The sequence below is a fragment of the Latilactobacillus fuchuensis genome (assembly GCF_900258455.1).
Classification (GTDB): Bacteria; Bacillota; Bacilli; order Lactobacillales; family Lactobacillaceae; genus Latilactobacillus; species Latilactobacillus fuchuensis.
In genome coordinates this window covers 517,711-575,381 of sequence record NZ_LT984417.1, presented here as the reverse complement: position 1 = coordinate 575,381, position 57,671 = coordinate 517,711, and the positions used below count along the sequence as shown (strand labels likewise).

Annotated in this window: 60 protein-coding genes, 1 other RNA gene and 2 other annotated features; of the genes, 8 read left to right on the top strand and 53 right to left on the bottom strand. The window is 42.0% G+C overall.

What is annotated here, in order from left to right; translation table 11 throughout:
* Window positions 1-248 precede the first annotated feature (248 nt).
* From LFUMFP_RS02645 to rplJ, 11 genes are all read right to left on the bottom strand, one after another.
* Window positions 249-503: a YaaL family protein gene (locus LFUMFP_RS02645; protein WP_106483012.1), complete on the bottom strand. Its 255-nt coding sequence runs from the start codon at window positions 501-503 to the stop codon at window positions 249-251.
* Window positions 504-519: 16 nt separating this feature from the next.
* Window positions 520-1,116, bottom strand: coding sequence for a recombination mediator RecR (recR, locus tag LFUMFP_RS02640; RefSeq protein ID WP_025082726.1), 597 nt, complete (start codon window positions 1,114-1,116; stop codon window positions 520-522).
* Between the two features lie 21 nt (window positions 1,117-1,137).
* The gene (locus tag LFUMFP_RS02635; protein ID WP_056950694.1) at window positions 1,138-1,446 is read right to left on the bottom strand and encodes a YbaB/EbfC family nucleoid-associated protein; all 309 of its coding nucleotides are present in this window, start codon (window positions 1,444-1,446) and stop codon (window positions 1,138-1,140) included.
* 25 nt (window positions 1,447-1,471) lie between these two features.
* Window positions 1,472-3,193 (bottom strand): DNA polymerase III subunit gamma/tau, encoded by a 1,722-nt coding sequence (gene dnaX / locus LFUMFP_RS02630; RefSeq protein ID WP_025082725.1) that lies wholly within the window; start codon window positions 3,191-3,193, stop codon window positions 1,472-1,474.
* A 143-nt stretch (window positions 3,194-3,336) separates the two neighbouring features.
* Window positions 3,337-3,423, bottom strand: an RNA gene (ffs, locus tag LFUMFP_RS02625) — signal recognition particle sRNA small type.
* 28 nt (window positions 3,424-3,451) lie between these two features.
* On the bottom strand, window positions 3,452-3,955 hold the full coding sequence (gene tadA / locus LFUMFP_RS02620) for a tRNA adenosine(34) deaminase TadA (protein ID WP_025082724.1): 504 nt from the start codon (window positions 3,953-3,955) through the stop codon (window positions 3,452-3,454).
* Window positions 3,956-4,351: 396 nt separating this feature from the next.
* A complete protein-coding gene (locus tag LFUMFP_RS02615; RefSeq protein ID WP_025082723.1) occupies window positions 4,352-4,696 on the bottom strand; it encodes a hypothetical protein in 345 nt (114 codons plus the stop codon).
* A 67-nt stretch (window positions 4,697-4,763) separates the two neighbouring features.
* Complete coding sequence (locus tag LFUMFP_RS02610; protein ID WP_025082722.1) at window positions 4,764-5,375, bottom strand: class I SAM-dependent methyltransferase; 612 nt, start codon at window positions 5,373-5,375, stop codon at window positions 4,764-4,766.
* Between the two features lie 14 nt (window positions 5,376-5,389).
* Entirely contained in the window at window positions 5,390-8,011 is a 2,622-nt protein-coding gene (gene mprF / locus LFUMFP_RS02605) for a bifunctional lysylphosphatidylglycerol flippase/synthetase MprF (RefSeq protein ID WP_106483011.1), read from the bottom strand.
* A gap of 168 nt (window positions 8,012-8,179) precedes the next feature.
* The gene (gene rplL / locus LFUMFP_RS02600; protein WP_025082720.1) at window positions 8,180-8,545 is read right to left on the bottom strand and encodes a 50S ribosomal protein L7/L12; all 366 of its coding nucleotides are present in this window, start codon (window positions 8,543-8,545) and stop codon (window positions 8,180-8,182) included.
* 51 nt (window positions 8,546-8,596) lie between these two features.
* On the bottom strand, window positions 8,597-9,100 hold the full coding sequence (gene rplJ / locus LFUMFP_RS02595; protein ID WP_025082719.1) for a 50S ribosomal protein L10: 504 nt from the start codon (window positions 9,098-9,100) through the stop codon (window positions 8,597-8,599).
* A 46-nt stretch (window positions 9,101-9,146) separates the two neighbouring features.
* Window positions 9,147-9,264 (bottom strand) — a sequence feature (ribosomal protein L10 leader region).
* Between the two features lie 149 nt (window positions 9,265-9,413).
* On the opposite strand from rplJ, the gene LFUMFP_RS02590 reads away from it, so the two are divergent.
* Window positions 9,414-10,598: an acetate/propionate family kinase gene (locus tag LFUMFP_RS02590; protein ID WP_025082718.1), complete on the top strand. Its 1,185-nt coding sequence runs from the start codon at window positions 9,414-9,416 to the stop codon at window positions 10,596-10,598.
* 74 nt (window positions 10,599-10,672) lie between these two features.
* Here the strand turns inward: LFUMFP_RS02590 and rplA are convergent, their stop codons facing one another.
* From rplA to LFUMFP_RS02520, 14 genes are all read right to left on the bottom strand, one after another.
* Window positions 10,673-11,362 carry a 50S ribosomal protein L1 gene (gene rplA, locus LFUMFP_RS02585; RefSeq protein ID WP_025082717.1) on the bottom strand — a complete coding sequence of 230 codons (690 nt, stop codon included), beginning with the start codon at window positions 11,360-11,362 and terminating at the stop codon, window positions 10,673-10,675.
* 106 nt (window positions 11,363-11,468) lie between these two features.
* Window positions 11,469-11,894 (bottom strand): 50S ribosomal protein L11, encoded by a 426-nt coding sequence (rplK, locus tag LFUMFP_RS02580; protein ID WP_025082716.1) that lies wholly within the window; start codon window positions 11,892-11,894, stop codon window positions 11,469-11,471.
* Between the two features lie 116 nt (window positions 11,895-12,010).
* Window positions 12,011-12,877, bottom strand: a complete 867-nt coding sequence (locus tag LFUMFP_RS02575; RefSeq protein WP_025082715.1) for an alpha/beta fold hydrolase — start codon at window positions 12,875-12,877, stop codon at window positions 12,011-12,013.
* 61 nt (window positions 12,878-12,938) lie between these two features.
* Window positions 12,939-13,487 (bottom strand): transcription termination/antitermination protein NusG, encoded by a 549-nt coding sequence (gene nusG / locus LFUMFP_RS02570; RefSeq protein WP_025082714.1) that lies wholly within the window; start codon window positions 13,485-13,487, stop codon window positions 12,939-12,941.
* Between the two features lie 99 nt (window positions 13,488-13,586).
* On the bottom strand, window positions 13,587-13,757 hold the full coding sequence (secE, locus tag LFUMFP_RS02565) for a preprotein translocase subunit SecE (protein ID WP_199190592.1): 171 nt from the start codon (window positions 13,755-13,757) through the stop codon (window positions 13,587-13,589).
* 17 nt (window positions 13,758-13,774) lie between these two features.
* Window positions 13,775-13,924 (bottom strand): 50S ribosomal protein L33, encoded by a 150-nt coding sequence (gene rpmG / locus LFUMFP_RS02560; protein ID WP_025082712.1) that lies wholly within the window; start codon window positions 13,922-13,924, stop codon window positions 13,775-13,777.
* 63 nt (window positions 13,925-13,987) lie between these two features.
* The gene (locus LFUMFP_RS02555; protein ID WP_025082711.1) at window positions 13,988-14,554 is read right to left on the bottom strand and encodes a sigma-70 family RNA polymerase sigma factor; all 567 of its coding nucleotides are present in this window, start codon (window positions 14,552-14,554) and stop codon (window positions 13,988-13,990) included.
* 75 nt (window positions 14,555-14,629) lie between these two features.
* Window positions 14,630-15,163, bottom strand: a complete 534-nt coding sequence (locus tag LFUMFP_RS02550) for an NYN domain-containing protein (protein WP_025082710.1) — start codon at window positions 15,161-15,163, stop codon at window positions 14,630-14,632.
* Window positions 15,160-15,966 (bottom strand): 23S rRNA (guanosine(2251)-2'-O)-methyltransferase RlmB, encoded by an 807-nt coding sequence (gene rlmB / locus LFUMFP_RS02545; protein WP_233210654.1) that lies wholly within the window; start codon window positions 15,964-15,966, stop codon window positions 15,160-15,162. The genes LFUMFP_RS02550 and rlmB overlap by 4 nt, the downstream gene beginning before the upstream one ends.
* Window positions 15,967-16,051: 85 nt before the next feature.
* Entirely contained in the window at window positions 16,052-16,456 is a 405-nt protein-coding gene (locus LFUMFP_RS02540) for a Mini-ribonuclease 3 (protein WP_025082708.1), read from the bottom strand.
* Window positions 16,453-17,859 (bottom strand): cysteine--tRNA ligase, encoded by a 1,407-nt coding sequence (cysS, locus tag LFUMFP_RS02535; protein ID WP_025082707.1) that lies wholly within the window; start codon window positions 17,857-17,859, stop codon window positions 16,453-16,455. Before cysS ends, LFUMFP_RS02540 begins: the two co-directional genes overlap by 4 nt.
* A gap of 50 nt (window positions 17,860-17,909) precedes the next feature.
* Window positions 17,910-18,107 (bottom strand) — a binding site (T-box leader).
* A gap of 60 nt (window positions 18,108-18,167) precedes the next feature.
* The gene (locus LFUMFP_RS02530) at window positions 18,168-19,280 is read right to left on the bottom strand and encodes a PIN/TRAM domain-containing protein (RefSeq protein WP_035438880.1); all 1,113 of its coding nucleotides are present in this window, start codon (window positions 19,278-19,280) and stop codon (window positions 18,168-18,170) included.
* Between the two features lie 30 nt (window positions 19,281-19,310).
* Window positions 19,311-20,675 (bottom strand): DNA repair protein RadA, encoded by a 1,365-nt coding sequence (gene radA, locus LFUMFP_RS02525; RefSeq protein WP_025082705.1) that lies wholly within the window; start codon window positions 20,673-20,675, stop codon window positions 19,311-19,313.
* Between the two features lie 54 nt (window positions 20,676-20,729).
* The gene (locus LFUMFP_RS02520; protein ID WP_056950697.1) at window positions 20,730-21,269 is read right to left on the bottom strand and encodes a dCTP deaminase/dUTPase family protein; all 540 of its coding nucleotides are present in this window, start codon (window positions 21,267-21,269) and stop codon (window positions 20,730-20,732) included.
* A gap of 193 nt (window positions 21,270-21,462) precedes the next feature.
* On the opposite strand from LFUMFP_RS02520, the gene rpiA reads away from it, so the two are divergent.
* From rpiA to LFUMFP_RS02505, 3 genes are all read left to right on the top strand, one after another.
* Window positions 21,463-22,146: a ribose-5-phosphate isomerase RpiA gene (rpiA, locus tag LFUMFP_RS02515; protein WP_025082704.1), complete on the top strand. Its 684-nt coding sequence runs from the start codon at window positions 21,463-21,465 to the stop codon at window positions 22,144-22,146.
* A 121-nt stretch (window positions 22,147-22,267) separates the two neighbouring features.
* The gene (locus tag LFUMFP_RS02510) at window positions 22,268-23,590 is read left to right on the top strand and encodes a C1 family peptidase (RefSeq protein ID WP_025082703.1); all 1,323 of its coding nucleotides are present in this window, start codon (window positions 22,268-22,270) and stop codon (window positions 23,588-23,590) included.
* Between the two features lie 15 nt (window positions 23,591-23,605).
* Window positions 23,606-24,952: a C1 family peptidase gene (locus LFUMFP_RS02505; protein WP_025082702.1), complete on the top strand. Its 1,347-nt coding sequence runs from the start codon at window positions 23,606-23,608 to the stop codon at window positions 24,950-24,952.
* An 85-nt stretch (window positions 24,953-25,037) separates the two neighbouring features.
* On the opposite strand, the gene lacC is transcribed toward LFUMFP_RS02505, so the two are convergent.
* From lacC to LFUMFP_RS02450, 11 genes are all read right to left on the bottom strand, one after another.
* On the bottom strand, window positions 25,038-25,976 hold the full coding sequence (gene lacC, locus LFUMFP_RS02500) for a tagatose-6-phosphate kinase (RefSeq protein ID WP_106483008.1): 939 nt from the start codon (window positions 25,974-25,976) through the stop codon (window positions 25,038-25,040).
* 67 nt (window positions 25,977-26,043) lie between these two features.
* Window positions 26,044-27,030, bottom strand: coding sequence for a tagatose-bisphosphate aldolase (lacD, locus tag LFUMFP_RS02495; protein ID WP_025082700.1), 987 nt, complete (start codon window positions 27,028-27,030; stop codon window positions 26,044-26,046).
* 24 nt (window positions 27,031-27,054) lie between these two features.
* The gene (nagA, locus tag LFUMFP_RS02490) at window positions 27,055-28,200 is read right to left on the bottom strand and encodes an N-acetylglucosamine-6-phosphate deacetylase (RefSeq protein WP_056950700.1); all 1,146 of its coding nucleotides are present in this window, start codon (window positions 28,198-28,200) and stop codon (window positions 27,055-27,057) included.
* A gap of 35 nt (window positions 28,201-28,235) precedes the next feature.
* Complete coding sequence (gene agaS, locus LFUMFP_RS02485; RefSeq protein ID WP_025082699.1) at window positions 28,236-29,405, bottom strand: AgaS family sugar isomerase; 1,170 nt, start codon at window positions 29,403-29,405, stop codon at window positions 28,236-28,238.
* A gap of 25 nt (window positions 29,406-29,430) precedes the next feature.
* Complete coding sequence (locus tag LFUMFP_RS02480; RefSeq protein ID WP_025082698.1) at window positions 29,431-30,156, bottom strand: GntR family transcriptional regulator; 726 nt, start codon at window positions 30,154-30,156, stop codon at window positions 29,431-29,433.
* A gap of 131 nt (window positions 30,157-30,287) precedes the next feature.
* Window positions 30,288-31,082, bottom strand: a complete 795-nt coding sequence (locus LFUMFP_RS02475; RefSeq protein WP_025082697.1) for a Cof-type HAD-IIB family hydrolase — start codon at window positions 31,080-31,082, stop codon at window positions 30,288-30,290.
* A gap of 17 nt (window positions 31,083-31,099) precedes the next feature.
* Window positions 31,100-32,905, bottom strand: coding sequence for a glycoside hydrolase family 35 protein (locus tag LFUMFP_RS02470; protein ID WP_025082696.1), 1,806 nt, complete (start codon window positions 32,903-32,905; stop codon window positions 31,100-31,102).
* Between the two features lie 25 nt (window positions 32,906-32,930).
* A complete protein-coding gene (locus LFUMFP_RS02465) occupies window positions 32,931-33,320 on the bottom strand; it encodes a PTS sugar transporter subunit IIA (protein WP_025082695.1) in 390 nt (129 codons plus the stop codon).
* A 90-nt stretch (window positions 33,321-33,410) separates the two neighbouring features.
* Window positions 33,411-34,223: a PTS system mannose/fructose/sorbose family transporter subunit IID gene (locus LFUMFP_RS02460; protein ID WP_025082694.1), complete on the bottom strand. Its 813-nt coding sequence runs from the start codon at window positions 34,221-34,223 to the stop codon at window positions 33,411-33,413.
* The gene (locus LFUMFP_RS02455; RefSeq protein ID WP_025082693.1) at window positions 34,210-35,118 is read right to left on the bottom strand and encodes a PTS mannose/fructose/sorbose/N-acetylgalactosamine transporter subunit IIC; all 909 of its coding nucleotides are present in this window, start codon (window positions 35,116-35,118) and stop codon (window positions 34,210-34,212) included. Before LFUMFP_RS02455 ends, LFUMFP_RS02460 begins: the two co-directional genes overlap by 14 nt.
* Before the next feature lie 54 nt (window positions 35,119-35,172).
* A complete protein-coding gene (locus LFUMFP_RS02450; protein ID WP_106483007.1) occupies window positions 35,173-35,655 on the bottom strand; it encodes a PTS sugar transporter subunit IIB in 483 nt (160 codons plus the stop codon).
* A 152-nt stretch (window positions 35,656-35,807) separates the two neighbouring features.
* Here LFUMFP_RS02450 and LFUMFP_RS02445 point away from each other — a divergent pair, with 152 nt between their 5' ends.
* A complete protein-coding gene (locus LFUMFP_RS02445) occupies window positions 35,808-36,065 on the top strand; it encodes a hypothetical protein (protein ID WP_106483006.1) in 258 nt (85 codons plus the stop codon).
* Here the strand turns inward: LFUMFP_RS02445 and LFUMFP_RS02440 are convergent.
* Window positions 36,049-37,959, bottom strand: a complete 1,911-nt coding sequence (locus LFUMFP_RS02440; protein WP_025082690.1) for a fructose-specific PTS transporter subunit EIIC — start codon at window positions 37,957-37,959, stop codon at window positions 36,049-36,051. The two genes, LFUMFP_RS02445 and LFUMFP_RS02440, sit on opposite strands and share 17 nt — an antisense overlap.
* A gap of 1 nt (window position 37,960) precedes the next feature.
* Window positions 37,961-38,899, bottom strand: a complete 939-nt coding sequence (gene pfkB / locus LFUMFP_RS02435; RefSeq protein WP_035438878.1) for a 1-phosphofructokinase — start codon at window positions 38,897-38,899, stop codon at window positions 37,961-37,963.
* A gap of 119 nt (window positions 38,900-39,018) precedes the next feature.
* On the opposite strand from pfkB, the gene LFUMFP_RS02430 reads away from it, so the two are divergent.
* Window positions 39,019-39,777 (top strand): MurR/RpiR family transcriptional regulator, encoded by a 759-nt coding sequence (locus LFUMFP_RS02430; protein WP_025082688.1) that lies wholly within the window; start codon window positions 39,019-39,021, stop codon window positions 39,775-39,777.
* A gap of 62 nt (window positions 39,778-39,839) precedes the next feature.
* Here LFUMFP_RS02430 and LFUMFP_RS02425 read toward each other — a convergent pair whose 3' ends face one another.
* The 9 genes from LFUMFP_RS02425 to yjeM form a co-directional block, all read right to left on the bottom strand.
* Window positions 39,840-41,168, bottom strand: a complete 1,329-nt coding sequence (locus tag LFUMFP_RS02425) for a Sapep family Mn(2+)-dependent dipeptidase (protein ID WP_025082687.1) — start codon at window positions 41,166-41,168, stop codon at window positions 39,840-39,842.
* 21 nt (window positions 41,169-41,189) lie between these two features.
* Window positions 41,190-42,506 carry a PTS sugar transporter subunit IIC gene (locus tag LFUMFP_RS02420; RefSeq protein ID WP_025082686.1) on the bottom strand — a complete coding sequence of 439 codons (1,317 nt, stop codon included), beginning with the start codon at window positions 42,504-42,506 and terminating at the stop codon, window positions 41,190-41,192.
* 17 nt (window positions 42,507-42,523) lie between these two features.
* A complete protein-coding gene (locus LFUMFP_RS02415; RefSeq protein ID WP_106483005.1) occupies window positions 42,524-43,048 on the bottom strand; it encodes a GrdB-related putative oxidoreductase in 525 nt (174 codons plus the stop codon).
* A gap of 20 nt (window positions 43,049-43,068) precedes the next feature.
* Window positions 43,069-43,785: a GntR family transcriptional regulator, LSA1692 subfamily gene (locus LFUMFP_RS02410; RefSeq protein WP_025082684.1), complete on the bottom strand. Its 717-nt coding sequence runs from the start codon at window positions 43,783-43,785 to the stop codon at window positions 43,069-43,071.
* 17 nt (window positions 43,786-43,802) lie between these two features.
* A complete protein-coding gene (locus LFUMFP_RS02405; protein WP_035438875.1) occupies window positions 43,803-44,762 on the bottom strand; it encodes a glycosylasparaginase in 960 nt (319 codons plus the stop codon).
* Between the two features lie 141 nt (window positions 44,763-44,903).
* Window positions 44,904-45,809 (bottom strand): glycine betaine ABC transporter substrate-binding protein, encoded by a 906-nt coding sequence (locus LFUMFP_RS02400; RefSeq protein ID WP_106483004.1) that lies wholly within the window; start codon window positions 45,807-45,809, stop codon window positions 44,904-44,906.
* A 13-nt stretch (window positions 45,810-45,822) separates the two neighbouring features.
* Entirely contained in the window at window positions 45,823-46,665 is an 843-nt protein-coding gene (locus LFUMFP_RS02395; RefSeq protein ID WP_025082682.1) for an ABC transporter permease, read from the bottom strand.
* Window positions 46,666-46,669: 4 nt separating this feature from the next.
* The gene (locus tag LFUMFP_RS02390) at window positions 46,670-47,869 is read right to left on the bottom strand and encodes a quaternary amine ABC transporter ATP-binding protein (RefSeq protein WP_025082681.1); all 1,200 of its coding nucleotides are present in this window, start codon (window positions 47,867-47,869) and stop codon (window positions 46,670-46,672) included.
* Window positions 47,870-48,187: 318 nt separating this feature from the next.
* Window positions 48,188-49,678 carry a glutamate/gamma-aminobutyrate family transporter YjeM gene (gene yjeM, locus LFUMFP_RS02385; protein WP_106483003.1) on the bottom strand — a complete coding sequence of 497 codons (1,491 nt, stop codon included), beginning with the start codon at window positions 49,676-49,678 and terminating at the stop codon, window positions 48,188-48,190.
* A 283-nt stretch (window positions 49,679-49,961) separates the two neighbouring features.
* Between yjeM and guaD the strand changes: the two genes are divergently transcribed.
* Window positions 49,962-51,311 carry a guanine deaminase gene (gene guaD / locus LFUMFP_RS02380; RefSeq protein WP_408609869.1) on the top strand — a complete coding sequence of 450 codons (1,350 nt, stop codon included), beginning with the start codon at window positions 49,962-49,964 and terminating at the stop codon, window positions 51,309-51,311.
* Window positions 51,295-52,626, top strand: coding sequence for a uracil-xanthine permease family protein (locus LFUMFP_RS02375; protein ID WP_025082678.1), 1,332 nt, complete (start codon window positions 51,295-51,297; stop codon window positions 52,624-52,626). The genes guaD and LFUMFP_RS02375 overlap by 17 nt, the downstream gene beginning before the upstream one ends.
* A 63-nt stretch (window positions 52,627-52,689) precedes the next feature.
* Here LFUMFP_RS02375 and LFUMFP_RS02370 read toward each other — a convergent pair whose 3' ends face one another.
* The 6 genes from LFUMFP_RS02370 to LFUMFP_RS02345 form a co-directional block, all read right to left on the bottom strand.
* Window positions 52,690-53,391 (bottom strand): MgtC/SapB family protein, encoded by a 702-nt coding sequence (locus LFUMFP_RS02370; RefSeq protein ID WP_025082677.1) that lies wholly within the window; start codon window positions 53,389-53,391, stop codon window positions 52,690-52,692.
* 82 nt (window positions 53,392-53,473) lie between these two features.
* Window positions 53,474-53,701, bottom strand: a complete 228-nt coding sequence (locus LFUMFP_RS02365; RefSeq protein ID WP_106483001.1) for a CsbD family protein — start codon at window positions 53,699-53,701, stop codon at window positions 53,474-53,476.
* An 86-nt stretch (window positions 53,702-53,787) separates the two neighbouring features.
* On the bottom strand, window positions 53,788-54,744 hold the full coding sequence (locus LFUMFP_RS02360; RefSeq protein WP_106483000.1) for a nucleotidyl transferase AbiEii/AbiGii toxin family protein: 957 nt from the start codon (window positions 54,742-54,744) through the stop codon (window positions 53,788-53,790).
* A gap of 42 nt (window positions 54,745-54,786) precedes the next feature.
* Window positions 54,787-55,386 (bottom strand): DUF6088 family protein, encoded by a 600-nt coding sequence (locus LFUMFP_RS02355; RefSeq protein WP_106482999.1) that lies wholly within the window; start codon window positions 55,384-55,386, stop codon window positions 54,787-54,789.
* A 127-nt stretch (window positions 55,387-55,513) separates the two neighbouring features.
* A complete protein-coding gene (locus tag LFUMFP_RS02350) occupies window positions 55,514-56,737 on the bottom strand; it encodes an ArgE/DapE family deacylase (protein WP_025082673.1) in 1,224 nt (407 codons plus the stop codon).
* A 194-nt stretch (window positions 56,738-56,931) separates the two neighbouring features.
* Window positions 56,932-57,246 (bottom strand): hypothetical protein, encoded by a 315-nt coding sequence (locus LFUMFP_RS02345; protein WP_025082672.1) that lies wholly within the window; start codon window positions 57,244-57,246, stop codon window positions 56,932-56,934.
* Between the last annotated feature and the right edge of the window lie 425 nt (window positions 57,247-57,671).

The window sequence follows — 57,671 nt, the reverse complement described above, 5'->3', positions numbered from 1 at the left end:
TAACGTGCTTTTGAGTTGCAACAACTTCCGCTTAACCTAAAATCGCCAATTATCTTAAGTTCAAGATAACCGGCGATTTTCTGTTAATGCTCAGTTGCTATCCGCAACTCAACGCACTCATTTAATAACGTGCTAACTCAAGCAGACCTTTCCGCCTAACTACAAAATTGCCCATATGATTAAAGTTCAAATCATACGGGCAATTTTTAGGTTATGCTCAAGGTCAAACCGCTTGTGTGAGCACTTCTTTATCTAAAAATATTCCGGTTTGCGACCTCTTTGGAGACCACTTCACCCGCGACCTTACGCCGGCGCGCTTGGCGGAATAGAAATTCAAATTTAGCCTGTTGCAATTTGCTTTCCATTTCCAAAGTTCGATCCAATCCACGAACGTTTTCCTGTGTTTTTTGCGCCAACTGCCATTGATCTTTGACTTTAAAAACCAAATCAAGAAGTGCTTGGTCGCCATGTTCTTTTAACGTTGGTTTTCGCTTTCCAAACATCCTAATCCCACCGTTTCTATATTTCTTGTCGGCCTTCAACCGCTTTTAAAAGCGTCATTTCATCGGCGTATTCAATATCACTACCGACCGCTAACCCATGGGCTAATCGTGTTACTTTAATACCGGCCGGTTTAATCAGCCGTGAAATGTACATCGCCGTTGCTTCACCTTCTGGGGTTGCATTGGTGGCAATAATCACTTCTTGTGCCGGTGTTTTTTGAAGTCTTTTAATCAGATTCGCAATATTGATATCGTCCGGTCCCTTGCCTTCAATCGGCGATAAGACCCCGTGTAAGACGTGATAGAGACCGTGATAATCGTTCATGCGTTCCATCGACATGACGTCTTTAGGCTGTTCAACAACCAGAATCATATCTTGACTCCGCGTTGTATCGCGACAAATTTCGCACGGATCATCATCGGTAATGTTGCCACACACGCTACAATAATGTAAATCACGGCGCGCAGAAATCAGATTTTTGGCAAAATTAGTCACGTCATCCTCATTCATATCAATCGTATAAAAAGCGAGCCGTGTCGCTGTTTTACTGCCAATCCCAGGTAATTTCATGTAACTTTCAATTAACTTCGCAATTGGTTCTGGATATTGCATCTGTGCACTTCCTTATTAAGGCTAGAGTGGGAGACCTTTAGTAAACTTACCCATTTTTGCTTGGGTTTGTTGGTCGATATTACCCATGGCTTCATTGACTGCCATGATGATTAAATCTTGTAACATATCGGGATCTTCAGGGTCCATGGCTTCTGGCTTAATCGCGATATCCTTCATCTTCTTGTCACCGGTCATCGTTACAACGACCATGTCATCAGAGGCTTGACCTACAAATTCAGTGCTGTTTAATACTTCTTGCGTTTGGCCCATTTCCTTTTGCATCTTTTGCATTTGTTTCATCATACCTTGCATATTACCCATTCCACGCATATTAAAACTTCCCTTCAATTTTTAATTAATCTGGTTGAACGACAACCGCTTCGCCAAATAAATCCTGTGCTTTTTGGACAACTTCAGCTGTTTGTGGTTCTGCTGGTGCCTGGCCGGCTTCAGCCGGTGTTGATTCACCATCGCCAGTCACGTCATGATTTTGGAGATATTCTTGTCGAATATCCGGCCAAGAATCATGCGGCACTAAAACGACTTTAAACGGATTACCCGTCAAGCGGTTTAAACCACTTTCTAACGTCGTTAATAATTCTTGATCATTGTTCGCCCGTTCAAATAAAATCGCGTAGTTGAACGCCACAACGACCCCACCTTGACTCGCTGCAACCGGTTCTGAAACCTTCATCACGGCGCGTTTAGTGACGTTTAACATGTTTAATAGATCCGGCCAAACTTCTTTCAGTTGTTCTAAGTTCGCACGGGTGGCGTCCGCCAACACCGGATAAATCGCTTGGCGGTTGATTTTTTTACTGATTTTCTTAGCCGGTTTGGCTTTAGGTTGCACTGGTGCTGCCGGTTCATTGGCCGTTAGTTGGGCAACCGTTGCTTGTAACTGCGCTAATTCTTTTTGTAACGCGCTGACTTCTGCTGAATCAGTCGACGCGACCGTTGCGACCGGCGTTGAAACCTGATTAGTCGTCACCGGTTGGGGTTGCGTTAAACGCACCGTCGCAACTTCTAAATAAATTTCTGGATGATTGGTAAAGCGCAATTGTTGCTGCGTTTCATTTAACACATCAATCACCGCATATAACCGTTCGGCAGGTAATTGCGTGCTGAGCGTCTTAAAATGTTCATCCAACAAGTCCATTTCGTTTGCGAGGACTAATTCGGGTGCTTGTTGATACAACAGCAAATCGCGACTATATTCGATTAAATCTTCAATAAACCGTTGGGCATCCTTACCTTCTGCCAAAATCTGTTGTAATAAGGCCAATGCTTTTTTAGTATCACTGTCTTGAATCGTTTGCACGTAATCGGCCAACATTGATTCGGTTAAACTCCCCGTCACGTCTAAGGCGTTTTCGAGGGTCACGTGATTATCGCTAAAGGATAACACTTGATCGAGGATACTGAGCGCATCCCGCATCCCACCTTCAGCCGCTTTCGCAATCACTTTTAAGGCTGCGGGATCATAGGTCATCTCTTTTTGATCCAAGATGTAGGCCATTCGTTTGAATAAATCCGCTGCCGTGATTCGTCTAAAGTTAAACCGTTGCGTCCGCGAAATAATCGTTGCTGGTACCTTGTGGACTTCAGTCGTCGCTAAAATAAAGACGACATTGGCTGGTGGTTCTTCCAAGGTTTTCAATAACGCGTTAAACGCACCGGTGGATAACATGTGGACTTCATCAATGATGTAAATTTTATAATCCGCTTGGGTCGGCGCATATTTCGCTTTATCCCGAATATCACGAATCTCTTCAACCCCGTTATTCGAAGCCGCATCAATTTCAATCACGTCGTTCAACGTACCCATCGTAATCGCCTGACAAGTCGCACATTGATTGCACGGTTCGCCATCTTTTTGATGATGACAGTTAATCGCCTTGGCAAAAATCTTAGCCGCCGACGTTTTCCCCGTCCCGCGTGGTCCTGTGAATAAATAAGCGTGACTCGTTTGTTGGGTCATAATCGCGTTTTTCAACGTTTGGGTCATTGTTTCCTGCCCAATCACATCGTCAAAACGTTGTGGTCGCCAAACACGATATAAAGCTTGATAGCTCATTTAATTGCCTCCACCCTTTTAAAATATGACAGCTACGCCGTTTAAAAACTACTGGTTCTATTTTAGCATATTTTAGCGGCTTTTTAAGACCCAATGCACTAAAAAAGGATTAAGTCGTTAGACCTAATCCTGGTTAATTTTACAAAAACTTAAGACACATGATAAAACAAACTTAGTGCTGCTTTCTTCCGAATCTGACACGATTCGTAGGCTCATCATTGTCTCAAGGCCTTTCGGCAATTACTATTATAACTGATTTCACTTTAAATTACTAGCGTTTTTCTTTTTTAGCCGTCTTTTGGCCCGAATCGCTTTAAAAAAAGTCTGCAAGAGCGCCGCACATTCGGTTTCGCGAATCCCACCCGTAACTTGCGCTTGGTGGTTAAACCGTGTATCCGTCAGTAAATTCATTAACGTCCCAGTCACACCGGCCTTCGGATCACTCGCGCCAAAATAAACATTGGGAATCCGGCTATTAATAATCGCCCCCGCACACATCGGACAAGGTTCCAACGTGATAAAAATTGCAGTTTCTTCTAAGCGCCAACTCTTGGCGACCATACACGCTTCTTGGATGGCTAGAATTTCGGCATGCAGCGTTGCATCTTGGGCGTGTTCGCGAATATTATGCCCGCGACCGATAATTTCGCCGTTGTGGACAATGACGGCCCCAATTGGCACTTCACCAATGATTCGTGCTTGGTTGGCTTCATCAATCGCCGCTTGCATAAACTGGTCAATTTCGGTTTCAGTATACGCCATTCTGCATCACACCCTCTCAGTTAGTCTACATTCTATTTAACCATACACCGTTTTAACCTGCAATTCGGGTTGCGAGATTAAAACAAAAATTAACCATTATCTTGATTCGATAATGGTTAATTAGGGGGCGTCTGAGTCAGCGCTTCGCTCATAACGTGCCTTTGTGTTGCAACAACTTCCGCTTAACCTAAATCGACCAATTATCTTAAGTCCAAGATAACTGGTCGATTTCTGTTAACGCTCAGTTGCTAAACGCAACTCACGGCACTTCTTTTTTATGTGCTTCTCAGCCAACTTCTTCCGTCTAGCTACAAATAAGGAATCGTGACTAACACCGTCACAATTCCTTATTTTAGGCTATACTCAGAAGTTAATCGGCTGAGTCAGCACTTCGCTTTATAAATGTTCTTTTACCTTTGTTGCGTAGGCTGTTAGGGTTTGTCGTAGATCATTGACCATTTCTGGAATATTATCGGTTTGTTCGCCTAATTTGTCCTTTAAATCGTTTAATTTATCGGCCGCATTGAGCAAGTTATTGACATCAGTATCTGATAATTGATCCACTAAAGCTAAAGCTTTTTGGTTACCGTGTAACTTTTCTTTAACGAAGCTTTTGACCGCTAAACGTTTCCGATAACGTTCAATTTTTTCAAATAATGCTTTGGAACCCACAAAAGCAGTTGTGGCACCAATCGCTGCTGTTGCGCCAACACCAATTAATATCTTATATCTGGTTTTCATCATATCGACCTCCTTGCTGATACCTTTATGATAGCATATTCAGCTCAGATTTACCCCGGAAATAGCCTTAAGCTTCCGTTAATTTTATGCTTTGTAAAATGTAATAGCCTTTATCCTTGTGAATGATTTGAACGTTACCAAAAACGGTTTGCATCGTCTTCTTGGCAGAAGGTGCCCCCTGTTTTTTTTGAATCACCACGTTCAATTCACCTTCGGGCAATAGATGATCGTAGGCCCCAGTTAAAATATTTTGAACCACATCTTTACCGGCCCGGATTGGCGGATTAGTGTAAATCGCAGCGTATTGATCCGGCACGTTTTGATATTCAGCTGATTCAAAAATACGCACGTTCTCGATTTTGTTTAATTGACAGTTGGTTTGTGCTAAACCTAGTGCGCGTTCATTGACGTCGACCATATCAATGCGCCGTTTGGGTGCCAGTTTGGCAATCGTCATCCCAATTGGGCCGTAGCCACAGCCCATATCTAGCACGGGACCGTCTGGTACTTCCGCTAAATCGACGGTGTCTAGTAACACGCGTGACCCATAATCGACGGTATTCTTCGAAAAGACGCCGTTATCCGTTGTAAATTTAAAGTTAAAGCCCCGTATTTCAAAATCCCAATTTTTTTCAAAATGGGCCACTTCAGGATTCTTAGAGTAGTAGTAGTCAGTCATTGTGTTAACCTCATTTATTTTTCAGTATCGGATAAATTACCAATCTGCACGGACCGGATTAAATGTCCAACCACCCCGTGTTGATGCGGTTGCTCGGTCACTTTTTGATTAACGACCAATAATATTTGTAACATGGTAAAAATCAACGAACTGCGTTTTTGATACGCAATGTATTTCGGTAACCACTTAGTCGTGTACTTCTGTTTATAGGTCCGCAACCCTTGGAAGCCGTAAAAATGATAACCATATTCGTAGATTAAATGGGCCAACCGTTCTTCAATAAAACTGAATTCTGAAGTCCCGACGTTCGCCAAAGGTGCCATGCCTAAATTAAAGTATTCGTAACCCGCCGCTTGTTTCTCTTGGAAAAGATTAATAAATATCTCATCCATTATACCAGATGGGGCCGATTTGCGGTGACGCATTAAATCAATACTCGTTATAGATTGCGTCCCAGTTGGCATTTCGTTGGCAAACGCCACGATTTGGCCGTCAGTATCGTAGACGACGGCAATGGGTGCTTTTTGTAAATAATCAGCATCGAAGAACCCTAATGAAAAGCCCTTTTCAGCGCGTCCATCTAACCAATCGTCCGAAACAACTTTCAATTCCGCCAATAAATCAGTATCGAACGGTGGTTCTAAAACCTTGAATTGATAGCCTTCACGTTCAAATTTATTCATCAACGCGCGTTCAGCCCGGCGTTTTTTGCCGGTTAATGTGAAGTCTGCCAACCGGACGTAACCCTCTTCACCAAACTTGATGAAGTCAAACCCAATTTCATGTAACTGCATCGTTAATTCAGCCGAAATTTCATAAAAAGCTAAATGACAATCGATTAAATCCGCTTCACGCATCAATTGTTCAATCGCCAATAAAATTTTATCCGGATTGCCGATCGGTTCACCCATGATGATCAACCGATCCGCTTTCTTGCGGTATAACAAGAAAACTTGATCCGTCCCCTCTTCTTGATAGAAATAAACGGCTTTATCTTGCAGATACGCCAGATGACTAACTTCATTGCCACCAAACTGTTCAATCACCGCCTGAATTCGAGCTTCATCATACGGCGTTGCTAACGTAGACCGTCCGCCACGACTCAAATAACGAAAAACTAAGAATAAGGTTATCGCAGCGACTAACATCCCGATAAAACCGAGTAACCAGATACGTTCAGACGGAAATAATAACGCCGTCGGAATCGGTTTGCGCCGGTGTAAATGGGGTGAATTGGTAATTCCGACTAATGCGTAGAGGATAAAGGCTCCGGCAAACAAACTGCCGTCAACCAATCGATCGCTCCACGAAAATTCAAGTCGTTCACGATACAATTCGTGTTTTAATAAGACGCTCGCCACTAACACTATCATTAGGAAAACGGCCAGTTTGATTGAAAAATCACGCCAAAGCGTATTGATAATCGCAATCGTTAATAGCACCATCAACGGCCAATAAACTTTCTTGACCCGGTTAGCGACCCCACGCGCGAGGCCTAACATCACAAAGGCCACGATAATGTTGGTCACCCGATCTAAGAAAAAGAAGGTGTACGGATAAAGCCGACCAATCACCGAATTCGTGACTGCAAAATTAGGCACCGTTGCGACGACTAGTAGAATAATACCGGAGAAATATAAAAAGAAGACGATGAAACGGTGTGCCATTTTTTGGAGCATCTGTCGGGGTAGGCCTTGTAAATATTGATTCAACCGACTCCCCGCATCGTGGGTAAACAACCCAACGCCGACTAAGAATGGCACAATGTAATAGAAAATTCGGTAGAAGGACAACCAAACAACGGCGGTCGCATTGCCGACCCCAATGGCACTTAACCCAAAGATCATGAATAAATCAAACGTCCCTAAACCTCCGGGGACCATCGAAATCACGCCGATAATATTAGCAATCATGAATAATGGTAAGACTTGCAAGAAATTAATCGGTACTTCTAAGAACCAGCCGATGATTAAGAAGAAACTGCCCGCGAAACCCCATTCGAAAAATGAGCCCAACGTTAAGCGTAACACCCGTTGAATCGATAAATCGCTGAAAAAGCTCGCGTTCTTTAACCGGGTACTCATTAATAGGATTGGGAAATACAGCGCCCCACCAACTAACCATAACCAGTAAGTCGCGTATACCCGACCGATGCCAAATCCAAAGATCAAAATAAAACTAATTAAACACCAGATTGACAAACCGGCTAATAAAAAGAGCGCGATTTTAGAAATCGCCATCAAGATTTCTTTTTGAGTCGCCTTTTTACCATAGAAGTTAGCCCGGAGACTGGCCCCTAAAAAACCGCCAAAGCCGGCGATATTCGTAAATGAATTGACGATCCAACCCGATTTCACTTGGTACCAAAACGAATAATCTTCTGGTAACAACTCACTAATCACAAAATCGTAATTGAGCATCGGCAAGACCGCAATGAACCCCAGGATTAACATCGCAATTAAGGTTAACGGGCTTTGCGTCGTTAAACTTTGCCGGATTTGTTGGCCGTTTAAATCTCTAAAAATACGACCGACTTCTAAAATAACAAACACCAACACCGACAAAATAAAAATCGCTTTTAACAACGTCAAATGTTTTTGAATTTTTTGATAAAATCGTTGACCCCAATTTTTCATCTCGAACTCCTTTTAGTAATGATTAGTTTCATTATAAGCGATTAAACTCAAAATCTCAGCTAAATGACAATTCTGTTAGTTAAATTCACAATTAAGTTGATTGCAATCGATTTTCAGCGCACAAAAAAAGAACCGAGCGAATGCCCGATTCTTTTTGATTAACTTAAATTACTTCAAGTTAACGACAGCGCCAACTGCTTCTAACTTAGCTTTCATTTCTTCAGCATCGTCTTTAGAAACATCTTCTTTAAGAGCTGAAGGAGCGTTATCAACTAAGCCCTTAGCATCTTTCAAGCCTAAGCCTGTGATTTCACGAACGGCTTTGATAACTTTAACCTTTTCTTGGCCGATTTCTGATAATTCAACAGTAAAGCTGTCTTTTTCAGCTGCTGCGTCTGCACCAGCTGCTGCTGCTGCTACTGGAGCTGCTGCAGAAACACCGAATTCTTCTTCGATTGCTTTAACTAAGTCACTTAATTCTAAGATTGATGATTCTTTTAATTGATCAACAATTGCATTTACGTCTAATGCCATTTTTGTTTCCTCCATTTTTTGGGTAATTTTTGGTGTTACAAGACTGCAAAATTATGCAGCTGGTTCGTCTTTACTGTCAGCAACAGCTTTAACAGCATATGCGACATTGCGGACTGGTGCTTGTAATACAGAAAGTAACATTGATAATAAACCGTCGCGACTTGGCAATTTAGACAAGGCGTCGATTTCATCAAGAGTAGCTACTTTACCTTCGATCATGCCGCCTTTGATTTCAAGTGCTTCTGCACCTTTAGCAAATTCAGCAATAATCTTAGCTGGTGCAACAACATCTTCGTTAGAAAATGCAACTGCAGTAGGGCCAGAGAATGTTTCATCTAAACCTTCATAACCAGCTTTGTCAGCTGCACGACGCAAGTAAGTGTTTTTAACAACTTCCATTTGTACGCCAGCTTCACGCAATTGTTTACGTAATTCAGTCACTTGTTCTACTGTTAAACCACGGTAATCCATGACAACGATAGAAACAGCACTATTGAATTTTTCAAGAACTGCGTCAACAACTTGGGCTTTTTGTGCGATGATTGTTTCGCTCAATTGATTCACCTCCATTAGATTTTTAAAGCTTGTGGTCAAGAGTTTCTTAAATAAATAAAAAACTCCATGTCCACCAAGACATAGAGAGGGATTTCAACGTATCTTCCTCGGCAGGATATTAAGCCTTGCGGCACCTGAGTCTTCGGTAGCATAAATAACCAAATACAAATATACCATTGATTCGACTAAACGTCAACAAACTTTTAAACTGAATTAATTTTACGTAATCATTAGCTATCACTTATTTTATTTTTCTGAAAAGACAGTATAATATTAAGTAGAATCATGAAAATAAATCAAGAGGTGTTTCAATTTGAAAAATATCTTAGTCATTAACGCTGGTAGCTCATCTTTAAAGTGGCAACTTTTCCAGCACACTAACTTGACCATGATTGCCAGCGGCGTCATGGAACGGATGCAGACACCCGAAGCGCGTTTTACATTCAAGTATCAAGGTCAAAAAGAACAAACGAAAATCGCTAATCTTTCTTATGAAGATGGCGTCAATCGCTTGTTGGCAACGCTCCAAGCCAACGACATTATCCAAAGCCCTAGTGATATCATCGCTGTTGGCCACCGAGTGGTCGCGGGCGCGACGACCTTCGAGGCACCAACACTAATCACCCCAGAAAACTTGTCCACGCTAAAGGCGCTGGATAAATACGCACCACTCCACAATCCCGTTCAAGTCGACTGCATCGAAACCTTAATGCGCGTCTTACCGGATCAAACCCCTCAGATTGCGGTCTTTGATAGCCAATTCTATCTCGACATGCCCGCAGCAACGAGTTATTACGGGTTACCTTATGAAGACAGTCAAAAATACCAAATCCGTAAATACGGTGAACACGGTATTAGTCATGAATACATTCTCCACGAAACCGCACGCTTCCTCCAAAAAGACGTTCACAATTTGAAATTGATTACGTTGCATCTCGGTGGTGGCTCTTCCATTACTGCTAGTCAAAATGGGCATCCAGTGGACACTTCGATGGGCTTCACCCCACTTGAAGGTCTACCAATGGGCACGCGCGCTGGTTCATTAGATGCGGCGATTGTGCCCTTCTTGATGACTGAACGCCATCAAAGCGCTGAAGAAATTATCAATCGACTCAATACCCAATCTGGGATTCTAGGCGTCTCTGGTATCTCCGCCGATATGCGCGATATCCAAGCCGCCGTCACCACCAATCCGCGCGCTAAGCTCGCTTATGAGATGTTCATCACGTCAGCCGCTAAATTCATCGGTAGTTATTACGTTGAGATGGGTGGCACCGACGTGATCACCTTCACCGCCGGTATCGGCGAAAATGACGCCGTCACGCGCGCTGATATCTGTGCCAAATTAGCCGTTTTAGGCGTTCAGATTGACGAGGACCGTAATCTGAACGGCCGCGGTCCACGCGTCATCAGTACTGACGATTCAGCGATTCAGGTCCTGATGTTACCAACTAATGAAGAATTAGCGATTGCTAAACACGTTAAAGCTAAACTGTAACCCATTCGTTTAGCGCTTAAATACCAACAAAAAAAGCACCCACCTAAGTGGATGCTTTTTTAATTGATTGCTAATTAGAAACTAGCGATATCAACTTTAACGCCAGGGCCAAATGTTGAGCTTACTGATAAGCTTGTAATATATTGACCTTTAGCTGATGCAGGACGTGCTTTAACAATCACGTCTTGCATTGTCTTAAAGTTTTCTACTAATTTAGCAGCATCAAATGATACTTTACCGATTGGTGCGTGAACGATACCGGCTTTATCAACACGGTATGCCACTTGACCAGCTTTAATGTCGTTAACAGCTTTCGTAACGTCCATTGTAACTGTACCAGTCTTAGGATTAGGCATTAAGCCTTTAGGTCCTAGGACACGGCCTAAACGACCAACTTGAGCCATCATAGGTGGTGTTGCAACTGCAACATCAAAATCTAACCAGCCGCCTTGGATTTTTTCAACTAAATCTTCTGCGCCAACGATTTCAGCACCAGCAGCTTCAGCTTGTTTTGCTTGTTCGCCTTGAGCGAAAACAATCACGCGTTGTGTCTTACCTGTACCATTTGGTAGTACGACAGCACCACGAATTTGTTGATCAGCTTGTTTAGGATCAACGTTTAAACGATATGCAACTTCGATAGATGCATCAAATTTTGCAAAATCAGCTTTCTTTACTAAATCAACTGCTTCTTCAACAGTATATGTCTTAGTAGCGTCAACTAATTTTACAGCTTCTAAATAATTTTTACCTTTTTTAGCCATTAGGGTTTTCCTCCTTGCAATTGTGGTGAACGGTTTTTGACCTCCCACTTGATTTTTCAACTTTCATTGAAAATCCGACTGAAAGTGTCAAAGTATGGTTTTTTAATTAGCCTTCAACAGTGAAGCCCATACTTCTAGCAGTACCTTCAACCATGCGCATAGCAGCTGGAACATCTGCAGCGTTTAGGTCTTGCATTTTAGTTTCAGCGATTTCTTGCACTTGAGCTTTAGTTACCGTAGCAACCTTCTTAGTGTTTGGTTCGCCAGAACCTTTTTCAACACCTGCAGCTTTTTTCAATAAAACTGTAGCTGGTGGAGTTTTCGTTACAAAGTCAAATGAACGATCCTCGTATACAGAGATAACAACTGGGATTAATAACCCAACTTGATCAGCTGTCCGAGCATTAAAGTCCTTTGTAAAGCCCATAATATTGATACCGGCTTGACCCAATGCTGGACCTACTGGTGGTGCTGGAGTTGCTTTACCTGCAGGAATTTGAAGTTTAACGATGTTTGTTATTTTTTTAGCCACGAAACATACCTCCTTAAGTCCGTGATGTGGTTAAGATGGCCCTTATATTTGGCCTCCCACTAATGTATGAAAACATACTAGAACACTATATCAAGTAATCGTTGGAAAAGCAAGCTTTATTCGCCATGTCGGGTCCATAAAAAATCACAAATCGCTTGATCAACTAACCGATTCTCGTGCAACATACTGTGCGCCCCCCCAGGACCGCGGACCAACATTTCTTGATAGGCCGTCACGCGGTCTTTCAACAGACTGCGGAGCGCAAAACTACTATCAACCGCGACGGAACCATCATGGCGATTCGTGCCCAATAATTCCCCCGCGATATTCAAAATCGCTAAATCAGGTGGAAACTGGGTCACCCGTTGCGCTAAATACTGATAGTTCTTAGTTTTGCGGATTGGGCCTCGTTGGGTGAGTTCACTCCAAAAAACGCGGTCCGTATCGGGCCCGATCGACGGATCGTTGACTGGTGCTGCCATCAAGATCACCTGTTGAACCGGAATGACTTGGGGTACGAGTAAATATCGTAAAACTGTAATCGCGCCCATCGAATGACCGACTAAATTAACGGCTTCAACATCGTAATCCGCTTGTAAGGTGGCCACAATCTGTTGTAACCAACCGACTTGAACTTGGACGTCAGCGTGATTATTAGCAAACAAGACCTGAATCGTCGGGTTGACCGCACTTAAGCGTGACAAACCACTAAAGGTTAATTCCCCACGCTTCGACACTTTGACGACCAACGTCTTTTTGGCCAGCCCCATTTTCTGAAGACGGCCCAATAAATGCCCGAACGAATAGCGATTGCCACGATAGCCGTGGATGAATAACGTTGGGGTTGTCGTGTATTGCGCTAATTTCGGTTGCCACCAATGTTGCACATGACCGACTCGGTGGTAATCCCACCCCGCCATTAGGATGCTCAGCCCCACTAAACTACCGATTGAAATTAAAATACCGATGATAGAATGCCACATAATAACCACCCTAGATTCAAAAATAGGCGTTAACTCAACACTGAGTTAACGCCCGCTGTTTTTATACTAATTCGTCAACTTGATCGTAATCGAGTTCAGTGGCTGTTTCGCGACCGAACATATCGATATTGACCTTTAATTTCATTTTTTCATCATCAACTTCAGTGATTTTACCGACTAAACCGGAGAAAGCACCTTCGATAATTTTAACGGAATCATCAATTTTGAATTCAACATCCAAATGACGCGTGCTCATCCCTAATTGACGTAAAATTTGGGTGATTTCTTCGTCTAATAATGGGGCTGGTTTACTACCGGCACCGTGTGAACCAACGAACCCAGTGACACCAGGTGTATTCCGCACAACGAACCAAGCTTCATCTGACATGACCATTTCGACTAACACGTAACCAGGGAAAGTCTTCTTCATATCAACTTTATCTTTACCGTTCTTGATTTCATGTTCTTCTTCTTCAGGAACCACAACACGAAAGACGTTATTTTCCATTCCCATTGATTGCGCACGTGATTCTAGATTTTGTTTCACTTTATTTTCGTAACCTGAATAGGTATGTAGGACATACCAGCTTTTTTCGATTGATTCAACCATGTTTGTTCTCCTTTTAAATACCAAAATAAAAAAACTTCGACCACGCGAAGTTTTTTTGCTTGCCATCAGTATAGCAAATCCAGCTTAAATTAGCTAGTTTTAAAAAATAAATAATTGTAATAGTTCCAAAATAACCAAGTCAATTACGCCAAAGAAAATAGCGTATAAAACTGACGTCATAATGACGGTTGATGAATCTTTACGTGTCTGTTTGGCGTCTGGCCAAGCGACGATTTTCATTTCTGCTACAACGCTTTTAATGAACTTAATCATGCTGAATCCTCCTGCTAGCGAGTTTCTTTATGTTGCGTATATTGTCCACAATGTTTACAAAATTTATTTAACTCTAGACGTTCTGTCCGGTTCTTGTTTTCAGCAACGTAATAGTTACGTGAACCACAAACCGTACAGCCTAAGGCGACTTTCTTAACACCCATGACTAAAAGCCCCTCTCTTTTTGATGTTTATCCCAATTACTTTATCATTCATTTTGATGACTGTCAATCCGGATCATTTTGATAATACTGTTTTAATTTCGTCCGACAGCGCGACTGGCCGCGTTCTAATTGCGCTAATGTGCAATCGAACTGTTGACAGGCCTGATCGATAGCCAACGTCCCACTCAAAACGCGAAAACTCATCAGTTCAAACGGTGATAGATGTTCAAGATAGGCCATCAACATGGTTTGAGACTGATAGTACGCGGCTGAATTTTCGCCAACCGCCCGTTTTTCTGGACACTGAGCACACAATAGCGCTTGATGATCAATCCGACGTTTTTGGGCCAGTTCTTTACGTAACAAATTATCAATATGGTGTTGAAATCGCAATTTATAAAAACCACCAAAGCTTTTACCACAATGACAATCATAGCGTTGACACGTTTCAAAACACACTAGCCGAGCTTCTTGAAGCCAGTCTTCATGTTCGAAAAGCCGGATGTAATACGGTGCGTACGTATGGTAGACCATCGGTAAATAAGTTTTAAATAAAATTTCTAAAGCATCTGAATCTCGATTTAAAACTGCTGTAATCAATTCTGTATCGCGCTCTGTTGGTTTCGTCATTGGAAACACCCCTTTGCGCAACAACCACATCTTCATTCTAACAAGCACCCGCTACTTTAGTAAGCGAACGCCTGTTTAATCAGGCTTTTTGGCACTCAACTGATCACGCATCTTCGCTAGGACCGATAATTGTTGTTCCGACCACGGCCGATTAATCTGCATCTCACGATCATGATAATGTTTGGCATCATGATTAATCTCAGTCTTAGCCCGTTCAATCTCGCGTTTGAAATCAGGTGATGATACCCGTAGCGCCCCACGCGAAAAGATGGTCCACTGTTCGGCTTGATCACTCGATACCACGGTCACTTGGGTAATCGGCGACATCAGTTTCGCCGCTAAGATTTCAATATAACTATCCGCCGTTTGTTCCTCTTGTGTGAAGACAACCTCCAAATTATATTGTTCATAACTTTGTTTAATGCCTGGTACGTACATCGCATCAAACACCAAAATAATCTCAATCTCACGATATTTGCGGTATTCCGCTAGCGTGTGCAATAAACTATCGCGTGCATCGGCAAACCGATCACTCTGTTTCAGTTTATTGAGTTCCGGCCAATTGCCGATGATGTTATAGCCATCCGCAATTAGAATTTGGCGTTTCATACTTTAGGGGCCAAGGGTTGACGACTGTTGTAAGCTTGATACATCAAAACACCCGCAGCCACACTCGCGTTTAAACTTTGAACGTGACCGACCATCGGAATCGTCAACGTTTGATCGACTTCTTTTTTGATGATTGGTGATAACCCTTTACCTTCATTACCGATGATTAATCCGATTGGACCGGTCGCATCCCATTGACGGTAATCAGCACCCGCCATATCGGTGCCGAAAATCCACAAACCACGTTCTTTTAATTTTTTAATTTCTTGCGTTAAATTCGTGACCCGTGCCACTGGTACGTGTTCGATCGCGCCCGTTGAGGTCTTAGCGACCGTTGACGTTAAACCAACTGCTCGGTGTTTCGGAATAATAATCCCGTGCACACCTACTGCATCGGCTGTTCGCATAATTGAACCTAAGTTATGCGGATCTTCTAAATTATCTAGGATTAGGATAAAAGGCGGTTCGTCTTTCGCCGCTGCTTTGGCAAAAATATCGTCAATCGTGGCATATTCAAACGGTGCGATTGCAAGAATTATCCCCTGATGATTTTGGCGATCGCTCAATAAGTCCAATTTGTTCTTCGGCACATTTTGAATGACTAACCGTTTTTCTTTGGCGAGTTTCAAAACATCGTGTACAAAATCAGCTTTTAAGCCGTCTTGTAAGAAAATCTTGTTGACCTTAGTGGTCGCATCCGGTGCTTTTAACGTTTCGATTGAAGCGTGTTTGCCGATGACGAAATCCGTTTGTTCTTCTGTATTTTCAGTTTCAACTGGTTTTGGTGCCCGCTTTTCCGGCATTGGCCGGCGTTTAGGCTTCCCACCATTATTCTTCTGACTACGTTGACTATTAAAGTCATTGTCGCGTTTTTTAGGGTACGGTTTATTAGTTTTCATGCGTCCTCCCGTCGTCGACTTGTTGAATGCACCATTGTGCTAATTCTGCGACGCGTGCTTGTTGTCCTGTTAAATAGAGATAACCAAAAACGGCTTCAAAGCCGGTTGAGGTCCGGTACGTGGTGACACTGGTATTTTTTGCCTTCGTATAACTCTTAGCGTTGCGCCCGCGTTTAAAAATATTGACTTCATCTTCCGTTAAGAAATGATCGTCCATCATTAAACCAATCAGTGCGGCTTGCGCCTTGGCAGACACGTAATGCGTCGCGACTTGTTGCAGGCGGGTTGGTTTGGTTAACCCTTGTTCTAATAAATGGGCACGGACGTAAACTTCATAGGCTGAATCACCCATGTAAGCTAACGCAATCCCGTTTAATTGTAAAGCATCTTTCATGCGCGTCTCCATCTCATTCCTTGTGGCGTATCTTCTAACATAATCCCTTGCGCCTTTAGTTGATCCCGAATCGCATCACTCTTGGCAAAATCCTTAGCCGCCCGCGCTGCTTGTCGTTCGGTAATCAATTGTTCGATTTCGGCGTCCAATAATTGGTCGGCCTTAAACGCTACGCCAAAAATCAATAATAACCGTTCTAAGCGTTGTGTTAAATCGGTCAACGTAGCCGTTTGAACAACTTCATTTTCTAAATATTGATTACTCAATTTCGCTAAATCATACAACACGGTCAACCCGTTTTGGACGTTAAAATCATCATCCATCGCCGTCACAAAGGCGTCTTCTAACGCGGCCGCTTGTTGCACAATCGTTTCATCTGAACCAGCTTGCGCGGTTTTTTGACGGAAATCAAGATTATTGAGCGTCGTCTTTAACCGATCGAGATTAATTTGGGCTTCCGCTAATAACGTTTGACTGTAGCGAATCGGGCGGCGATATTGGGTACTACTCATCAAGAAACGCAGCGCTTGTGGATCAACCTCTTGAATTAAATCATGGACCGTTACGAAATTACCGAGTGATTTACTCATCTTCTGATCATCATCGCCAACCGTCACAAAACCATTGTGTAACCAATAATTGACAAACTTCTGACCGGTTTGGGCTTCACTTTGCGCAATTTCATTTTCATGGTGTGGAAATTCCAGATCCTGACCACCACCGTGAATATCGATGGTTTGACCGAGATACTTCGTCGACATCACGGAACATTCGATATGCCAACCCGGCCGACCTTTGCCCCATGGTGATTCCCAAGCAATGGCCGTGCCCGTTTCAGCTTTCCACAACGCAAAATCAATCGGATCTTCTTTGCGTAACGTTTCTTCAGTCGCCGTGTGTTCACTGGCGCCTTGTTCGAGTTGATCTAAATCTTGACCCGCCAATTGACCATAGTGAGCAAACTTGCGCGCCCGGTAATAAACATCCCCGTCAACTGCGTAAGCATAACCTTTAGCAATTAACCCTTCGATAAAGGCAATAATCTCGGGAATATTTTCAGTCGCCCGCGGATTAGTCGTCGCCGGTTCAATATTGAGTGCCTTGGTGTCGGCTTTAAACGCATTAATGTAACGTTCAGCTAATTCTGGCACCGTCACGCCATCACGATCAGCCGCTTTAATCATCTTATCGTCAACATCGGTAAAATTCGACACGTAATTGACTTGGTAGCCGCGGTATTCGAGATAACGCCGAATCGTATCAAACGCAATCGCACTGCGCGCATTACCAATGTGAATATAGTTATACACCGTTGGTCCACAAACGTACATGCTGACCTGATTCGCTTCAATCGGTTTAAAAACTTCTTTTTGGCGCGTCAATGTATTATAAACAGTTAACATAGCAATCTTCCTTTCCCTTAATCCAAATAAAAAGCGCCCTTTGTTAATTAACAAAAGACGCCGCTTGAGCGTGGTTCCACTTTTCTTTGCAAAAATGCCTCAACCAGATAACGGTGTCCCGACCAAAACTACTGTCTTCATCTTGGCATTTCTGAGATGCATTTCAATTCGCCTCATTACTTCTTCACAGCATCCAGAAGCTCTCTTGGAATTCGGCTAAATTTACTTCTTCTCGTCATTAATTTTACGTACAATAGATTGACTCAATAATACCGATTATTCATGAATCTGTAAAGCTATCTGCTGAACTATTTTTCTTTAATCCCTTTTTGTTGATGCGCCGGTTTAGCAAAAATCATTCGTCCCGCCGCCGTTTGTAACGCACTCGTCACGATGACGTCTAACGGTTTATTGACATAGTGTTGACCATCTTCAACGACAATCATCGTGCCATCATCCAAGTAAGCCACACCTTGTTGGCGTTCGGTCCCCGTCTTAACAACGGTGACGCGCATCGCTTCACCCGGTAAAACAGCCGGTTTCAACGTGTTAGCCAATTGATTAATGTTCAACACCGGCACGTTTTGAAATTCGCAAACTTTGTTTAGATTATAGTCGTTCGTCACGACAATCCCGTCTAATAGCTTGGCGAGTTTCACCAACTTACTATCGACTTCGGTCAAATCTTCAAAATCGCCATCGTACATTTCAACGGCTATCATTTCATCTTTTTGAATTTCATTTAGAATATCTAAGCCCCGCCGACCACGCGCCCGTTTCAGGTTATCCGCAGAATCTGAAATCAGCTGTAATTCGTGTAAGACGAAGTTCGGGACCATTAATGTCCCTTCGATAAAACCGGTTTTAGCAATTTCTTTAATCCGGCCGTCGATAATCACACTCGTGTCTAAAATCTTATATTTTCGAAAATTATCATCAATTTTGCGTTCCAAAATATCCGTATTCCGTTTTTTGGGTTGCATTAACCGACGCCATTCATCTAAACGCGTGGTTCCGATTCGAAACCCAAAATAACCGAGCGCAATCATCAATAGAATTGGGACCACGGTATTCAATGCAAAAATTGGCATCCGGTATAACGGAATCGAAATCACGTTGGCCAACAATAAACCGACTAAGGAAAACAAACTCCCAAACAGAATAAAGCTTGGTGATTGTTTAATGACCGCCTTTTCTACCCGCCGAATAGCGCCTAAAATGGGTTGGGCCAATGCTAAGAATAATAAATAAAAAATAATAGCCCCTAATATTGCATTGGTCACCCCGTTATTTAAATAGACGACATGGCTCAGTCTAACGATTACCCATAAAATCGGGAAAATCGTAATGCCTAACGCCGCGCCTAAAACAACGGCGACAATTCCTAATACTTGTTTTTTCGTAAGTGTTTTTTTGTTCATCGTTAACCCCCCTCTCGACTAAATTGTTCCTTAGTTAAAGACTTTCTTTAATGTTTCCGCAATGGTTGTCACGCCGACCACCTGAATATCAGTTGGTGGATTCCAACCTTGTAGATTATTTTTTGGTAAATAAATCCGTTTAAAACCGAGTTTCGCAGCTTCACTGACCCGTTGTTCAATCCGATTAACACGCCGAATTTCACCCGTCAAACCAATTTCACCCACGAAACAATCCGTTGCTGGAATTTCTTTATCACGATAACTCGAGGCAATCGAAACCGCCATTGCGAGATCAATTGCTGGTTCATCCAGTTTAACGCCGCCGGTTGCTTTCAAATAAGCATCCTGATTCTGTAACATCAAGTTGGCCCGTTTCTCTAGAACCGCCATGATCAACGACACCCGATTATGATCCAAACCTGAAGACGTTCGTTTAGCGTTACCAAACAGCGTTGGTGTGATTAGCGATTGTAATTCAACCAGAATCGGTCGCGTGCCTTCCATCGAAACGACGACGGCTGATCCAGTCGCACCGGCTAGTCGTTCTTCCAAAAAGATTTCCGATGGATTGGCAACTTCTTGTAAACCAGATTCCCGCATTTCGAAAATACCAATTTCATTGGTTGACCCGAAACGGTTTTTGACCGAACGTAACATCCGGTAAGTGTGGTGTGTGTCCCCTTCAAAATACAAAACGGTATCCACCATATGTTCCAGAATCTTGGGCCCAGCAATTGCGCCTTCCTTAGTGACATGCCCGACGATAAAAATCGTAATTTGGTTGGTCTTAGCAATCCGCATCAATTCCGCCGTCACTTGGCGCACTTGCGAAACACTCCCAACCGCAGCCGTAATATCGGGTTCACTCATCGTTTGAATCGAATCAATCACCACGTATTCGGGACGCATCGTTTCGATTTGTTGGCGAATGCTCCCCATATCAGTTTCCGGATAGAGATACAATTGCTCGCCATTGACGCCTAATCGGTTAGCGCGCATCTTAATTTGGGACGCACTTTCTTCACCCGAAACATAGAGGATTTTACCTTTTTTCTCGAGTTGACCCGAGACTTGCAGTAATAATGTTGATTTACCAATCCCTGGATCGCCACCGATTAAGATTAAGGAACCCGGCACGACACCGCCACCCAAAACCCGGTTTAATTCGTTTAATTCCGTTTTAATCCGTGGTTCTTTTTGAATATTAACGCTACTGATTTGTTCTGGTTCGGTTGCTCGACCGGACATCGAAAAATTAGTTTTAACGCTGGCCGCTGGTTGTTCACGTTCTTCGACCATTTGATTCCACGCGCCGCAATTGGGACAACGCCCCAAAAATCGAGGCGAACTATAACCACAATTTTGACAAACAAACTGCGTTTTAATTTTTGCCATTTAGTTCACCCCACCTTCATTTTAACATAGTGCGCAATTTGATTTTAGACTGTGTTAACGCCCTGATGACCCAAAACCGCCAGTTCGTTTCGTCGTCACTGCTTTTTCATCGTCTGCCGTCAGATAAGGCATAAAGATGCCTTGCCCAATGCGTTCCCCTTTACGAATAATCACATCGCGAGGACTGCAGTTGACCAATTGAATGAAGATTTCACCTTCATTGGCGTCATTCCCGTAATAATCGGCATCAATTATCCCGACACCGTTCGGTAGGATCAAGCCCTTTTTCAACGGATTACTTGAGCGATTGGCAATCATCAAATATTCATCATCTTGCATGTAGGCCTTGATTCCCGTTGGTACTAAGAAAGGTTTCAACGTTTTTGAAGCCCGTTCAAAATCATCATCGACCAATGGTTTACCGTTCCGAATCATCCGGAATAAACGGACAAAATTATAATGCCAAATGGATGGTAAAACAAAATCTTCCGAACAAGCAAAGTCATAGCCCGCCGAATTTGCCGTTGATCGAACTGGCAATGTTAAATCTGCTTCTGCGTATTTCGTCACAATTTCAAAACCACGTTTTTTCATTTAATAAACTCCTAATTTTTAGTCCTTTGACGGTCCTGTCTATACCTATTAATCATACCATGAAACGCCAGTCCTTGTGAATAATCCCTAAGACCGATTTAATAAAACTTTTACCTTAAAAAGCCGAAATTAAAGCGCTTTTTCAGATAGAGTTGCGTATAATGGAGTTAACGCTAATAGAAGAGGTGTTTTGATGGATAAAAATGCAATGAAAAAAATGGCAGCGGAACGCTCCGTTGACTTTGTTGAAGACAACATGATTTTAGGTTTAGGCACGGGTTCAACCGTGACCTTCATGGTGGAAGCCCTCGCTAAACGTGTTAAAGCCGAGAACCTCCATTTAACTTGTGTCTGTACGTCGATCAGAACCGCGGACCAAGCTAAATCGCTCGGCATTCCAGTGATGGCACTCAACGACGTCGATCACATCGATTTAACAATTGATGGTGCTGACGAAGTTGACGCTAACTTCCAAGGGATTAAAGGCGGCGGTGCAGCTCATTTATTCGAAAAATTAGTCGCAACGACTTCAACCCGCAACATCTGGATTGTTGATCGCGAAAAAGTCGTCGACACCATCGGCCAATTTCCATTACCCGTCGAAGTGATTCCGTTTGGTAGTCAGCAAGTTTTCGACCGGTTACTGAAAGAAGGGTTAAACCCTGAATTCCGGACAACCGAGGCCGGTCAACGCGTCTTAACCGATTCACAGAACTACGTGATTGATTTACATCTCGGTCAAATCAACCATCCCCACTTATTAGCCACTTGGTTAAGTGAACAAGTTGGCGTCGTGGAACATGGTTTGTTCTTAGACACTGTTAATCAAGTTGTCGTTGGCTCCCCTGAGGGCGTTGAAATTTTAACTGCCCGTTAATCAATAAAGTGTGGCCAAAACAACTCGTTTTGGTCACACTTTTTATTTTATTTTGAGCTTTAGTTTACTTCTCAATTCAAATCAACTAGAATTGAGCTATATTACATTAAGGAGTGATTAGATGACCCAAGAAATTACACATCAAAATTTAATCAAGATGCAAGCGGACCTCAAGAACGTGGCGCAATCAAACACGTTGCGCAACGCCGTCATGACTAACGGCATTAACGCCGTCAGCCAACGACCAGAAGCCGCCGTCACACTTGATCCAACCTACTCAATCGACTTGCCAACCGGTGATGTCACGTTCCAAAAAAAGAGTGGCCGTTGTTGGTTATTCGCCACCCTTAATACACTACGTCACGATTTCGAACAAAAATATAACGTTAAAAACTTCGAACTCTCTCAAAATTATCTATCATTCTGGGATCGGATTGAAAAAGCCAATCTATTCTATGAAAAGATTCTAGCAACTGCAACGAAACCATTAACGGATCGCGAAGTCGCGTTCACCTTAACCGGCCCCGATTTCGATGGCGGCCAATGGGATAACGCCGTTGCCTTGATTCAAAAATACGGTCTAGTGCCTAAGACCGCCATGCCCGAAACGTATAACAGCGAATTAACCACTGAATTTAACAGCACGTTGAACTTGAAATTACGGACAGACGCCATTCAATTGCGCCAACTCGTCGCTGACGGTGCTGACGCGGCCACAATTGCGCAAACGCGCACGGCCTTTTTAAGCGAAGTTTACCGGTTATCCGTCTACGCCTTCGGAACACCCGTCGAAACATTTGATTTCGAATACCGCGACGACGATAAAAGCTACCATCTCGACCAAGCTTTAACCCCAATGACCTTCTATCAAAAATACTTCGACCGCAATTTCGACGATTATATTACCGTCGTCAGCAGTCCCCAAAGTAGCAAACAATACCAACAACTCTATAGCCTCGAATCCCAAAACACCGTTGTCGAAGGCCACCCAATGCGCCTATTAAACCTTGCCCCTAACCGCTTGAAAGAACTCGCGATTGAGGCCCTCCAAAACAAAGAAACCATTTGGTTCGGTAACGACGTCCTCGCCGATTTGGACCGTCCTAAGGGCTGGTTAGACCGCAACCTCTATGACTATTCAAGTCTCTTCGATATCGATTTGACGATGCCTAAAGACCAACGTTTAGACTATCGCCAAGGTGTCGTGTCACACGCTATGACGTTAACCGGCGTTAACCTCGTCGAAGGCCAACCCACTAAATGGAAAGTCGAAAACACTTGGAGTGATAAAGTCGGCACCAAGGGTTACTTCTCAATGAGCGATGCTTGGTTTGACGATTACGTTTACGAAGTCGTTGTTAAGAAAGCGTCATTAACGACTGAAGAACAGGCCTTATTAAATCAAAACCCAGTCGCACTAGCACCATGGGATGCTTTACAATAAAGGAGGAATTCAACAATGGTTCAATCAATTACACCTGAAAATATCAAACAATTCAAAGCTGACTTCAAAGCCGTACCACAATCAAACACGATTAAAAACAGCATCACAAACAACGGCTTTCTAGCAAGCAGTCAAAATACAGATTCCAAAGCAGCAATGGATCCCGTTTTCTCAATCGATCTAACAACTGGCGCCGTCGCTAACCAAAAACAATCTGGCCGTTGCTGGATGTTTGCCGCCTTAAATACGATGCGTCACAGCTTGCAAGCCGAATTCAAGATTAAAGATTTCGAATTGTCACAAAACTACACTAACTTCTGGGATAAATTCGAAAAGTCGAATTATTTCTACGAAAACGTCTTAAAAACGGCTGATCTCCCAATCGGTGATCGTAAAGTTGATTTCTTAATGACCACGCCCCAACAAGATGGCGGCCAATGGGATATGTTATGCGCCTTGATTGAAAAATACGGCATCGTGCCTAAGTCAGTCATGCCCGAAACTTATAACAGTGAGAAATCGAGCGAACTCAATAGTGTCTTGAATTTGAAGCTCCGTAAAGACGCCGTTGCCCTTCGTCAACTCGTCGCTGATGGTGTCAGTGCTACTGATATTCAAGTTAAGAAAGATGCGATGTTAACAGAAGTTTACCGGATGTTAACTTATGCATTGGGCGCGGTCCCAACTGAATTTGATTTCGAATACCGCGACGATGATAAGAACTACCATATCGATCGCAACCTGACACCGCAAACGTTCTACGAAAAATACGTCGGTTGGCAATTAGCAGATTACGTTTCAATCATCAATTCACCAACTGATGATAAACCTTACAACCACCTTTACACCGTCGAAATGCTCGGTAACGTCGTTGGTGGTCGTGAAGTCCGTCATTTAAACCTCGACATCGACACGTTCAAACAACTCGCCATCAAACAACTCCAAGCTGGCGAATCCGTTTGGTTCGGTAGTGATGTTGGTCAATCTTCTGATCGTAAATTAGGGATTATGGACACTGAAATCTATCAACAAGCAGAAATGCTCGACATGGACCTTTCAATCAGTAAAGGCCAACGTTTAGATTATGGCGAAAGCTTGATGACACACGCGATGGTCATTACTGGTGTCGACCTCGTTGAAGGCCAACCCACTAAATGGAAGGTTGAAAACTCATGGGGCGATAAAGTCGGCACTAAGGGCTATTTCGTCATGAGCGACAGCTGGTTTGATGAATTTGTTTACCAAATCGTCATCAACAAACGTTTCTTACCAGAAAATCTTCAAAAAGTTGAAACTGACGAACAAGACAAACCAACCGTCCTTGCACCTTGGGATCCGATGGGCGCCTTAGCGAGTCGGTAATTCTAAATGAATTAAAAATGACAACAGCCAGAATTAATTGGCTGTTGTCATTTTTTGATTCTCGATTACTAACCGAGTATTTAATTTAAACTTCTTTAAACGTGACTTTAGCAAAATAAGGCTTAAATAATTCAGGATTAACAAAGCCGGTTTGCTTCTCCATGGTGTTTAACATGCCAGTCGTCATCCCCGTTTTGAGAATCACTTCATCCGATTCATTAGTATCAATCGCCATCGCCAAGCCGGCTAACGTTGAATCCCCCGAACCAACCGGATTTTCAACGTGAATCTTAGGAATCGACACACGGTAGAAATGGTCATTGTGTTTCGCAAAAGCCCCAGCGGCGCCCATTGAAACCACAATCCATTCAACACCGGCAAAGATTGGTGCTTGTAACGCAGTTTTCAAACCGTCAATATCAGTCACATCGATCGGTTGATCTAGTAACTGCGCAATTTCAGTTTCGTTCGGTTTAATTAACGTTGGTTTGACGGTCGCTTTTAAACTTGCTAACAACGAAGCCCCTGACGTATCTAAAATCGCTTTAACGCCCGCATTGCCGGCCATTTCAACCATCTTAGCGTAATAATCAGCCCCTAATCCTTTAGGTAAGCTCCCCGACAAGGTAACCGTACTGACTTTGGTTAATAATTGGCCGTAAAATTGCATAAAAGCTTGTGCATCATCCGCTGAAATTGTTGGCCCCGCTTCTAGAATTTCGGTTTGGCAACCATCATCATGTAAGATGGCAATCGCATTGCGTGATTCTTGTTGAATTTCAAAAAATTCATGTTGAATTTGATCATCGTCCAATTTTTGCTTAATAAAATTGCCAATGTGGCCGCCGACGATGCCCGTTGCTAATAGGGTTTGTTGCATTAAATGCAACACTCTTGAAACGTTTAATCCTTTACCACCCGCTGTTTTACTCACGTCGCTAACCCGATTTACATCATCAATCACTAGCGTTTGCAGTGGATATGAAATATCGACAGCTGGATTTAAAGTGACCGTTAAAATCATAATGATACGCTCCTTCATTTAAAAAAGGGCCAAACTCCGTAAAGTTGGCCCTTTTTAATTTTTTTAATTAGTCAGTAACTTTGCTGTACCAAGGTGTTGCAGTTTTATACAAGACTTCGTTTAAAGCATCGATATTGCTCTTGCCTTGTGTTTGTAACCATTGACGACCAGCTTTGTCACCTTCAGCTGCGAATGGTTTAACACCGTTCTTCCAAGTGGCACGGCCACATAATACACCGTTAAAGGTTGAACCAGCTTCTTTAGCAAATACTAAAGTTTGTTGGAATAATTCAGCAGTCACACCAGCACTTAAGAAGATAAATGGTAAGTCAGTTGCTTCTGATTGTGTCTTGAAGTAAGCAGCGGCTTCAGCCTTCGTGTAAACCACTTCGCCATCAGCAAAGCCTTCTACATATTTCATGTTAACAGGGACTTCCATCTTTAAAACATCAACATGGTATTGTTCCTTTGAGAATTCTTTCATCATATCGATGACTTTATGTGGTTTAACCTTAGCGTATTCAGCGCTGTTGGCATCGGCATTCTTAGCGTCATAAGAAACTAATTCTAAGAAGAATGGAATATCTTCGGCAACACATTCGCTACCTAGACGTTCGATGAAGACATGTTTCAAATGGTTGATATGGACATCTTCATCAATATCATAATAAAGTAAGAATTTAACGGCATCGGCACCCTTTTCCTTTAAGCGACGAACTGACCAGTCTTCCAAAACGTCAGGTAAACGACCAGGTGTTGTTGCGTCATAACCCGTCTTTTCATAAGCTAATAATAAACCGGCGTCCTTATCACGAGCAGCTGCTGCTGGTAAACCATATTCTGGATCCAATAGGATTGATGACGCATATTTGGTTAATTCTTCAGAAACGGTTACTTTGAAGTTGACAATTTCTTCTTCTGGATCGCCTTTAACATCACTGGCAATCATTTTCTTCAATGAACCACGTTGGTCAATTGCTAAGGCACTGATCACGCCGTCCTTTGTTGATAATCGTTTCAAGGCTTCTTTTTTAGCAGGTGTTAGTTTTAGCATATTGTAAATCTCCCTTTTTTATAATTATTTTTGATAACGAGAAACGCCATCTAGGTAAGTTTCTTCGAGATTTAAATCATGATCAAAGACGATAAAATCGGCATCGTGAGTTGGTGTAATGCTCCCACATTGATTATCGATATCAACACTTTGCGCAGGCACTTGACTCGCCATTTTGATGGCTTCTGCAGGTGTAGCGATATTCCAATCAACCACGTGTTTAACGGCTTGTTTCAACATCAAGACACTGCCGGCTAAACTACCCGATTCTAGGCGAGCAGCGCCATCTTTAACGATGACTGGAAATTCGCCTAACATTGATGGTCCTTCTGGCATCGCACCAGCACGCATACAATCGGTAATTAAAGCGGTTTGGTCAGCACCACGAACGCTAATCAACGCTTGTGCTGCTTGTGGATGAACATGATGACCATCACAAATTAATTCTGCAAAAACATCTTTAAGGGTCATCGCTGCACCGACCATGCCGGGTTCACGATGATTTAAAGGACTCATCCCATTGTATGTGTGAACAAAGATTGAGGCGCCGGCTTCAACAACGGCCTTTGCTTCTTCATAAGTCGCACTACTATGGGCTAAGGCGACTTTAACACCTTGTTGCTTCAAGGCGGCTGTAAATTCTTTGGCACCATGCCGTTCAGGTGCAATTGCAATTTTCTTAATAATCCCATGGGCTAATTCTTGCCAATGGTTAAAAATCTCTAAACTTGGATCAGAGAAATACTTAGGATTTTGAGCACCCTTATGTTCTTCTGTAAAGAATGGGCCTTCGAAGAATACCCCTTGAATCTTAGCGCCGGTCACTTCATCGTGATGGTCACCGATTGCTTCAATGACTTCATTCAAAGTTTCGGGTGCGGCCGTTAAAGTGGTTGGTAAGAATGACGTGACACCACATTCTAACAAGCCTTCTGACATGGCTTTGACACCGTCAAAATCATTGTCCATCACATCGTGGCCTTTCAACCCGTGAATATGGGTATCAACAAGTCCGGGTGCAATCCATTTTCCACTGTAATCTTTAATCTCACCAACTGGCTTTTCTGTTTGATACTCACCAAATTTACCATCAACGATTGCTAAGTAGCCACCGTTTTCAACGCTATTCTTTAAAAAGAATTTATCTGCATGAATATAATATGTTGCCAATTTAAAGCCTCCAAGTTTATTGTATTTAATTTTAATTATTTGTATTCGTGAAGCGTAACACCTTTAACCACGCGGTTAACAGTTCCGCTTGGTGATGGGGTATCTGGTGTATTGCCCACTTTGATTGAACTCAATAATGAAACGGTTTGCGCAAACATGACGTCGGCGAGGGCTAAATAGCCTTCAGGCAGATGACGACAACCATTTTCAAAATCGAAGCGATCCCCTGAGAAGTTCAATTCGCCTGGCACACCAACGGCTAATGTTTTAGCTGCGATTTGGTCGCCGTGAATTTCTTCTAGAATGTCAACGTCGTATTGACGCGTGTAAGGTTGGTTATTAACAAAGACGAAAACCAGTGTTTTGTCATTAACAAATGATTTAGGACCATGCCGGAAGCCCATTGATGAATCAAACATGGTCGTCAATTTACCAGCCGTTAATTCCAAGACCTTTAATTGTGCCTCACGCGTTAATCCTGATAGGCTGCCTGAACCAAGATAGACAATCCGGTCGAAATCTAAATCAATTACTGCTTGAATTTCGGCTTCACGAGCAATTACTTCATGGCCCATGGCAACGATTTTATCAACAAAGCCGGCTTTTTTAGCCGTATCAGTTGTATCAAAGACTAACATGGCCGTTAATGACATGCAGCTGTATGAACCAGTCATCGCGAAACCTTGATCATTAGCCAAAGCTGGCATCATGAGTAATAAATTACGGTCGTCTTCTTTAGCAGCGATTGCAAGTTTGCCATCAGGTGCACACGTAATCGTCATTTCATATAAATCTTGAACCACTTGTTTCGCAATTTCGACCGTTGCAACGCTTTCAGGACTATTCCCACTACGTGCAAACGATACCAAAATAGTGGTCACTTCAGGTTTTAAGAAGTCGTATGGTGCGGAGACAATATCCGTTGTTGGAATACTTTCAAATTGGTAACGACTTGCATCCCCTGATTGGTTTAAATAAGGGACGATCGTATCGCCAACGTAAGCCGATGTCCCGGCGCCGGTAAAAATCACACGAATCTTATCAGCCGTTTTAGGTTTAATTTGATCCAAGAAAGTCTTAATTTCAGCTTCTTGATTTTTAAAGTTAGCTAATGCTTCTTGCCATAATTCAGGTTGTTGTTTAATTTCACGGGTTGTAATGCTAGCGCCCATTTCAGTTAATGCGGTTTCATTTTTGTCAAACATCTTATATTTCCCCTTCTCAATTGAATTAGCGTTGGTGACGTAGATGATAGGTAAACTTATCGCCTCTGGCAACACTGAGTGTATATTCAATAATTTCATTTTTATTATTATAAGTGGTTCGTTTTAATTTCAAGACCGGTGCGCCTTCATAGAAGCTCAGTAGACGTGCATCATTCGCCGTCATAATCCCGACTGACAAAACTTCATCAGCCACTTTAACCACCTGATTGTAATCTTTCCTAAAGACATCGTACATCGGTGCTTTTTGGAGCGCTTCGGCGTCTAACGTTGGAAACTTACTCAATGGTAGATAAGTCCGTTCCAACATCATCGGTTCATCGTCAGCTAACCGTAATCGTTTAATTTTAATGATTTCGGTGTCGACATCGATTCCTAAACCTTCAGCAACAAATTGGTTGGCCTTCATTGTTTTAAAACTTAGAATTTTAGTTTCGGGTACTTTGCCAAGTGACTTCATCTGTTCGGTAAAACTATACGTCCCACCCAGATCTGTTTGGCCCTTGACCACGTTTGATACGAAAGTCCCCTTACCGTGTTGCCGATGGACATAACCCATCAACTCTAATTCGTTCAAAGCAATTCTGACCGTCGTTCGGCTCAAGTCGTATTGGCTGGATAACTCCCGTTCGGAAGGCAACCGATCATTGACTTGCATTTCATTTTCAATTTTAACTTTTAAAATATCGACTAATTGGTTATACAATGGTCGACCATCATTTGCTGCGTTCAATTAAAATGCCTCCTTTAAACTGGTATCAACCACAACTCTTAATTTAAACCATATTAGCGTTAAAGTCAATTGAAATCGGTCACATTTTAAGGAGTATAGCAAAATTGGTAGATACCATGATGGTAAATGACTTATTTTAAAAGATGCGCAATTGCGTGCGCTAAACCGTCTTCATCGTTACTCAACGTCACATAATCCGCGATAGCTTTGATATGGGGCATCCCGTTAGCCATCACAATCCCGTTACCGACATATTTCAACATTTCAAAATCATTTTCGCTATCGCCAACGGCCGCCATTTCACTCGCTTGAATCCCGAGTTGTTCACCTAAATAACGTAACCCATCTGCTTTACTGGTATTCTCAACGGTCAATTCTAAACACATATCATCTGGTTTGACCGCTTCAACTGCTAACGCCTCAGTTTGTTCAATTAATTGCGTTAAGATGGCCGGATTTTTAGTACAATACAACATCTTAGAAATGTGATCGATATCCGACCCCATTTCGGAGAGATCATGAATGTAATTCAATTCCAAACTCTTGATAAATAGACTCATTAAAGATTCATCTCGAATGAGGACGTAAGAATTCTTAATCGTACTGAAATAAATATTAACCTGATCTGAATCACCATTGGCAACAATCTCATGCACCAATCCAGTGGGCATTTCGGTGACCATTAACGGTTCTGGATTTTGCCATTTAAAAACAGCCGAACCATTCAACGGCACGATGTACGCTGATTGAACGCCAATTGTTTCTAAAAAATCACTGGCTGAATAGACACTACGGCCAGTTGCAATCACTAATTGCGCACCCGTTTCGGTAATTTTACGTAAATAGGTTTTATTTTTTTCAGAAATTGTCCCTTGAGAATTCAAGGTCGTGCCATCTAAATCAATTGCTAATAATTTAGGAACCATCTTTTCACCCCATTAGATTAAATCGGCGCTGTCGCCTTTTTATAGTTATCTTGATTATCAGTTTCGATATACACCGGTTCTGATAGTAACGAAATTTGGTCTGGTAACGCTTGTTCAGTTTCAAAAATCACAATCTGATTATCGGTTGCTTTTAATAATGGTGCTGGTAAATACAGATAACCAATCGGGCCTTGATGCCAATACCGGCCGAGATTAAAGCCGTTGACAAAGATATTACCTTTACCCAATGAGCGAATATCGATGAACGTGTCACCGACGCCCTCTAAATCAAGCGTATACTGTCCAAATCTAACTGGATTATCAGCTGACTGTGGCGTTTGTTTAAAATCAAGTGCCTGCAAATTATCCAACGGTAGCGAATAGATTTCCCATTCTGATTCAAAATGTAAATCAATAATTAATCCGCGACCCAGACCTTTTCTCTGAGCACCGCTTTGTAAACGACTCCCATAATTGACCCGGCCCATATTTTCAATGAGCACATCAATCTGATTGATGCCCGCTTCAAGATCGAGTGTAAATTCAGCTTCCAAGCTTTCTTGATAGAGCGTCTTGACTAAAACCCCGTTAACAAAAACTTGGGCCCGGTCATGCGCTTCTACCAACAACGCTTTTTGCTGTTTCTGAGTTGATTTGACCTGCGTCCGGTACAAAATGTACCCGTAGAATTGATTAAAGGTTTCCATCGTTTGTGGTTGTTGCGTTTTTTGCACTTGGCTAATCTGAGCGAGACTATCAAATAAAGTTTGTTCACAAACCTTATGCAATTGACCACTCGTCTTGGGTAGTGTGGTTGGCAACGCCGTCTCATTATAATCGGCTAAAATCGCTTGCGCGAGATAATATTTAGGTGTCGGATCACCACATTCAGTCAACAAGGCATCGTAATCATACGACGTCACCTGTGGTAACCGTTTCAAGCCCCGCGTGGAACAGCCATTCATGAAGCCGAAATTAGTGCCACCATGGAACATGTAGAAGTTTACCGACCCGCGACTAACCATTGCGCGCAGTGTTTCGGCAAATTCCACCGGATCGCGGCGAATAATCGGTTCATTGTAGCGGTTAAACCAGCCATCCCAGAATTCCATACACATTAATGGCATTTGAACCCCTTTTTGATCAAAGAACGTTTGCATTTGATCAAAATTCCAATCCGGTTTTGAACCAAAATTACCGGTAGCTAAAATCCCATCTTCAACCAAACTGCCGGCCTCTAACGTGTCATCCCAACTGCCATCTGACGTGAATAATGGGACGGTAATCCCAGCATCACGAATCAGTTTGACCAGTGTCCGTAGATACGTTTTATCATTACCGTATGACCCGTATTCGTTTTCGACTTGCATCATCAAGATGTTGCCACCTTCAGTGATTTGAAAACGGCTTAACCGGGGTAAGATTGCTTGGTAGAAATGTTGGACCTTTTCGATAAATAACGGGTCGCTCGTTCGATAGTTCATTCCAGGATACTTCAATAGCCAGCCTGGCAGCCCACCAAATTCCCATTCAGCACAGATAAATGGTGACGGCCGAACAATCACGTACAAGTCTAATGATTGTGCAATTTCAATGAAATGTTCAAAATCGTTAGTGGCGTTAAAATCCCACTGATTCTCAACGGGTTCATAAATATTCCAAGGAATATAGGTTTCTACCGTGTTACAACCCATCGCCTTCAGATTGCGCAATGAATGTTCCCAATATTCAGGCAACACCCGGAAATAATGAATTGATCCGGAAATAATTTTGAACGGCTGTCCGTCTAATTTAAACTCTCTCTCAATCTCAAACTTTGCCATGTCAAACCTCACTCTTCGTTAGTTGTTATTGCTTAGGGAGCATGTCATTCAATAGTTTGACCCCAGCAGTTGCATCATTGATTAAATTCAAGGGTTGACCTGTCATTTGAGCGTTTAAATAACTGATACACATTGGCATATTCATCCCTGTATATAAATCAATATCTTCGCCCTTCATAACATATTTAGAAATTTGGTTAGCTGGCGTCCCGCCCATTAAATCGGCTAGGACAATCAATTTTTCACCATTAGTTTCAGCTTTAATCGCTTCAAACTTCTTAATGTAATCCGCTTCGCCTTCTTCAGGTAATAAAGGTAACGTATAAATTTCTGGTTGTTCACCGAAAATCAATTCCACACTCTTCTTTAATTCTTCACAAAAACGACCATGACTTGTTAATACTAATTTACTCATTATCAATACCTCATTCATTATTTTAATTTTTAATACGGAAAGCCCCCCCGCTACAATAATACTTTGTAGTGAGAGGCCTTCGTTGATTGATTAACCTTTAACAATAAAGCCTACTGCTGAAAGTGCGATTGAAACGAATAAGACGATGAAGATTGCCCGTGTTGCGGTCATGTTCTTCTTGCCTAACATCCAGTAGATTAAACCAACGATACATGCAGGCACTAACTTAGGTAAGATCATATCAAGCTTGTCTTGTAAAACAACGCTTAAATCGCCTAAATGGAAGACGGTCCCGATTTTGATGTTAATCATCGTTGCAACTAACGCCCCAACCATGAAGACCCCTAATAAAGTAGCAGCATCCGTTAATGCGGATAACTTACTCTGCATTCTCGTGACTAAGTTGGCCCCTTCTTTGTAAGCAAAGCCCAATTGACTCCAACGGAAATACATAACCCCGATATTGACAGCGACCCATAAGAGGACCCCAGTAGGATTACCAACGGTCGCCATATTAGCGGCAATTGCCCCGAAGATAGCTGGAAGTAAAGCGGCAAAGATTGAATCCCCGATAGCGGCGAATGAACCCATTAAACCAACTTTTAAACCGGCAACGGTTTCTAATCCTTTAGCCCCTTCTTTTTCTTGAATGGCTAAATCGGTACCCGTAATAATCGTGTTAAAGAAGTTACTGGTATTGAAGAATTGTGTTTCAGTCTTCATCGACTTCTTCAAACCTTCTTTATCATCACCATAAATCTTTTGTAATTGTGGCAATATTAGATATAAATAACTCGTATTTTGCATTCTTTCGTAGTTCCAACCTAATTGGAATAGAAAGAGACTACGACGGTTAATTTGGTTAAAATCTTTTTTGGTTAATTTATAATTAGAGTTCGTCATCTTCGATTTCTCCCTTCGCATCGATCACTGTTTCTTGTTGTTCAGCTGAGCCATGTTCTGCAACAACCTCATGTTTCTCCATACTGTGTTTGTATTCAATTGCGGCAAAACCAAAGCCGATCAATGCGATACCTAACATTGGTAAACCAGCGAAGTTATGTGCGAAACCTTTTGACAAACCGGTAACGGCAGTTCCGACAGCACTCACATCACCGTAAATTGTCGCGAATAGCGCGGTTACAATGAAACCAATGATTAAATATGGGAAGTGTTTCTTGACTGGTAAATATCTGAGTAAGATTGCAAACCCAACGGCTGGTAAAACGGCCCCGGCTGTTTCAAGACCTGTTGCTAACCAACTTAATTGTGAGTTCATGTAACTAACGACGGTATTAACCAAACCACCACCGAACGTCAATGCTAAGAAGACAGGTAATGCACGTGATAAAGCCCAAGGAATTGCACCATAGAGGTAATTTCTTTCGATAGCTTTATAATTTTCAGTTTCAATAAATCTATCAATTCGATGTGCAAAGAACGTATTTGCAAAACGTGCTAAGATATCCGTTTGAATCAATAATGCGGCAACCGGTACGGCGATTGCTGAGATGGCTTGGCTTTGGTTCATGCCTAACCCAACTGAAAAGGCAGTTGCTAAAACAGTCCCTGAGTTAGCGTCAATCCGTGAAGAACCCCCGAATGTACCAACCCCTAAAACAGTTAATTGCATTGCCCCACCAATCATTAAACCAGTTTTCATATCTCCCATAATGATCCCTGAGATAAAACCGGCAAAAACCGCTGAACCTGCACTCGAGTTAATTGTTAATTCGTCACAGATTTGATATCCAGCGTATAACGTTAATAGTAATATTTGCCACCATTCGATACCCATAATAATTCTCCTTTAGTTTTTAATATTGATATAGCGTTTACAATTGCATGTAGCCTATAACTCTTTAATTAATGACATGAAATCATTCACTTTATCGCCAGGTACCATCCGATTAGTAATCGAAACGCCTTTAGCTGAAATTTGTTTGAAAATATCAATATCGTGATCAGTCACGTTGATTGATTTGTTAACGTGTTTCGTTTCATCCGTTTGTGACATATTCCCAACGTTGATTTCGGGCAGTTCAACACCCTTTTCAAGTAATTCAAGTAACGTTTCTGGCTTTTTAACAACCAAGAACAATTTTTGTGAATCATAACGACCGGCCAGAATATGTTCGGCAGCAGTATCAACTGATAACACGCTCAGCTTTGTGCCTGCAGGTGTTGCCATCCGTAAACCAGATTTTTCGATTGCGTTTTCCGAAACTTTATTATCAACAACCATAATCCGTGAAACACCTAAAGATGGTGTCCAAAGATTTGCGACTTGTCCATGAACCAATCGTCCATCAATTCTTACAGCTGTAATTGCCATATAAAATCACCCTCCAAATATAATAATTGCAATAAAATTCGTTGTGAAATCAACTTAATAGCAACTTGTCACTACCAGTTGTCTCTAATATAATTGATTGCGCTTACTTTGCCAAATAGATATTGCCATAAAATCGGAGGATATCTCACGGGATGAATATTAGTAAACCGATTACAAAGCCTTTTATGGCGCTTTTATCGATTTTTAGATTGTCCTATACCGATTTTTTTGTTTGGTACGAACCAATTACAAAAAAGAAGTCTCCAGCCAACTGGTTGCAACCATTTTTCTATTTGATTCTTGATGAGACACACTATACCAACGCTAAAAATAAACATACCTCCTGGGGGAAATCATCTCCCCCTCAATTGGCATGTTTATTAATCACTATTTTTATTGAAATAATTTAAAAATGGCTGTTTTAGTCTGGGCCGCCTTCAATTCAGCGACGAACTGCTCATGCACTAACAGTTTGGAAACATCCGATAGGTACTTAAGATGTTCTTGATTATCTTGATCCGGAATAATGAACGAAATTAACGTATCAATTTTGCCACCGTCTAAACTGCCCCATTCGATTGGTTCCGCTAATTTAACAATAAACATCCCCGATTTATTGATGGTTGCCGATTGCGCGTGAGGAATCGCAATTCCGTGTTCCATCCCGGTTGAACTTTCAGTTTCTCTAAATAGATATTTCTTTTCAACTTCTTGTTGATCACTGGCGTAGCCTTTTTCAACCACCATTTTCGCTAGGTATTGAAGTGCAGCTTCTTTTGAATCGACTTTAACCCCTAATTCAATATTTTGTTGATCAAAAATCGCCTCAAACACATGTGCTTTTGCCGTAGTAGTTTCAACTGGTTGATCAACAGCCATTGATTGTCCGTTATTGGTAACTAATAATGTTTGGTCTTTTTTATATTGTTTTTCAGCAATTAATGCTAATAAAACGCCTGAAATCAAAGCGCCTATCACAATCCAAACGACCCAAAGCATCGGATGGTTGACTAGTGGTAGCACAATAAAACCACCATGCGGTGCGGGGACACTTATTTTAGTGATATAAGTCAACGTAGCGGCGACTGCAGAACCAATCATAAATGCTGGAATATTTAATAATGGATTTTTCGCAGCAAACGGAATGGCGCCTTCCGTAATATGGGTTGAACCTAACAAGAAGTTGACATAGCCCGCACTACGTTCTTTTGACGAATAAGCCTTTTTATTCATTAAAACGGCAAATCCAGTGGCTAATGGTGGTGCAATACAAGCGGCCGAAACACCTGCCATAAAGAAATAGTTACCTTGCGCTAACAGTGCCGTCCCGGTTAAATAAGCGGCCTTATTAATCGGACCCCCAAAATCAGATGCACACATAATTCCGACAACAATTCCTAAAAGAATTGGGCTTGAATTTTCCATTCCTTTCAAGAAATTCATCATGCCTTCATTAATATTTTGCATTGGTGTTGATAAATACCACATAATTAATCCTGAGATTAGTACCCCTAAGACAGGAAATAAGAAAATAGCTTTTAGTCCATCTAATGATTTAGGTAACTTCTTAAATGCTTTTTGCAACAAGAGCACTGTATATCCCGCTAAGAAACCACCTAAGATGCCACCTAAAAAGCCAGTGCCATTAGTCAACGCAATCATTCCGGTTGCAAATCCAACAATCAATCCAGATCGTTTAGCAATTGCTTCGGCAATATAGGCGCATAAAACCGGCACCATTAAGCCCATCGTTAAACTACCAATACTGTTCAGTTGAAATGCAAACTGGTTATATTCAGCACTTTTGGGATCCGCTGAATTAATACCCCAGAAAAACGAAACAGCTAGTAATACCCCACCAGCAACGACTAATGGTAGCATGTGTGAAACACCATTCATGACATAAACGTATAATTGGTGCCAAAACGAACCACCCGAAATACTGGCTGATTCTGCTGATCCCTTTTCGCCAGTTCCTTGATAGACTGGAATCGATTGATCGTTCAAAATTTGATTAACCAATTGATCGGCATCTTTCATCCCTTTAGTGACCGAGACATTAATCATCTTTTTGCCAACAAAACGTTCTGGATTAACGTCCTTATCAGCGGCAATAATAACGCCGTCCGCTTCATCAATTTCCTGTTGCGTTAGCGCATGTTCGATGCCGCTTTGGCCGTGAGTTTCGACCTTGATTGACACCCCAATTTTCTTAGCAGCCTGTTCTAAAGCCTCCTGTGCCATATACGTATGGGCAATGCCGGTCGGACAGCCGGTAGCTGCAATAATTTGATATTTCGTCATCTTATTGATCCTCCAATGTTATTTCTGTGACTTTAATTTGCTCTTGTAGCGTTGCAACATCTGTAAAATCAGTCAATCCTGCTGAAAATGCGGTTGAACTGGCTGCTGCGATACTATATTTCAGATTTTCCGCCAATGGTTTAGCTTGAACCATCCCAGCTAAAAAGGTGCCCAACATCGTATCACCGGAGCAAGCTGTATTAACAACTTTACCAACAGCTGCATTACCTTTTAGGACTTGTTCCCGATTGATGAAAGCTGCGCCTTTTGCCCCTAAGGATAATAAGACGTTTTGTGCGCCCTGTTCAACTAATTTTTGGGCGTACTGAATCAATTGTGTGTCACTTAAGGGGCCTATTACGTTGAACCATTGCATTAACTCTTCGTCATTTGGTTTTAATAAAAATGGTTGATATTGTAATGTCTCCATCACGGCTTGGTAACTTGTATCAATCACCAATTTAAAACCAATCTGGTTGGATAGTTTGGCAATATCAATAATGATGGATTCTGGAATACCATCGGCAAAACTCCCAGAGACCACTAGCATATCATCCCGTTTTAAACAGCCAATCAAGTTCAATAGGGCGTCAATTTGCTTTGAATCAACATGGGGCCCTTTGTTAACTAATTTGTACTCTTCATCCCGATCAACCACCCGTGTGAAAACGTTGATTCTAGTGATCCCCGCACTTTTAATAAATTGTGTTTCAATTCCTTTTTCATTTAAAGCGCTTTCAATATAATCGTTTGTAAAGCCGCCGCCAATCCCAATCGCTTTATTTGCTACTGCTAACATTTTAAGAATAAATGAGACATTGACGCCTTTTCCGTTAGGTTGGATATCATAGTCATTCGTTCGATTAACAACTTCTTTTTTTAAATGCTCTGTTTCTATAAATAAATCAATCGCTGGGTTTAATGTACATGTATAAATCATGGTCATTCCTCCTACTCTCTACTTCTATTATAATCAGTTATTTTTGAAAATGTTTTCATATAACGGTAGAATGAACCTAATTATGAAAATATTGGTACATTTTGAGGAGGCATTAATTCGTGGTCAAAGCAACGCTCAGTTCATCCGAAGACTATCTCTGGACTTACATTCAGCAACATATTGATGATATTGCCAATATGTCGATTATTAAATTAAGTGAACAAGCTAACGTTTCAACAGCAACCATTGTCCGAACGATGAAAAAGAAAGGCTACAATGGTTTCACGTCATTTAAACAGCAACTCATTCAAAAAAATAAGGATAATACTCAATTTGCCTTTTTGAATCAAGTCGATCAAGAAATCAAATCCGCCGTTTTAAAAAATCAACATGAAGTCAATAATACTTTAGAAAATTTGGATATCGGCATTGTTGAAGATTCCATTCAAAAGATTAAAGATGCCCATAAAGTTTATATTTTTGCGCGTGGTTTCTCAGAATTTATTGCCAAAGAAATGACCTTAAAACTCCAATTACTTGGCAAAAATTGCGAAATTCACGATGATCCCAACATTATCAAGCCAATTAGTAAACAAATTATGAACCATGACGTATTAATTTTAATTACGTTAAATGGTGAAACAGCTGAACTTGTTCAAGCTGCTAAAAATGCGATGCAAAACAATGTGACCATCATTACTTTTACAACCAATCCGAACGGTACTATTTTACAGTTTTCAGATTTAGTTTTTCTGGGTTACAAATCGCCAATCTCCTATTTTCCCGACTACGAAGTCCATTCTCGTCTGCCATTAAATATATTAGTCCGAATATTGTTGGATGCGTACGCCATTCGTAGTCCACACCTCTTGTCCTAAATATTTTAAATATAGATACAAAAAAAGTAGTGTGGCTAGACAACCTCACTACTTTTTTGTATTTATTTATCTGTTTTAGCATTCAACGCAATCAATGCATCGTAATAAATTTGCATCATCATTTGCCAATCACTAAACTTCAACCATTCATTGCCTTTATGAGCGATGCCTTTTTGGCCGGGGAAAGATGGGCCAAATGCGATGATATTCGATAGTGCACGCGCATAGGTCACACCGGTGGTCGTCACTGGTGTGCCATCTAAACCGGTGTCGGCTTCATAGATTGCCCCCAATTGTTGAATGAAGGGCAGTTCTGGATTGGTAATTTGCGACGGATAACGCCGTTTGACGGTCACCGTCATCGTTGGCAACAAACCGGTTTGAATTTGCGTTAATAACGCATCTTCCGTCGTCGAAATTGGATAGCGACACGTTAAATGACAACTCATACTTTGATTTTCCAAACTCAGCCCATAAAAAGCGACTTGCAACGCACCTGAAGCCGTATCTTGAAAATCGATTCCCAGATTCTGGCCCGTTGTTTGCGTCCCAATGGTAGTCGTCACCCAGTCGAAAAACTGACCAACTTGTCCGGTCAACTGACTGCCATCAGCGGCTAATGGTGGTAAGACATTTTCGGCAAGTTCCGGCGCATTACTAGGCGCTTTGCGACCTGTATAGTGTTTAACGGTGCCGTCAGCCAATATTAGGCTCGCATGGTCAGGAATGAAGCTTTTATCAAAATGGCCATCCAACGCCTTAATCTGTTGGCCTGAGCCATCAGTTACTGGCAGTGTTAACTGAATATCCAACAACCCACGTTCGCCATACACCGCCGGGAATTTACAATCCGGCGTAAAACCCGCAATGGGTGCTTTTTCATGTTGTAAATACAACGGAATATCCCGACTACCTGATTCTTCATCCGTGCCAAAGATAATCCGCACCCGTTGTTGAAATTCAATATTTTGAATTTTGATCAGGTATAGGGCAAATAAAGTCGCCATTAAGGGACCCTTATTGTCCAAGACACCACGACCGTATAAATAATTATCGACCCGCGTTAAATCAAACGGCGCATACTGCCAGTCGTCTTCCACGTCGACAACATCTAGATGGCCTAATATTCCAAAATAATCGCTTTGTTGGTCTTCCGTTGGCCCATATTCAACCCAACCGACACAATCGGCGACTTGTCCCGTTCGAAAGCCCATTTCTTTACTGATTTGTAAAACCGTTTCTAACGCCCGTTTAGGCCCAACCCCGAAAGGTGCGCCAAACGTTTTCGGGCCAGCGACACTCGGTTCTCGTAAAACCCGTCTTAAATTAGCTAAAAAATCGACTTCATACTGACTAAATAATGTTTGAAAATCGGTCCGAATTTTTTTCAATGGAATAACTTCTTTCTAATTTTAAACTTCATCAAAATTGATATCAACATCCGCTAACTGAGCGGCTTCCGTTTCTTCTGCTAGGTATTGGCGATCCATCATCTTAATAAATGGATAGTAGATCAGGACGCCTAAAATCAATTCGAAGAGTTGCAACACCGAACCCGTCCAACTCCCCGTTGATAGCCAGCCGGAAATAATCGGTGGCGTCGTCCACGGCAACATAACCCCATTGGTGTATGGCACCAATCCGATGCTAAATACTAGTCCTGAGATTAACGTGTTCAGCACCGGTACGATGATAAACGGAATCGCAATAATGGGATTTAGTACCACTGGCAACCCAAAAATAATGGGTTCATTGATGCCAAAAATCCCAGGCACGATTGCCAATTTGCCTAACTCTTTGACCCGTTTAGATTTACAAACCGTCAACATGACAATCAATAGCGATAAAGTACTGCCCCCGCCACCGTACGTTGTAAAAATATCAATAAACTGTTGCGTATAAATATGAGGCAATGGTAAATGATTTTGAAAGGCGGTTAAATTATCCTGTGTTAAAACAAAGAAGATGGGTGACCAAACGCTATTGGTAATCGTTGGACCATTAATCCCGAAACACCATAGTAACATCGCGATGAAATTATACAGCAGTACTGAAGGTAACGAATTACCAGCGCCTTTTAGCGGTGCTTGTAACATCGTGTAGATAAAATTATAAGCCGTTTCGAAACTGGATAAGCTAAAGCCAATCCGGATTAAGAAGAAAACTAAAACAACTAACCCACTAGGTAATAGCGCATCAAAAGATTCACTAACAGCGGGTGGCACCCCTTCTGGCATTTTGATTCGCCAGTTACGATTGATTGCAAATCGATAAATTTCAACACTGACTAACGCGATGAATATCCCTAAGAAAATTCCATTAGGGCCTAAATACATCGTTTGAACAGCCCCAATCGATTGTTTACCAACGGTCACAACGGTTGGCGTCAAAATCAGAAACGAAATAATGGCAACGGCACTCGAATGGATTGCTTGTAATCCGCGATTCTTACCATAGGCGTAAGAAATCCCAAAACACGCTAATAAGCCCGTAAAACTAAAGACCGAATTCGATACGGCGCTAAACCATTCCGTCCAATCCGGACCCAAGATATGACTCCAAAATTCAGCCCAACCCGGAATTGGAAAATTCCCAATCAATAGAAAAATCGACGTGACAATAATCAACGGTGTAATGATTAAAAAGCCATCTCGTAATGACCGTAAGACAACGTTATTTCCTAGTTTAATCGCAAACGGCATTAATATCTGTTCTAATTTCTTTTGCATTGATTGCGGCCTCCTCTTTAATAACAGTATTGTTGTACGAATTCAGTAATATCAGACTGTTCAACTTTTAATTGACAAAGTTCAATTGTTCGATCGATTGAATCCGATAGTCCGGTCCCACCTTTTTTCGGCATTTTAACAATGGTCAATAACTTTTGATAATCCTCAATTAACGTTTGATTTTTTTCAATAGCGATTGAAACGACGACTGGTATAGCCGTCTCTTTTTGCAATTGATCCGCTAATTCACAAGCCATGGTTGCAAACTCCGGATAATCATACGTCGGTCCGGCAATGACGACATCCGCTTGCATTTTTTCACACATTTTAGTGACTTTTCTTTGAACTTCGGCTTTATTTCCCTGGTAATAATCCGTCCCACAATAAAAGGTCCCCATAACTTCTGATCCGTTCTTTTTTAGTACTTTGTCATACGTATCAGCGGCCCCCATAGCTAGTTTTTTACCACCCAATGGTGTGTTGGCCTTTTCTTTACCACCTAAGCCGGCTTGCATCTGGTCCAACAAGACAATGACTTTCATAACGTTTCCCCTCCTTTTGACTAATGTTCTCGATACAAAATATTGTGGAATGTATACTTATCAGCTCGATAATGCGAATTATCATAAAGAATTGGATAACCATCCATCGAATAGGCAACGGTATGCGCTAAGAAGGCCGGTTTACCGACCTCGGTTTCTAGCAGTTGGCTGATGCCATCTTCTAACAAGACCGATTCGAGTTCTTGATTGGCATAACCAATCGCCATCGTCTGTTCGATTAACTTATACAATGAACCTTGCGCTTCGTGAGCTGTTAATTTCGGTAAAATCCTTTGTTTCAAATAAATCTGTTCGTGAGTCATCGGTTCATGATCAACAAACCGCAACCGTTCAATTTGCCAAACGGGTTCTTGTGCGACGAGGTCTAACTTCGCTTCAACGTAATCCGGATAGACAATCGTTCGCCGTAAATCAAGCACCCGCGTACTAACATCTAATTGGAATTGCTTAGCCGCTTCAGTGAACCCCATTAAACCGCTCGCCCCACTCGAAATCTTACCGTGAGTTGCTAAAACATACGTCCCGCGATTACGATCGCGGACAACGACTTGTTGTTTTTCCAATAAATCGATTGCTTTTCGAATCGTCAATCGAGTTGTTCCGAATTGTTGCGCTAAATCACTTTCGGACGGTAATTTCTGATGAACCCCGTAAATCCCCGTTCGCACATCGGTCCCTAATTTTTCTGCAATTTCAACATACAAATACTTCGCCATTATTCTAAATGCTCCTTCTAATCAACTGGTGCTTTAATGCGTTTTTCATACGCGGCTAACCATTCCGCCGAAATCGGTTCGATGATTGTCGTTTGGTCCGGTCCCGGATTAGCCATAAAAATGGCGGGCGCTTGTTGCTCGTTACCTGCGGAAAAAGTAAATTCAACATTCGTGGCAACGCCCCATTGACCTTGTGCGTTCAACGCCACCAATGAAAATTCGCCTACTTTGCCGTAACGTTTCTTTAATTTTTCAACGAATGGATAAACGGCTTGATCGCAGGCTTGTTGTGGTGTTAAACCAGTCCCCATCAAGCGCACAATTTCATAGGATAGACAGCCCTTCATTAAATCTTCGCCTAAACCCGTGGCAGCTGCCCCACCAATTTCACTATCGACATAAAAGCCACTGCCCGATAACGCTGAATCACCTGTTCGCCCTGGTTTTTTCATAAACAACCCTGACGTCGAAGTGCCGGCTGCCATACTAGCTTGTTGATCCAAACTAATCATGCCGACTGTATCATGACCATCATACGGACTTAAATTTTTTTCATTAATCTCTTTAACCCGTTTGGCCCAGAGTTTATGCGCGCGTTCAGTCAACATGTTGCGTCGTTCAAAACCATTAAACATCGCGTACTGGGAAGCCCCCGCACCAACCAAGAAACTATTGAAATGATCATTGCTAAGTTGACGGGCAACACTAATCGGATTTTTCACATCGCTAATGCCAGCAACGGCCCCGATTGCAAACGTGTCGCCGTCCATAAAAGCGGCGTCCATCTCAACTAATCCTTGTTGGTTCGGTAACCCCCCATAGCCAACCGATTTAAAAAACGGATAATCTTCAACCGCTTGAATGGCGGTCTCAATCGCATCGGTACTGCGACCACCTTGTTTTAAATCTGCCATTGCAGCTGTCAATCCTTCGTGCGCCATGCGCCAAGTCCCAATCATTGCATACGTCAAAATCATCATCTCCATTTTATATGTAAGCGTTTAACACAAACTAAGTATAATCAAGATTGTATATACAATCAATCCGGAATTTCATTAAATAGCACGTCAACAAAATAAAAAGCAGCCTTCTCAACGAGAAAGCTGCTTTTAAATAACTTATTTATTTTTTAGATCATCAATCGAATTAATATTAGTCATGTACTTCGGTACGGCCAAGCCGACCTTCGCCCCTTCTAAATTGGGCCCTAAATCTTCAACCTGACCTTTATAATCTTGATAATATAAACCAGAGGTCTTCGGTAACCAAGCACAGACCTGTGCATCTGCAGCATTAGTCGCGACTGACGCCCACATCGGTTGAATTTCCATCGCTTGGATGGTTGGTTCATAACCTTGTTGACGTAAAACCTCCGCAACCACGTTGGTCGAAGCAATCTCAGAATCCCAAGCCACATAGGTCAATTTAATCTTGGTCCCTTTGACCTTTTTAACCCCTTTGGTCCACTTAGCAACTTGTTTGGGATTGGCTTTAATCCAATCACGCGCCGCTTTTTGTGGATCAACACCATCATTGACCTTTAACATGACCACTGACATTTCAGTCGGTGTCCAATGGAATCGGTCCAGAATGGTATAAGCTTCTGGCATCGACTTTTTAAGGCCTTTACGAACAATCGTATTGATGTGTTCCGTCTTACCATAAACATTCTTAGGATCTTTCAAAAATTTAATGGGATATTTAGTAAACATCCAATGCGGTTGCCAACCAGTGACCACGATCGGCCGCTTATCAGCAATCGCTTTACCCAAAGTGCTGGTCATCGCAGCCGTTGAACTGGTTTGTAACTGCCACTTTTGATCTTCAAGGTCATATGCCGATAACGCTTTTTGCGTCGACGCCATAATCCCAGCGCCGGCATCAATCCCGGTAATCGTGTAATTGATTTGTGACCCTAATTTTTGTTGCGCATCATAGGGTTTGGTTTGCGAGCTACAAGCCCCCAGGACAGTCGCTAATCCGATTACGGCCAATAGGGTGATTATTCTATTCTTTTTAAACATTAAAAATCTCCCCCTACTTTGTTCGTTCGCGATTCAGCGCCTGTGTTAACCGATCAATAATAATCGCTAAGATGACGATGGCCAGCCCGGCAGCAAAACCGCCCCCTGCATCATTCCGACCAACGGCAAAGTAAACACGTGTGCCGAGACCCATCGCACCAATCATCGATGCAATGACGACCATCGAGAGGGCCAACATCATACTTTGATTGATACCAGCCATTAAGGTCGATTTAGCGAGTGGTAACTGGACTTTAATCAGTTTCTGCCATTCGGTTGAACCGTAAGAATCAGACGCTTCAATCAATTCAGTTGGCACTTGGCGAATGCCTAAATTAGTCATCCGAACCGTTGGTGGCATCGCGAAGATCACCGATGCAAAGACGCCCGGTACCATCCCAATCCCAAAGAAAGCGACCGCCGGAATTAAGTAAACAAAGGCCGGCATCGTTTGCATGAAATCTAGAATCGGTTTAAATATTGCCTGGGCAATATCACTTTTCGCCATCCAAATACCCAACGGTACCCCGATGACTAGCGAGATAAGACTCGACGTTAACACCAAGGTCAACGTCTGGGTCATATCTCGCCAGAAATCTAAATTCCAAATCAATAGAAGACCGAGAATTTCAAAGATAATCAGACCCCATTTTTTAGTGTCGCGATTGGCTAAGTAGGTCACGCCGACCACGATTACGATAAAGAGCCAGATTGGCAATAGATCAAAGACCCACTGGAATCCGTTGATAATACCGCCAATGAAGTTCGTCAGACCGTTAAAGAATCCGGTAAATTGTGTTAACCAGTCAACAAAGTGATCCATCCAGTCTGCTAAAGGGACTTTAGGAATTGTCATTAAATTAAGCAAGATGGTTCACCTCATTTCCAGCAAGTGCGCCTAATACTGCACCACGAATAATGATCCCACGGAGTTGTTTTTGTTCGTTTAAAACGGCAAATGGAATCCCAGTTTGCGAGATATCATCTAAGATTTCATTGATTGGTGTTTCTTCCGTCGTCGTTGGTACAGCGGTATTGATCACCGATTGTAAATCCCGACTGTCTTGACGAACTAATTCCAAGACATCGCGCGCATCAATAATCCCCACCAATTCACGTTGGTTGTTGACCACGTAGACGGTTGAAACTTCATTTTCACGCATCCGTTTCAAGGCCAAGCGCGGACCATCTTTATCGATGTTAATCGTCGTTGGTCGAATCATCACATTACCAGCCGTATAAACCTTACTACGGTCGACATTTTCGATAAATTTCTCAACATATTCATCCGCTGGCCGGGTCAAAATATCTTCCGGTGTCCCGGTCTGAACGATTTCGCCGTCCTTCATAATCATAATATGATCCCCAAGTTTTAGCGCTTCATTCAAATCATGACTAATAAAGATAATCGTTTTATGCATCGTCGCCTGTAAATCCAATAGTTGATCTTGCATATCGGAACGGTTCAATGGATCTAACGCCGAAAAGGCTTCATCCATCAACAGAATTTCTGGATCATTGGCTAACGCTCGAGCCAAGCCGACCCGTTGTTGCATCCCGCCGGATAATTGCGTTGGGTATTGATTGCCATAACCATCTAGCCCGACTAAGTTCAAGGCATCGGTTGCTTTTTGATTGCGCGTCACTTTATCCACACCTTGAATTTCTAAGCCATAAGCCGTGTTATCAAGAATGGTCCGATTCGGAAAGAGTCCGAAGTTTTGGAAGACCATACTCATTTTTTTGCGGCGGACTTCGCGTAACGCCTTCTTATCGATTTTCATTAAATCGTCGCCATCGATTAAGACGCTACCATCTGTCGGTTCAATCAAGCGATTAATCATCCGCACTAGTGTTGATTTCCCACTACCGGATAATCCCATAATCACAAAAATTTCACCAGATTCAACTTCAAAATTAGCCCGGTCAACACCAATCGTTGCGCCAGTTTCCTTTAAAATCGCGGCTTTCGTTTTGCCTTGTTGTAATAACTCTTTGGCTTTAGGAATTCGTTTACCAAAGATTTTCGTTAATTCTTTGACTTGTAATTTGACAGTCATAGAATCCTCCTTTTTCTGAAAAGTGTACCTAATAAGTATAGTCGTTTACAGCAAAAGTTGCAGATGGCATCTTTTTCGACTCATCATATTCTCATATTGGCACTGATTAGCCGTTCACCTTTAAAATCCGGATAATTCTTGAGCTACCATATTAACGGCATTTACCACGATTTAAAATCGACAGACACACTCCGCCTTAAATGCAACTATTTCGTTACCTAAATTAAAATTGAATGAGCTTTTTAATTATTTTCACGGAATACATCAAAAAGGCCGCGACTCAGTTAGACTGAATCGCGGCCTTGATACTCGACTTAATTACGCCGTTTTATTTTTTTGTTGGTAACGATGGTACAAGCCCATTGCTAAAATAGCAAAGACGATTGGTCCAATCACCATCCAGAAGGCATCCATGTATTGGCCTTCGATAATTGGTTGAATAATCGTGAACGCAATCCCAAAGACTAAAACCAAATCGACAACCACGGTAACGGCTTTAACCGCGAGTGGTGTTTTAAAGAAGACATAGGGCCGGTCTAAATCTTGACGCGCCTTGAAATATGGGAAGGCCGTGACTAAGAATAGATAGGGTAACGACGTCGAAACATTGGCCATCAACGTTAATACATTATAGAAATCGCCGGCAGCTTTACCACCAAATGAAATGACTGCGATTAAAAGGCAAACCAAAGCGGCTTGTGCCCACATCGCTTTTTCAGGCATGCCGTTTTTATTAACATCTGCAAACCCGTTAGGCCAGAGCTTTTTAGGCGTGCCGAGTACAAATGATTTTAATGGTGAATAAATCAAAACAGCAAAGGCACCTAAATAACTAACAAACATAATCAAACCCGTTACTCGTGCAAAAATTGTCCCAATTTCAAGCGCCACACCTTGACTCATTCCAAAAGCGTGCCCGAATTGGAAACCTAAGTTTTGCATCAAGACGTACGTAATGTTCCCCAGATTGGCTTTATCGCCACTTAATATTTGTTGCCAGTTGGTTGAAATGCCCCACATGAAGATGGCTACGGCGTAAATTAACGTAATCATCGCAGTCGCAATCAACAAACCTTTAGGAAAGGTCTTTTCAGGTTGATCCATACTGTCGGTTACACCGCCCATGGTTTCCATCCCGGCATACGCGAAGATTGAAAAGACCACAAACGATAACATCCCGATTGGTGATTGGTAACTAGCCATTGGACTCTTCACGAAAGTGGTTACTCCGTGAATCGGTTCCGCTAAATGGAACCCATTTTTAAATAGAATCGCTAAGCTGACAACTAAGAAAGCGGCGAATAAAAAGGCCACCGCAGCCCCACTTAATGACGCGAATTTCTGAATCTTATCAATCCCACGACTGGATAAGAAGGTTAAGACTAAAATCCAAATAATCCCTAAGATACCGACAACTTGCGTGCCGCTCATTCCAATGAAGTGCCAGCTAGCCGTTTGATCTGAACCTTGTAAGAAGGTTGAGAACGGAATCCACACTTTAACGGCAGTTGAAACCATCCACACGATCCAAGATGCCAACCAGATAAAAGTTCCGATAAAGGCGGCTTTTTCACCAATTGATTCTTCTAACCACGAATATAGTCCCCCACGTGATTCTTTCAAAGAGGAACCGTATTCCGCAAACATCAATGATGTTGGTAAGAAGAAGAAGACGGCCGCTAAAATGTACCAGATAATACTGGCGTAACCCATCATGTAGAAGGCCACCGTTGTATTCGCAAAGCCAAAGATTGATCCAAATATCATCAAGATCAAGCCAGTGACGTTAATTTTTTTTGATTTTTCCATTATATCAAAGTCTCTTTTCAATTAATTTATTGGTATAAATATACAACTCGTTCGGTATATTGTCAATAATTTATGAATAAAATCAATTATTTCCGTCTTTAATATGCAGATATTCATAAAATTATGCAAATAGGCTTCCAGTTGATTCCCGTTAACCAAAATTATTTTCAGTAAACAATCTTTAACCCATCGAATTAAACACGAACATTATTTCGGTTCAATTCTAAAAAAGTTTGTGATATACTGATAACACAATCAACGGAAGGTGGTTTATCGTTTGGCTATTACATTAAAAACGTCCTATTTTTCTGCAAACAGCCCCAATCATGTCGAATTCCACGAACAATCTTTAATCGAATTGATTGAAAACGGGCAAATTGGCCAAATCATTCATCAATCAGATCCAGATTACCAGAAAACCCTAACAGCGGCCCAAACCACTGATCAATTAATCACCATAGCGCCTGGGCATTATTTATTACCCGGCTTCATTGATTTGCACAACCATGCGCCGCAATGGCCGCAAGCCGGAATTGCGCTTGATCGACCACTCAACGATTGGCTCAATCACTACACTTTCCCCTTAGAGGCCCGTTTTGCGGATTTAGATTACGCGACGGCCGTCTATCGCGACTTAGTTCATACCTTATTAACCAACGGCACCACTAGCGCCCTTTATTTTGGTTCTATCCATAATAATGCCAATTTAAAACTGGCCGAAATCTGCGCACAATTGGGGCAACGTGCTTTTATCGGGACCGTCGTCATGGATAATCCCGAACAAACACCCGCTAATTATCGTGATGTGAATTCAGCCACGGCGCTTAGTAAGACGCGAACCTTCATCCAGGCGATTCAAAATCAACATCCTGATCAATTGGTTCAACCGGTCATCACCCCACGGTTCATTCCCAGTTGCCAAACCGAAACGCTGACCCAATTAGGCCGTTTAGCACAGGAAACCCAACTACGGGTTCAAACGCATTGCAGTCAGAGTACTTGGGAACATCAATATGTTTTGGACCGATTCGGACAAACCGACAGTGTTGTCTTACAACAATTCGGCTTATTAAACCAACACGCCGTCTTAGCACATGCGACGCAACTAACCACTGCGGATCAACAATTAATTAAAACTGAACAGGCTGCGATTGCCCATTGTCCGCTCTCTAACGCCTATTTCGGCAATGGCGTCTTCCCCACTAAACAATTATTAGACCAACAGTTAAAAATCGGTTTGGGGACCGATATCGCTGGCGGTTATAGTCCCAGTCTCTACACTAACTTGCAAACGGCCGTCACTGCTTCGCAAATGCGTCAGGACGGTGTCGATGCCCGATTACCGGCTGACTCCCGTGGCGTTGCTGATAGCCGCATCACCACCGAAGAAGCTTTTTATCTTGCGACCGCTGGCGGCGCAGCTAGTTTAGCCATTAACGCTGGTCAAATTAAACTGGGGATGCTTGCTGATTTTCAAATTGTCCAAGCGGCGCCCCAATTCACAACCCTCACGCCAGCCGATCAATTGACCCATCTTTTATTCAACCACACCGCCCAACAAATCAAGGCCGTCTATGTGAACGGTCAATTAGTCCATCAAAAGGAGCAAAATTGGTATGACAACGCACAATAAACAATTAACAATCGGCCCCGATGAGTCGATTTCGAATCAAGAGGCTGGCTTACTCGGCCTACAACACGTTTTAGCGATGGATGTTTACGTGCCACCCGTCATTATTGCCGGCTTACTCGCCATGAGTATGGGCGCCAAGACCGGCTTAATCCAAGCCACTTTCTTAGCGGCCGGGATTGGCACGATTATCCAAACGAAATACTTTATGAAGATGCCCGTTTCGCAAGGCCCCTCTTTTGTCCCAATTGGTGCCATCGCCGGCGTTTATTTCGCCAGTGGCGCGGCCAATGGTGGGATGGCGACCGTCTTAGGCGCCTCGGTGATTGGTGCGTTAATTTTAATTCTATTAGGCTTAACCGGCTTATTCCAAAAAATCATCAATAGTCTGGTGCCCCAATTTGTCGGCGGCACAATCATCACCGTCGTCGGATTATCCTTGATGCCTTCCGCATTAGGCGATAACATTTTCAAAGCTTCCGGCAACGTCGGCGATAACCTGATTCTCGCGATTACGACGATTGCGATTTTGGTCGCCTGCGTCTCACTAGGCATCTATTTCCCCAAACTGCAAAAACTATTTAAAGTCAGTTCCATTATCATCGCATTGTTAGGCGGCACGTTACTCGCAACCTTAATGGGTAAGTTCGATTGGTCAAGCGTCCAGTCGGCTAGTTGGTTCAGCCTGCCTCATTTCACTATGCTCCACTACGGCATCCGCTTTTCCGGTTCCGCGATTCTAACCTTCGTTATTATCTACGCCGTCTTAATGACGGAAACCACCGGTACTTGGTTCGCAATGAGCGCCGTGACCGAAACACCAATTTCGAAGAAGCAATGGAACCACGGAATTATCGGCGAAGGCCTCAGCTGTTTAATCGCGGCCGTATTAGGGGGTTCACCGGTTACTGGTTACGCGACCAACGCCGGCATTGTCTCGATCACCGGTGTCGCTAGTAAAAAAGTCTTCATCTCAGCCGGCATTTGGTTTATCATCTTCGGATTCTTCAATAAACTAGCCGCCTTTCTATCAGCGATTCCAGCGCCCGTGATTGGTGGCATCTTCGCCATCATCTGTGCCACCATCATGCTCAACGGTCTGAACGTTTTACGGACCCGACAACAAGAAGAACGTGATATGTACATTATCGGGATTCCAATTATTATCTGTATTGCCATCATCATTATGCCCCAATCGCTCGTCAAAGCAACCCCACAAATCGTCCAATACTTACTCGGTTCGCCGATTTCAATCTGTGCGATTGCTGCGATTGTCTTGAATTTAATCCTACCAAAAGATCGCAACATTACCTTCTAATCAACAAAAAGACCGTTTCGAAAACCAATTATCTGGTTTTCAAAACGGTCTTTTTCTACTCGATTAAACACTGACCATCCGAATGGTCATAATATTCTTATTCATCGAGATATCTTCGACAATCTGCGAATATTTCATTTCCCGGGGAATTTCGATGCGATAAACATTGGTGTAAATCGTATTACTTTCATCTTGCGTCACTGAGAAATTAACATCGCGCACTTGAATCTCGTGCGTTTCAAAATAATCCTGAATGAATTCTTTGGTGGCGACTTTATGCTTATATTTAATTTCGATTTTCTTCAACGTATTGATGTGAATAATCTTCTTCAAGAAAACAATCACGAAAATCACAAAAACTGAACTAATGACTGCAATCTGATAATAACCCATCCCAACCGCTAAACCAATGCCGGCTGTCGCCCATAAAGACGCCGCCGTAGTTAACCCTTGAATTTTGTGGCGAGTGACAATAATCGTCCCGGCCCCTAAAAAACCAATCCCACTGACCACTTGCGCAATTAAACGCGCTTGATCAGACCGAATGACGGTCGCAATCGCCAAATGGCTTAACGCAAACTGGACATTTTGCGCCGCAATTTCCTGTTGAATCATCGCAATCACACAAGCCCCCAAACAAACCAAGATGTGCGTGCGCATCCCCGCGGGGCGATTTTTATATTCGCGATCCGAACCGATAATGCCGGCAATCACGGTTGCTAAAGTGAGTCGAATTAAAATATGAACCGTTGTGACTTCAAACAAATGGATCCCCCCTATACTGTTCAACTCTAGTTTAGCACACAAAAAAGGCTGAGCGTAAACTCAGCCTAATAATACTAATTAATCAATCTTTACCGTCCACTTTGTCAACTAGTTTATTGAAAACACCAGCAACTTTGTCTTTTAATTCGCCAGTCTTTTCTTTAATCGTATCACCTAAATCATCCGCCTTTTCAGAAGCCTTGCCCTTGATTTCTTCGGCTTTGCCTTTGGCTTCCAACTGTTCGTTATCAGTCACCTTACCCACTGTTTCTTGCACTTTGCCTTTAATCTGATCAGTTTTATCTGTCATCTGTAAAACCGCCTTTCTTCTGATTAGTTCAATCATAGCAAGTTGAAGCGAGCGGGAGCAAAAAATACGCTTAGTTAGCGAATACTTTATATTAATTTATTTATTTGATTTTCTAAACGATGCAATTCAACTAAAATTTCCTGAAAACTAGGGTATTCATTAAACATCATATTTTTCATTACGTCATAATCCTTTGATAATCCTTCAATCTGCATTTCATTCGGCATTAACTTAATCTTTCCTGGTATCGCCTCATTATATTTAGCTGAATTATCCGCATAAAATTTATTTTTAAATGACACAACTTCTTTAAGCAGCACCACATCATTCAACGCTTCATCTTTAATTGTTGATTGTGATAATTGATAAATATCGTAATAATGTCGCGAATATCTCGCAGGCGTTAAAGTCTTAGTCCGGTTCGCTTCTTTATGCATAATCGTCACTTTTTCCCAAAAAGTTCGTTTAGCCTCCACCGTTGGAACGATGACCAATTTATCATTAAAAATCTGAGGGAATTCTTCAACGATATAGGCAGATATTGGGTAATTTTTAACAGGTGTCCATGCAGCTAATGGTCCGATTTCTAACCGAATTTCTTGTAGAATACTGTTATCCTTGAAGCCATTCGGATATTGTATCTGGACTGTTTGCGAATCTATTGATGAAACCTTCAATTTAACCTTTTCTATCGACATTTCTATTAAAGTTTTGTTTAATTCAGGTACCAAAACTAATCTAATCCAATTAGCTGCCCGCTCATTAGCTTCATTGTTAAACTTTATTTGACCTGTCTTACTTCGTTCATCCCACGGTTCATTTTTTGAATAACCAAGAATTTGCCAATCTAAGATTAAATCAATATCTTCCGAAAATCGTTGAATTTTATTGAAAACTTTTGATAATGACGTCCCACCTTTAAATGCAAATAGCTTTTTGAACCGATCATGAGAAAAAAGTATTTTTAACATTAATACAATCCAATAATCCTTTTCAAGGATTGCTTCATTGATGCCTAAATCCGCTGAGGCAATTTTGTACATATCCTTTCGTTCCTCATCCGTTAATTCAAAGTATTCAAGTATTTAACTCGCCTCCATCTTTATCACTAAATCTTTAATCCAATTTCGCGATAACAGAACATCTTTTTTTAACTGTTCAAACTGGTCTATAGTTAATTTACGTTTAATGATGCTTAAATTTTCAGAATTAACATTATTTTCACCCAAAGCCTTAAACACTTCAATAACTAAGGCAGAAGTATATATCATGTTAATATCCCTTGATACCGTACTTCTGAATTTTATTTTTTTCCCATTTTTTAAAATTATTTCACGACTGGGACCATTACTCCGATATTCATAGCTATTAGGTACCTGAGTCGTCAATCCCAACTGATTTAAAGCTGTTTCCCCTGCTGGAATTATTCTCCAATCATTTTTTCGAGCATAGGTTTCAGCAATCTCACTAGGTAAGGCAGGCACCATTCTCTGCAACGTTTTACTGTAATTCGGTTTTTGATAAATTCCTCGATAGATGATTCTTAATTTTTCTGTTTCTACTAATTTTCGAACAGCATCCTTTATTGTATTGTACGGCGCTTCCAAATTAGAAAAATCAGCCAAAATAAATAGAGTCCCTTTAGGCGCTCTTTTAACCTTATTATTTATTTTATCTATAATCATTAAAAGCCTCCAAATATACGGATTAATCAAATATATGAACATCTCATAAAAACCATCACACCAGTTATTATAGCATTTATAAAGCACCTAAATATAGTTATATTTAGGTGCTTTCTTATGATGCAATTTATAATGATTTAAACAACGTCTGATAGATTTCAATAAAGTCTAAGAACATCGCCTTTGAAACCGATTCATTATCCTGATGCGGTGTATTATTTCCCGGACCATAGGCCAGATAGCTAAAACCAGTTTGATTCTTAATTAACAATTTAGCGGCGTCGGTGCCACCAGAAATCCCAACTTTTAAAAATTCGGCCGGTCGATAGTCTTTAACACCAGCAGCAAGCGCCGCCTGTTTCAACTGTTCTGCTTCAGCGGCCGATATTTTTTGACGTCTGGCGTATGGTTCCGCAATTCGTTGCAAATCGGTTAATAATGGCGCGTTGACATCCCCTAAAATCGAAACAATGTTCATCGACACCTCGACGCTGATTTGACCGGTCGTCGTTTGATTATAGTTGGCCACCACGTCATCAATCACGTTCAAAATTTGGTCGTTTGAGACTTCTGGAATCGTCCGTAGATTCAACCCAACTGTTGCCAAGCTAGGAATCGCATTGATTTGGTTACCACCACTAATCGTATCAACGTTTAATAGAGTTTCACCTAAGACCGGATTGGTAACACCGGCCGTTAACTGGCCAATTTGCGTTCTAATTTGTGCTAAAACCGTCAGTAAATGTTCAATCGCGTTATTGCCTAATGCGGGCATCGAACTGTGCGCGGCTTTACCAACGGATTTAATTTCAATATCCAATTCACCTTTATTGGCGTACACCATATTATAATAGCCGGTCGGTTCTGCAATTAACAACGCATCCACATCGTCGCTGTAACCAGCCATCTCGAGTGCTTCAGCCCCTGGTTGTCCAACTTCTTCACCGGCAGTTGCTAATAACCGAATTGTCCCATTGAAAGTCGCCTGGCTTTCTTTTAATTCGAGCATCGCAATTACTAAAGCCGCTAAACCAGCCTTCATATCAGTCGTCCCTCGGCCAAATAGTTGGTCGCCTTTTGGGGTCAGCTTAAACGGATCGGTTGTCCAATTAGCCACATCCACATCGACCACGTCCATGTGACCGGAAACCGCCAGAATCGGATGGCCACTGCCCATTTCAGCAACCAAATTGGCGCGCTCCGGCTGGCCGACTAGTGGTATCACCTGATTGGTAATCCCCGCCTCATCAAACAGCGTTTTAAGATACATGGCAACCAATTTTTCATGATTATTCACCGATTTAATTTCAACCAAATGCTGTAAAATGGTAACTTTCTCTGCTGGACTCATAACCTAACCTCCATATAATTTCGTTATGGTTAGTATAGACTAGTGCAAGCTTGACAACTAGTGATACTTAACCAGATTAGCTAATTATTGAAGGGAACATCATTTATTGCCGTGATTCCATAACTTAGATGCTGTAGCGCAATGTGTGCAACAATAGTCGGATTACAATTGTACTCAACCGCTATTTACAAACCCTACCAGTTCCCAAACAAACTCGAAAATAATAGCGAGCTAAGCGGGCTTCGACCCGTCTTCTTTAAAGAAAGTTCTTTGAGTTGCGCTACTATTTCAGCCGCATTCTGGTTCAACTTTAAACCTTCAAAACCAATTAGATTGGTCATTTCTTTAAGAAACTGATTAAGCGCGACATTAATCATAAAATCGTTCAGTTCAGGCTGTGTCAAATTATCGATACATTCTGTGGTTAATTCGATTGAATCCTGACGCGATAATTCATACTTAAGATTAATTAAAAGCGTTACGATTTGTTGTTGTCTAGAAATCGGCATATTTTTCACTACCCCTTACAGAAATTTAGTCTTATTAAAACTTATCATAAACTAGCCGCCTAAAGGTGAAAAATTCCTAAGTCGTCCCAAAATCATTCTTGAACGGAATGACGAGTGATTTTCCATAACTGAGATGCTATAATGAAACCATGCAAAAAAAGCGCAAGGTGTGCCTAGCACCTCGCGCAACAGTAGTCGTATTGCAATGTTGATTAGCCGCTAGTTAGCGGCTTTTTTTATTGCGATCGATTAAATCTTGAGTCTGTTTCCAGATCACCAAGATTAATTTGACCGCAGCAAGAATCTGTAAAAACAGACCCATGGGCAATTCTCCATTGTTTTATTTAATCGCGTTTCAGCACTCATCAATCTCCGTCCAAGTCAAAATACGCCGTCATCTAAGTTCAGATGATGGCGTATTTTGG

Bases quoted from the DNA above. Each gene is read 5' to 3' on its own strand.
- dnaX (WP_025082725.1), bottom strand. From the start codon at position 3,193: ATGAGCTATCAAGCTTTATATCGTGTTTGGCGACCACAACGTTTTGAC.
- LFUMFP_RS02645 (WP_106483012.1), bottom strand. From the start codon at position 503: ATGTTTGGAAAGCGAAAACCAACGTTAAAAGAACATGGCGACCAAGCA.
- LFUMFP_RS02575 (WP_025082715.1), bottom strand. From the start codon at position 12,877: ATGTGGCATTCTATCATCGGTATTTTAATTTCAATCGGTAGTTTAGTG.
- LFUMFP_RS02390 (WP_025082681.1), bottom strand. From the start codon at position 47,869: ATGACTGTCAAATTACAAGTCAAAGAATTAACGAAAATCTTTGGTAAA.
- LFUMFP_RS02355 (WP_106482999.1), bottom strand. From the start codon at position 55,386: ATGATTATAGATAAAATAAATAATAAGGTTAAAAGAGCGCCTAAAGGG.
- LFUMFP_RS02555 (WP_025082711.1), bottom strand. From the start codon at position 14,554: ATGACGAAACCAACAGAGCGCGATACAGAATTGATTACAGCAGTTTTA.
- LFUMFP_RS02610 (WP_025082722.1), bottom strand. From the start codon at position 5,375: ATGACTGACTACTACTACTCTAAGAATCCTGAAGTGGCCCATTTTGAA.
- radA (WP_025082705.1), bottom strand. From the start codon at position 20,675: ATGGCAAAAATTAAAACGCAGTTTGTTTGTCAAAATTGTGGTTATAGT.
- LFUMFP_RS02635 (WP_056950694.1), bottom strand. From the start codon at position 1,446: ATGCGTGGAATGGGTAATATGCAAGGTATGATGAAACAAATGCAAAAG.
- LFUMFP_RS02345 (WP_025082672.1), bottom strand. From the start codon at position 57,246: ATGCCGATTTCTAGACAACAACAAATCGTAACGCTTTTAATTAATCTT.
- LFUMFP_RS02400 (WP_106483004.1), bottom strand. From the start codon at position 45,809: ATGTTTAAAAAGAATAGAATAATCACCCTATTGGCCGTAATCGGATTA.
- LFUMFP_RS02505 (WP_025082702.1), top strand. From the start codon at position 23,606: ATGGTTCAATCAATTACACCTGAAAATATCAAACAATTCAAAGCTGAC.
- LFUMFP_RS02415 (WP_106483005.1), bottom strand. From the start codon at position 43,048: ATGAAAGTCATTGTCTTGTTGGACCAGATGCAAGCCGGCTTAGGTGGT.
- rplL (WP_025082720.1), bottom strand. From the start codon at position 8,545: ATGGCATTAGACGTAAATGCAATTGTTGATCAATTAAAAGAATCATCA.
- tadA (WP_025082724.1), bottom strand. From the start codon at position 3,955: ATGGCGTATACTGAAACCGAAATTGACCAGTTTATGCAAGCGGCGATT.
- agaS (WP_025082699.1), bottom strand. From the start codon at position 29,405: ATGTTTGACAAAAATGAAACCGCATTAACTGAAATGGGCGCTAGCATT.
- LFUMFP_RS02470 (WP_025082696.1), bottom strand. From the start codon at position 32,905: ATGGCAAAGTTTGAGATTGAGAGAGAGTTTAAATTAGACGGACAGCCG.
- LFUMFP_RS02550 (WP_025082710.1), bottom strand. From the start codon at position 15,163: ATGAAACGCCAAATTCTAATTGCGGATGGCTATAACATCATCGGCAAT.
- LFUMFP_RS02520 (WP_056950697.1), bottom strand. From the start codon at position 21,269: ATGAAAAAACGTGGTTTTGAAATTGTGACGAAATACGCAGAAGCAGAT.
- rplA (WP_025082717.1), bottom strand. From the start codon at position 11,362: ATGGCTAAAAAAGGTAAAAATTATTTAGAAGCTGTAAAATTAGTTGAC.
- LFUMFP_RS02460 (WP_025082694.1), bottom strand. From the start codon at position 34,223: ATGACGAACTCTAATTATAAATTAACCAAAAAAGATTTTAACCAAATT.
- rlmB (WP_233210654.1), bottom strand. From the start codon at position 15,966: ATGCCGGAAAAGCGGGCACCAAAACCAGTTGAAACTGAAAATACAGAA.
- LFUMFP_RS02450 (WP_106483007.1), bottom strand. From the start codon at position 35,655: ATGGCAATTACAGCTGTAAGAATTGATGGACGATTGGTTCATGGACAA.
- LFUMFP_RS02530 (WP_035438880.1), bottom strand. From the start codon at position 19,280: ATGAACAAAAAAACACTTACGAAAAAACAAGTATTAGGAATTGTCGCC.
- recR (WP_025082726.1), bottom strand. From the start codon at position 1,116: ATGCAATATCCAGAACCAATTGCGAAGTTAATTGAAAGTTACATGAAA.
- rpiA (WP_025082704.1), top strand. From the start codon at position 21,463: ATGGATAAAAATGCAATGAAAAAAATGGCAGCGGAACGCTCCGTTGAC.
- LFUMFP_RS02365 (WP_106483001.1), bottom strand. From the start codon at position 53,701: ATGACAGATAAAACTGATCAGATTAAAGGCAAAGTGCAAGAAACAGTG.
- lacD (WP_025082700.1), bottom strand. From the start codon at position 27,030: ATGCTAAAACTAACACCTGCTAAAAAAGAAGCCTTGAAACGATTATCA.
- LFUMFP_RS02510 (WP_025082703.1), top strand. From the start codon at position 22,268: ATGACCCAAGAAATTACACATCAAAATTTAATCAAGATGCAAGCGGAC.
- LFUMFP_RS02410 (WP_025082684.1), bottom strand. From the start codon at position 43,785: ATGGCGAAGTATTTGTATGTTGAAATTGCAGAAAAATTAGGGACCGAT.
- LFUMFP_RS02475 (WP_025082697.1), bottom strand. From the start codon at position 31,082: ATGGTTCCTAAATTATTAGCAATTGATTTAGATGGCACGACCTTGAAT.
- rpmG (WP_025082712.1), bottom strand. From the start codon at position 13,924: ATGGGTGTTAAGAAAGTCGCCTTAGGCTGTACGGTTTGTGGTTCACGT.
- nusG (WP_025082714.1), bottom strand. From the start codon at position 13,487: ATGGTTGAATCAATCGAAAAAAGCTGGTATGTCCTACATACCTATTCA.
- cysS (WP_025082707.1), bottom strand. From the start codon at position 17,859: ATGTTAACTGTTTATAATACATTGACGCGCCAAAAAGAAGTTTTTAAA.
- yjeM (WP_106483003.1), bottom strand. From the start codon at position 49,678: ATGGAAAAATCAAAAAAAATTAACGTCACTGGCTTGATCTTGATGATA.
- LFUMFP_RS02350 (WP_025082673.1), bottom strand. From the start codon at position 56,737: ATGAGTCCAGCAGAGAAAGTTACCATTTTACAGCATTTGGTTGAAATT.
- LFUMFP_RS02440 (WP_025082690.1), bottom strand. From the start codon at position 37,959: ATGACGAAATATCAAATTATTGCAGCTACCGGCTGTCCGACCGGCATT.
- LFUMFP_RS02615 (WP_025082723.1), bottom strand. From the start codon at position 4,696: ATGAAAACCAGATATAAGATATTAATTGGTGTTGGCGCAACAGCAGCG.
- LFUMFP_RS02465 (WP_025082695.1), bottom strand. From the start codon at position 33,320: ATGAGTAAATTAGTATTAACAAGTCATGGTCGTTTTTGTGAAGAATTA.
- LFUMFP_RS02445 (WP_106483006.1), top strand. From the start codon at position 35,808: ATGAATATTAGTAAACCGATTACAAAGCCTTTTATGGCGCTTTTATCG.
- LFUMFP_RS02395 (WP_025082682.1), bottom strand. From the start codon at position 46,665: ATGACAATTCCTAAAGTCCCTTTAGCAGACTGGATGGATCACTTTGTT.
- lacC (WP_106483008.1), bottom strand. From the start codon at position 25,976: ATGATTTTAACGGTCACTTTAAATCCAGCTGTCGATATTTCATATCCA.
- mprF (WP_106483011.1), bottom strand. From the start codon at position 8,011: ATGAAAAATTGGGGTCAACGATTTTATCAAAAAATTCAAAAACATTTG.
- LFUMFP_RS02455 (WP_025082693.1), bottom strand. From the start codon at position 35,118: ATGGGTATCGAATGGTGGCAAATATTACTATTAACGTTATACGCTGGA.
- LFUMFP_RS02405 (WP_035438875.1), bottom strand. From the start codon at position 44,762: ATGATTTTGACGTATGCAATGATTGGGACTTGGCGCATGGCGCACGAA.
- LFUMFP_RS02360 (WP_106483000.1), bottom strand. From the start codon at position 54,744: ATGTACAAAATTGCCTCAGCGGATTTAGGCATCAATGAAGCAATCCTT.
- LFUMFP_RS02375 (WP_025082678.1), top strand. From the start codon at position 51,295: ATGACAACGCACAATAAACAATTAACAATCGGCCCCGATGAGTCGATT.
- pfkB (WP_035438878.1), bottom strand. From the start codon at position 38,899: ATGATTTATACATGTACATTAAACCCAGCGATTGATTTATTTATAGAA.
- LFUMFP_RS02540 (WP_025082708.1), bottom strand. From the start codon at position 16,456: ATGAAAGATGCTTTACAATTAAACGGGATTGCGTTAGCTTACATGGGT.
- LFUMFP_RS02420 (WP_025082686.1), bottom strand. From the start codon at position 42,506: ATGCAAAAGAAATTAGAACAGATATTAATGCCGTTTGCGATTAAACTA.